The sequence below is a fragment of the uncultured Methanobrevibacter sp. genome, assembly GCF_934746965.1.
In the GTDB taxonomy this organism is placed as follows: domain Archaea; phylum Methanobacteriota; class Methanobacteria; order Methanobacteriales; family Methanobacteriaceae; genus Methanocatella.
Map to the genome: position 1 here is coordinate 1 of NZ_CAKVFS010000008.1, position 57353 is coordinate 57353.

The 57353-nt window shown below is 28.9% G+C and carries 69 protein-coding genes; 40 read left to right on the plus strand and 29 right to left on the minus strand.

Annotated elements, in window-relative coordinates; translation table 11 throughout:
• Positions 1-165: 165 nt before the first annotated feature.
• Positions 166-1638, plus strand: a complete 1473-nt coding sequence (locus Q0984_RS07270; protein WP_299525785.1) for a (R)-citramalate synthase — start codon at positions 166-168, stop codon at positions 1636-1638.
• 10 nt (positions 1639-1648) lie between these two features.
• Entirely contained in the window at positions 1649-2134 is a 486-nt protein-coding gene (cgi121, locus tag Q0984_RS07275) for a KEOPS complex subunit Cgi121 (RefSeq protein WP_299525788.1), read from the plus strand.
• Here the strand turns inward: cgi121 and Q0984_RS07280 are convergent.
• From Q0984_RS07280 to Q0984_RS07350, 15 genes are all read right to left on the minus strand, one after another.
• Positions 2118-3092 carry a DegT/DnrJ/EryC1/StrS family aminotransferase gene (locus Q0984_RS07280; protein ID WP_299525791.1) on the minus strand — a complete coding sequence of 325 codons (975 nt, stop codon included), beginning with the start codon at positions 3090-3092 and terminating at the stop codon, positions 2118-2120. The two genes, cgi121 and Q0984_RS07280, sit on opposite strands and share 17 nt — an antisense overlap.
• A 7-nt stretch (positions 3093-3099) precedes the next feature.
• A complete protein-coding gene (locus tag Q0984_RS07285) occupies positions 3100-4275 on the minus strand; it encodes an Nre family DNA repair protein (protein ID WP_299526055.1) in 1176 nt (391 codons plus the stop codon).
• A 71-nt stretch (positions 4276-4346) separates the two neighbouring features.
• Positions 4347-5273, minus strand: a complete 927-nt coding sequence (gene guaA, locus Q0984_RS07290) for a glutamine-hydrolyzing GMP synthase (protein WP_299526058.1) — start codon at positions 5271-5273, stop codon at positions 4347-4349.
• Positions 5274-5292: 19 nt separating this feature from the next.
• Positions 5293-5556: a hypothetical protein gene (locus Q0984_RS07295; protein ID WP_299525794.1), complete on the minus strand. Its 264-nt coding sequence runs from the start codon at positions 5554-5556 to the stop codon at positions 5293-5295.
• Positions 5549-6121 (minus strand): GMP synthase subunit A, encoded by a 573-nt coding sequence (locus tag Q0984_RS07300; RefSeq protein WP_299525797.1) that lies wholly within the window; start codon positions 6119-6121, stop codon positions 5549-5551. Before Q0984_RS07300 ends, Q0984_RS07295 begins: the two co-directional genes overlap by 8 nt.
• A 107-nt stretch (positions 6122-6228) precedes the next feature.
• The gene (locus Q0984_RS07305) at positions 6229-6738 is read right to left on the minus strand and encodes a hypothetical protein (RefSeq protein ID WP_299525800.1); all 510 of its coding nucleotides are present in this window, start codon (positions 6736-6738) and stop codon (positions 6229-6231) included.
• Positions 6739-7156: 418 nt separating this feature from the next.
• Entirely contained in the window at positions 7157-8071 is a 915-nt protein-coding gene (trxB, locus tag Q0984_RS07310) for a thioredoxin-disulfide reductase (protein WP_299525803.1), read from the minus strand.
• Positions 8072-8161: 90 nt separating this feature from the next.
• The gene (locus Q0984_RS07315; RefSeq protein WP_299525806.1) at positions 8162-9616 is read right to left on the minus strand and encodes a hypothetical protein; all 1455 of its coding nucleotides are present in this window, start codon (positions 9614-9616) and stop codon (positions 8162-8164) included.
• 191 nt (positions 9617-9807) lie between these two features.
• On the minus strand, positions 9808-11673 hold the full coding sequence (gatE, locus tag Q0984_RS07320) for a Glu-tRNA(Gln) amidotransferase subunit GatE (RefSeq protein ID WP_299525809.1): 1866 nt from the start codon (positions 11671-11673) through the stop codon (positions 9808-9810).
• 12 nt (positions 11674-11685) lie between these two features.
• Positions 11686-12996 (minus strand): Glu-tRNA(Gln) amidotransferase subunit GatD, encoded by a 1311-nt coding sequence (gatD, locus tag Q0984_RS07325; protein WP_299526061.1) that lies wholly within the window; start codon positions 12994-12996, stop codon positions 11686-11688.
• Positions 12997-13016: 20 nt separating this feature from the next.
• Positions 13017-14477 carry a 2-oxoacid:acceptor oxidoreductase family protein gene (locus Q0984_RS07330; RefSeq protein WP_299525812.1) on the minus strand — a complete coding sequence of 487 codons (1461 nt, stop codon included), beginning with the start codon at positions 14475-14477 and terminating at the stop codon, positions 13017-13019.
• A gap of 12 nt (positions 14478-14489) precedes the next feature.
• Positions 14490-15602 (minus strand): 3-methyl-2-oxobutanoate dehydrogenase subunit VorB, encoded by a 1113-nt coding sequence (locus tag Q0984_RS07335; RefSeq protein ID WP_299525815.1) that lies wholly within the window; start codon positions 15600-15602, stop codon positions 14490-14492.
• The gene (locus Q0984_RS07340) at positions 15595-15834 is read right to left on the minus strand and encodes a 4Fe-4S dicluster domain-containing protein (protein ID WP_299525818.1); all 240 of its coding nucleotides are present in this window, start codon (positions 15832-15834) and stop codon (positions 15595-15597) included. Before Q0984_RS07340 ends, Q0984_RS07335 begins: the two co-directional genes overlap by 8 nt.
• Before the next feature lie 9 nt (positions 15835-15843).
• Positions 15844-17514 (minus strand): AMP-binding protein, encoded by a 1671-nt coding sequence (locus tag Q0984_RS07345; RefSeq protein ID WP_299525821.1) that lies wholly within the window; start codon positions 17512-17514, stop codon positions 15844-15846.
• Between the two features lie 16 nt (positions 17515-17530).
• Positions 17531-18091 (minus strand): helix-turn-helix domain-containing protein, encoded by a 561-nt coding sequence (locus tag Q0984_RS07350; RefSeq protein WP_299525824.1) that lies wholly within the window; start codon positions 18089-18091, stop codon positions 17531-17533.
• A gap of 219 nt (positions 18092-18310) precedes the next feature.
• Here Q0984_RS07350 and Q0984_RS07355 point away from each other — a divergent pair, with 219 nt between their 5' ends.
• Entirely contained in the window at positions 18311-18685 is a 375-nt protein-coding gene (locus Q0984_RS07355) for a hypothetical protein (RefSeq protein WP_299525827.1), read from the plus strand.
• Between the two features lie 12 nt (positions 18686-18697).
• Here the strand turns inward: Q0984_RS07355 and Q0984_RS07360 are convergent, their stop codons facing one another.
• On the minus strand, positions 18698-19627 hold the full coding sequence (locus Q0984_RS07360; RefSeq protein WP_299525830.1) for a GDP-mannose 4,6-dehydratase: 930 nt from the start codon (positions 19625-19627) through the stop codon (positions 18698-18700).
• Positions 19628-19731: 104 nt separating this feature from the next.
• Between Q0984_RS07360 and ehaA the strand changes: the two genes are divergently transcribed.
• From ehaA to Q0984_RS07470, 22 genes are all read left to right on the plus strand, one after another.
• Complete coding sequence (ehaA, locus tag Q0984_RS07365; RefSeq protein WP_299525833.1) at positions 19732-20109, plus strand: energy-converting NiFe hydrogenase A subunit EhaA; 378 nt, start codon at positions 19732-19734, stop codon at positions 20107-20109.
• A complete protein-coding gene (locus Q0984_RS07370) occupies positions 20109-20606 on the plus strand; it encodes a hypothetical protein (RefSeq protein ID WP_299525836.1) in 498 nt (165 codons plus the stop codon). Before ehaA ends, Q0984_RS07370 begins: the two co-directional genes overlap by 1 nt.
• Before the next feature lie 4 nt (positions 20607-20610).
• Positions 20611-20862, plus strand: coding sequence for a DUF2109 family protein (locus Q0984_RS07375; protein ID WP_299525838.1), 252 nt, complete (start codon positions 20611-20613; stop codon positions 20860-20862).
• An 8-nt stretch (positions 20863-20870) separates the two neighbouring features.
• Positions 20871-21140, plus strand: coding sequence for an EhaD family protein (locus Q0984_RS07380; protein ID WP_299525841.1), 270 nt, complete (start codon positions 20871-20873; stop codon positions 21138-21140).
• Positions 21133-21393: a DUF2107 family protein gene (locus tag Q0984_RS07385; protein ID WP_299525844.1), complete on the plus strand. Its 261-nt coding sequence runs from the start codon at positions 21133-21135 to the stop codon at positions 21391-21393. Before Q0984_RS07380 ends, Q0984_RS07385 begins: the two co-directional genes overlap by 8 nt.
• Positions 21390-21983, plus strand: coding sequence for an EhaF family protein (locus Q0984_RS07390; RefSeq protein WP_299525847.1), 594 nt, complete (start codon positions 21390-21392; stop codon positions 21981-21983). Before Q0984_RS07385 ends, Q0984_RS07390 begins: the two co-directional genes overlap by 4 nt.
• Positions 21983-22678, plus strand: coding sequence for an EhaG family protein (locus Q0984_RS07395; RefSeq protein WP_299525850.1), 696 nt, complete (start codon positions 21983-21985; stop codon positions 22676-22678). Before Q0984_RS07390 ends, Q0984_RS07395 begins: the two co-directional genes overlap by 1 nt.
• A 6-nt stretch (positions 22679-22684) precedes the next feature.
• Positions 22685-23356 carry a hypothetical protein gene (locus Q0984_RS07400; RefSeq protein ID WP_299525853.1) on the plus strand — a complete coding sequence of 224 codons (672 nt, stop codon included), beginning with the start codon at positions 22685-22687 and terminating at the stop codon, positions 23354-23356.
• A 7-nt stretch (positions 23357-23363) separates the two neighbouring features.
• A complete protein-coding gene (locus Q0984_RS07405; RefSeq protein ID WP_299525856.1) occupies positions 23364-23579 on the plus strand; it encodes a DUF788 domain-containing protein in 216 nt (71 codons plus the stop codon).
• Positions 23580-23586: 7 nt separating this feature from the next.
• Positions 23587-24447 (plus strand): respiratory chain complex I subunit 1 family protein, encoded by an 861-nt coding sequence (locus Q0984_RS07410; protein ID WP_299525859.1) that lies wholly within the window; start codon positions 23587-23589, stop codon positions 24445-24447.
• Positions 24448-24454: 7 nt separating this feature from the next.
• Positions 24455-24712 (plus strand): hypothetical protein, encoded by a 258-nt coding sequence (locus tag Q0984_RS07415; RefSeq protein ID WP_365907213.1) that lies wholly within the window; start codon positions 24455-24457, stop codon positions 24710-24712.
• 10 nt (positions 24713-24722) lie between these two features.
• A complete protein-coding gene (locus Q0984_RS07420) occupies positions 24723-25022 on the plus strand; it encodes an energy-converting hydrogenase subunit EhaL family protein (protein WP_299525865.1) in 300 nt (99 codons plus the stop codon).
• Between the two features lie 12 nt (positions 25023-25034).
• A complete protein-coding gene (locus Q0984_RS07425; RefSeq protein ID WP_299525867.1) occupies positions 25035-25427 on the plus strand; it encodes a DUF1959 family protein in 393 nt (130 codons plus the stop codon).
• A gap of 47 nt (positions 25428-25474) precedes the next feature.
• Positions 25475-25924 carry an NADH-quinone oxidoreductase subunit B family protein gene (locus tag Q0984_RS07430; protein WP_299525870.1) on the plus strand — a complete coding sequence of 150 codons (450 nt, stop codon included), beginning with the start codon at positions 25475-25477 and terminating at the stop codon, positions 25922-25924.
• Positions 25921-27045, plus strand: coding sequence for a nickel-dependent hydrogenase large subunit (locus tag Q0984_RS07435; protein ID WP_299525873.1), 1125 nt, complete (start codon positions 25921-25923; stop codon positions 27043-27045). The genes Q0984_RS07430 and Q0984_RS07435 overlap by 4 nt, the downstream gene beginning before the upstream one ends.
• Entirely contained in the window at positions 27046-28080 is a 1035-nt protein-coding gene (locus tag Q0984_RS07440; protein ID WP_299525876.1) for a 4Fe-4S binding protein, read from the plus strand.
• Positions 28077-29447: a 4Fe-4S binding protein gene (locus Q0984_RS07445; RefSeq protein WP_299525879.1), complete on the plus strand. Its 1371-nt coding sequence runs from the start codon at positions 28077-28079 to the stop codon at positions 29445-29447. Before Q0984_RS07440 ends, Q0984_RS07445 begins: the two co-directional genes overlap by 4 nt.
• A 4-nt stretch (positions 29448-29451) precedes the next feature.
• The gene (locus tag Q0984_RS07450; RefSeq protein WP_299525882.1) at positions 29452-30498 is read left to right on the plus strand and encodes a hypothetical protein; all 1047 of its coding nucleotides are present in this window, start codon (positions 29452-29454) and stop codon (positions 30496-30498) included.
• A gap of 24 nt (positions 30499-30522) precedes the next feature.
• Positions 30523-31413, plus strand: a complete 891-nt coding sequence (locus tag Q0984_RS07455; protein WP_299525885.1) for a formylmethanofuran--tetrahydromethanopterin N-formyltransferase — start codon at positions 30523-30525, stop codon at positions 31411-31413.
• Positions 31414-31422: 9 nt separating this feature from the next.
• Positions 31423-32382, plus strand: coding sequence for a carbohydrate kinase family protein (locus Q0984_RS07460; protein WP_299525887.1), 960 nt, complete (start codon positions 31423-31425; stop codon positions 32380-32382).
• Between the two features lie 69 nt (positions 32383-32451).
• Positions 32452-33276 (plus strand): 4Fe-4S binding protein, encoded by an 825-nt coding sequence (locus Q0984_RS07465; RefSeq protein WP_299525889.1) that lies wholly within the window; start codon positions 32452-32454, stop codon positions 33274-33276.
• Between the two features lie 14 nt (positions 33277-33290).
• Complete coding sequence (locus tag Q0984_RS07470; RefSeq protein WP_299525892.1) at positions 33291-33926, plus strand: HPP family protein; 636 nt, start codon at positions 33291-33293, stop codon at positions 33924-33926.
• Positions 33927-33938: 12 nt separating this feature from the next.
• Here the strand turns inward: Q0984_RS07470 and Q0984_RS07475 are convergent, their stop codons facing one another.
• The 6 genes from Q0984_RS07475 to Q0984_RS07500 form a co-directional block, all read right to left on the minus strand.
• Complete coding sequence (locus Q0984_RS07475; protein ID WP_299525894.1) at positions 33939-34553, minus strand: ABC transporter ATP-binding protein; 615 nt, start codon at positions 34551-34553, stop codon at positions 33939-33941.
• Between the two features lie 2 nt (positions 34554-34555).
• Positions 34556-35488 carry an ABC transporter ATP-binding protein gene (locus Q0984_RS07480; protein ID WP_299525896.1) on the minus strand — a complete coding sequence of 311 codons (933 nt, stop codon included), beginning with the start codon at positions 35486-35488 and terminating at the stop codon, positions 34556-34558.
• 11 nt (positions 35489-35499) lie between these two features.
• The gene (locus tag Q0984_RS07485) at positions 35500-36336 is read right to left on the minus strand and encodes an ABC transporter permease (protein WP_299525899.1); all 837 of its coding nucleotides are present in this window, start codon (positions 36334-36336) and stop codon (positions 35500-35502) included.
• Positions 36326-37321: an ABC transporter permease gene (locus Q0984_RS07490; protein WP_299525902.1), complete on the minus strand. Its 996-nt coding sequence runs from the start codon at positions 37319-37321 to the stop codon at positions 36326-36328. The genes Q0984_RS07485 and Q0984_RS07490 overlap by 11 nt, the downstream gene beginning before the upstream one ends.
• A 41-nt stretch (positions 37322-37362) precedes the next feature.
• The gene (locus tag Q0984_RS07495; RefSeq protein ID WP_299525905.1) at positions 37363-38985 is read right to left on the minus strand and encodes an ABC transporter substrate-binding protein; all 1623 of its coding nucleotides are present in this window, start codon (positions 38983-38985) and stop codon (positions 37363-37365) included.
• 225 nt (positions 38986-39210) lie between these two features.
• Positions 39211-39609: a DUF3795 domain-containing protein gene (locus tag Q0984_RS07500; RefSeq protein WP_365907235.1), complete on the minus strand. Its 399-nt coding sequence runs from the start codon at positions 39607-39609 to the stop codon at positions 39211-39213.
• A gap of 206 nt (positions 39610-39815) precedes the next feature.
• Between Q0984_RS07500 and Q0984_RS07505 the strand changes: the two genes are divergently transcribed.
• The 3 genes from Q0984_RS07505 to Q0984_RS07515 are packed head-to-tail and all read left to right on the plus strand — an operon-like array spanning position 39816 to position 41213.
• Positions 39816-40370, plus strand: a complete 555-nt coding sequence (locus Q0984_RS07505; protein WP_299525911.1) for a 50S ribosomal protein L15e — start codon at positions 39816-39818, stop codon at positions 40368-40370.
• Between the two features lie 34 nt (positions 40371-40404).
• Entirely contained in the window at positions 40405-40830 is a 426-nt protein-coding gene (locus Q0984_RS07510; protein ID WP_299525914.1) for an RNA-binding protein, read from the plus strand.
• A 59-nt stretch (positions 40831-40889) separates the two neighbouring features.
• Positions 40890-41213, plus strand: coding sequence for a carboxymuconolactone decarboxylase family protein (locus Q0984_RS07515; protein ID WP_299525917.1), 324 nt, complete (start codon positions 40890-40892; stop codon positions 41211-41213).
• A gap of 14 nt (positions 41214-41227) precedes the next feature.
• Here Q0984_RS07515 and fdhD read toward each other — a convergent pair whose 3' ends face one another.
• Positions 41228-42058: a formate dehydrogenase accessory sulfurtransferase FdhD gene (gene fdhD / locus Q0984_RS07520; protein WP_299525921.1), complete on the minus strand. Its 831-nt coding sequence runs from the start codon at positions 42056-42058 to the stop codon at positions 41228-41230.
• Positions 42059-42237: 179 nt separating this feature from the next.
• Here fdhD and Q0984_RS07525 point away from each other — a divergent pair, with 179 nt between their 5' ends.
• The 4 genes from Q0984_RS07525 to Q0984_RS07540 all read left to right on the plus strand — a co-directional run bounded on the left by Q0984_RS07525 (position 42238) and on the right by Q0984_RS07540 (position 46240).
• Positions 42238-42651, plus strand: coding sequence for an NfeD family protein (locus tag Q0984_RS07525; protein ID WP_299525924.1), 414 nt, complete (start codon positions 42238-42240; stop codon positions 42649-42651).
• A 10-nt stretch (positions 42652-42661) separates the two neighbouring features.
• Entirely contained in the window at positions 42662-43564 is a 903-nt protein-coding gene (locus Q0984_RS07530; RefSeq protein ID WP_299525927.1) for an SPFH domain-containing protein, read from the plus strand.
• A gap of 281 nt (positions 43565-43845) precedes the next feature.
• The gene (locus Q0984_RS07535; protein WP_299525930.1) at positions 43846-44106 is read left to right on the plus strand and encodes a DUF6110 family protein; all 261 of its coding nucleotides are present in this window, start codon (positions 43846-43848) and stop codon (positions 44104-44106) included.
• Positions 44107-44116: 10 nt separating this feature from the next.
• Positions 44117-46240: a heavy metal translocating P-type ATPase gene (locus Q0984_RS07540; RefSeq protein ID WP_299525932.1), complete on the plus strand. Its 2124-nt coding sequence runs from the start codon at positions 44117-44119 to the stop codon at positions 46238-46240.
• A gap of 22 nt (positions 46241-46262) precedes the next feature.
• Here Q0984_RS07540 and Q0984_RS07545 read toward each other — a convergent pair whose 3' ends face one another.
• Positions 46263-47198, minus strand: a complete 936-nt coding sequence (locus tag Q0984_RS07545) for a CPBP family intramembrane glutamic endopeptidase (protein ID WP_299525935.1) — start codon at positions 47196-47198, stop codon at positions 46263-46265.
• 171 nt (positions 47199-47369) lie between these two features.
• Here Q0984_RS07545 and Q0984_RS07550 point away from each other — a divergent pair, with 171 nt between their 5' ends.
• Together Q0984_RS07550 and Q0984_RS07555 are read left to right on the plus strand one after the other, a co-directional pair.
• On the plus strand, positions 47370-48110 hold the full coding sequence (locus Q0984_RS07550) for an ABC transporter permease (protein WP_299525937.1): 741 nt from the start codon (positions 47370-47372) through the stop codon (positions 48108-48110).
• Between the two features lie 9 nt (positions 48111-48119).
• Positions 48120-48878: an ABC transporter ATP-binding protein gene (locus Q0984_RS07555; protein WP_299525940.1), complete on the plus strand. Its 759-nt coding sequence runs from the start codon at positions 48120-48122 to the stop codon at positions 48876-48878.
• 3 nt (positions 48879-48881) lie between these two features.
• On the opposite strand, the gene thiD is transcribed toward Q0984_RS07555, so the two are convergent.
• Genes thiD through proS form a run of 3 tightly spaced genes read right to left on the minus strand, consistent with a single transcriptional unit; the run spans position 48882 to position 51718 of the window.
• The gene (thiD, locus tag Q0984_RS07560; protein WP_299525943.1) at positions 48882-49622 is read right to left on the minus strand and encodes a bifunctional hydroxymethylpyrimidine kinase/phosphomethylpyrimidine kinase; all 741 of its coding nucleotides are present in this window, start codon (positions 49620-49622) and stop codon (positions 48882-48884) included.
• Positions 49623-50297 carry a 2-phospho-L-lactate guanylyltransferase gene (gene cofC, locus Q0984_RS07565; RefSeq protein ID WP_299525945.1) on the minus strand — a complete coding sequence of 225 codons (675 nt, stop codon included), beginning with the start codon at positions 50295-50297 and terminating at the stop codon, positions 49623-49625. It abuts the gene before it with no gap.
• Positions 50298-50308: 11 nt separating this feature from the next.
• A complete protein-coding gene (gene proS / locus Q0984_RS07570) occupies positions 50309-51718 on the minus strand; it encodes a proline--tRNA ligase (protein ID WP_299525948.1) in 1410 nt (469 codons plus the stop codon).
• A 150-nt stretch (positions 51719-51868) separates the two neighbouring features.
• On the opposite strand from proS, the gene Q0984_RS07575 reads away from it, so the two are divergent.
• From Q0984_RS07575 to Q0984_RS07600, 6 genes are all read left to right on the plus strand, one after another.
• Positions 51869-52912, plus strand: a complete 1044-nt coding sequence (locus tag Q0984_RS07575) for an NAD(P)-dependent glycerol-1-phosphate dehydrogenase (RefSeq protein ID WP_299525951.1) — start codon at positions 51869-51871, stop codon at positions 52910-52912.
• Position 52913: 1 nt separating this feature from the next.
• Complete coding sequence (locus Q0984_RS07580) at positions 52914-53351, plus strand: UPF0179 family protein (RefSeq protein ID WP_299525954.1); 438 nt, start codon at positions 52914-52916, stop codon at positions 53349-53351.
• Positions 53352-53365: 14 nt separating this feature from the next.
• Positions 53366-54031, plus strand: a complete 666-nt coding sequence (gene rpiA, locus Q0984_RS07585) for a ribose-5-phosphate isomerase RpiA (RefSeq protein WP_299525957.1) — start codon at positions 53366-53368, stop codon at positions 54029-54031.
• 9 nt (positions 54032-54040) lie between these two features.
• Positions 54041-54259, plus strand: coding sequence for a hypothetical protein (locus Q0984_RS07590; protein ID WP_299525960.1), 219 nt, complete (start codon positions 54041-54043; stop codon positions 54257-54259).
• Between the two features lie 83 nt (positions 54260-54342).
• Entirely contained in the window at positions 54343-54756 is a 414-nt protein-coding gene (locus tag Q0984_RS07595) for a secondary thiamine-phosphate synthase enzyme YjbQ (protein ID WP_299525963.1), read from the plus strand.
• A 10-nt stretch (positions 54757-54766) separates the two neighbouring features.
• Entirely contained in the window at positions 54767-54997 is a 231-nt protein-coding gene (locus Q0984_RS07600; protein WP_299525966.1) for a hypothetical protein, read from the plus strand.
• 22 nt (positions 54998-55019) lie between these two features.
• Here the strand turns inward: Q0984_RS07600 and pheT are convergent, their stop codons facing one another.
• Together pheT and Q0984_RS07610 are read right to left on the minus strand one after the other, a co-directional pair.
• Positions 55020-56681, minus strand: a complete 1662-nt coding sequence (gene pheT, locus Q0984_RS07605; RefSeq protein WP_299525969.1) for a phenylalanine--tRNA ligase subunit beta — start codon at positions 56679-56681, stop codon at positions 55020-55022.
• 25 nt (positions 56682-56706) lie between these two features.
• Complete coding sequence (locus Q0984_RS07610) at positions 56707-57066, minus strand: hypothetical protein (protein ID WP_299525972.1); 360 nt, start codon at positions 57064-57066, stop codon at positions 56707-56709.
• Between the last annotated feature and the right edge of the window lie 287 nt (positions 57067-57353).

The window sequence follows — 57353 nt, forward strand, 5'->3', positions numbered from 1 at the left end:
TCCCAGTAGTGAAGTCCTTTTGTGTTTTGTTTGTGTACTATGGTATTTCTATGGGAATTTCATTTCGCTGCAAGCCTTTTTCTATTACATTACTTACTTATTTTATTATTGTTTTATTTTTATTTGTGTTTTTTTTCATGTTATTATTTTAAATTCGGTGATTTTATGAATATTAAAATATTAGACACTACTTTACGTGATGGAGAACAAACTCCTGGTGTTTCTTTAACTTCTTTGGAAAAATTAAGAATTGCAAATAAACTTGATGAAATTGGAGTTAATTTCATTGAAGCTGGTTCTGCAATTACTTCTTCTGGTGAAAGAGAATCTATTAAAAATATTACTCAACAGGGTTTTAATGCGGAAATTCTTAGTTTTGCTAGACCTATTGAAAGGGATATTGATTATTGTTTAGAATGTGATGTTGATGCAGTTAATTTAGTTGTTCCTACATCAGATTTACATATTTTTGATAAGTTAAAAATTACTAAAGAAGAATTATTGGACATGTCTAACGCTGCTGTTGATTATTGTAAAGATCATGGTTTAATTGTTGAATTATCTGCAGAAGATGCATCTAGGACAGATATCGACTTTTTAAAAACAGTCTATAATAATGCTGTTAATCATGGTGCTGATAGGGTTTGCTTATGTGATACTGTTGGTGTCTTAACTCCTGATTCTTCATTTGATATATTTAAACAATTAAAGAAATGTATTGATGTTCCAATTAGTTGTCATTGTCATAATGATTTTGGTTTGGCAGTAGCTAATACTCTTGCTGCTTTAAAAGGAGGTGCATCTGAATTTCATTCTACTATAAATGGTATTGGTGAAAGAGCAGGAAATACTTCTTTTGAAGAATGTGTTGTGGGGATTTATAAATTGCTTCCACAATTTTCAACTAATATCAAAATTCATGAAATTTATACTATTTCTAAATTAGTAGCGAGATTAACTGGAGTTTATATTCAACCTAATAAAGCTATTGTTGGTGAAAATGCTTTTGCTCATGAATCTGGAATTCATTCTGATGGTATTATTAAAAATGCGGCAACTTATGAACCTATGACTCCAGAACTTGTTGGTCGTAAACGTAAATTTGTCATTGGTAAGCATATGGGGACTCATGGTTTAGATGCAAGGCTAAAAGAATTGGGTGTTTTTGTTAATAAAAAACAACTTCAAAAAATTTGTGATAATATTAAGATTCTTGCAGATAAAGGTAAAACTGTTACTGATGTTGATTTACAGGCAATAGCTGATAATATTTTAGAAATTAATCATAAAGATAGAATTAAATTAAATGAAGTTACTATTGTGTCTGGTAATAAAGTCATGCCTACTGCATCTGTAAAATTAACTATTGATGGTGAAGAAATTTTAAATGCTGGTGTGGGTATTGGTCCTGTTGATGCGGCAATTAATGCTGTTAAATCTTTGGATATTTTTGAAGATATTGATTTTATTGAGTATCATGTAGATGCGATTACTGGAGGTACTGATGCTCTTATTGATGTAATTATTAAACTTCAAAAAGGTGATAAAATTATATCTGCAAGAGGAACAGAACCAGATATTATTAATGCTAGTGTAAAAGCTTATATTTCTGGAGTTAATAGATTACTTTCTGATTAATGGTGTTTTCATGGAAATTAAAATATTGGGATTTAAAGGAAATATTCTTTCAGTGGATCAAACATTAGCTAAAATTAATAATTTTAGAAATGATGGGGAAGTTATTCAATTATTGGATGCTGATTCAATAGCTGGTTTAAAACATGTTAAACATGGTGTTAATCAGGCAATTTTAGCATTTAATCGAGAAGAAAATTTGGCTAATGATTTAAGTGTTGAGATTTGTTTAAGATGTTCTGCTCAAAGACAAATTTCTAAAGCTTTTAAAATTCTTGGTCTTAAAGAAGGAAAAATGAATTTATGTGCTATCTTAATAAATTGTTCTAATGATAGATATGATGATTTAAATTCTATGTTTGATAGGGATGATGATGTTTTAATAGCTGATAAATCAAAATTAATGAAGATATATGGTATTAATAAAAAAGAATTAGAAAATAGTAATATAGAAAACATAATAATTGATAGAATAACTAAACTTATAGTTGATTATTGATAACTTCAATTATTTTATCAAGATTTTCTTTTTTCAAGCTTTCATAATTTAAATTTTTAACTTCAATTACAATTCCTTTTTCTTTTAGTCTGTTGTAATTTGGACATTTTGTAATGAAATTATGGTGATTTATTGGTAATTCTTTTTTTAATTTCCACATTATATCTTTAGGTTTTTCATGTGGAATAATTACATTAACGCCTCTTTTAAAGGTATGAAACGTGGTATTTATATGTTTTTTTAGAGTTGTTGTTGCATTTATTGTTTCCTTTAAATTATTTTTTACAAAATCAAGTTCCTTATCTATACCACTACATGTAATTTCATCAACTTTGCTTAATTTTTGAGGTATTTTAGTATTTTCAAAAACTTCCGGATTATTGGTACTAATAAATCCACCATTTTCAACATTTATTATTTTTGGAGATCCTGTAGATGCAATTATAATGTCGGATAAGTTACCATTCCCTAATTTTTTTTCATTATCTCCAATTCCTGCAGATGCATCTTCAATGGTTGTAATTTCATTGTCTTTACAAAATTTTGAAATAGATGCAGTATCTTGTTCAGCTGTATAAGCTGCAAAACTAGTATAAATTAAAGCAGAATCTTTAGGAATATCTATGTTTTCTAAATAATCTGTATTAATAAGTCCTAAATCAGTTTTTAAGGTTATAATTTCTTTATTTAAAAATTTTGCAATTTGTTTAAAGCCATGCCATCCTCCTTGATCAGGTATGATTATTGATCCTTTTATAGATGATAGTGCTATGAAAATACTATTATTTCCACTGTTTGTTATTTTACTGTATTTATGATTTGTAAGTTTTTTTATTTTTTTTTGGCAGTTTTTTTCAAAACTATTATTTGTATCAGTTAAATAGGGATTTTCTCCAGCAGCTACTTTTGCCATTATACATCTAGTTTCTTTGTGAGGTTCTTTGAATTTAAATTCCATGTTATCACTATTTAAAATATTGATCTAGTGTAGTTTGTTTAGTGTGAAGCATTTCATTTAAAAGTGTTCCTTGTTTTACATATTTTTTAATAGGTATTTTTAATTTAGTTCCACAGTATATCAATGCATGGTTTAATGTTTCAAATTCTTTGTAAGGTTTTTCCATTGCTTCTTTTATATTTTCCCTAACATTAAATACACCTAATGGAACATATCCTTCATATGCTTCTCTTAAAATGAGTAATCCTGATTGTTTTTTCTGTCTAACTAAATAATCTAAAACAGCCATTTTTGCAGTATAATAACACCCACCAACCTGAGAATATTCTTTTTTTCCACCATTTGTTTCATAATCTGAAAAAATAAGTTCTTCTTTACCAATTAATTTAATAAATGCTTCATACCATTCATATTGCCATTCTGTAGGTGTTAATATGATTATATAATAATTATTTAAACTTCCAAATTCATAAACTCTGTATGAATCAATTTTTTCGAATTTTCTAACTTCTTTTAAGAATTGATCCGCTAGAGTTGTATCACATGCTGTAATTGACCATCTTGTTGGAACTAATTTTCTTTTGTTTTTTGTTCCAAAAGCACCTACTGAAAATGCTTTTTGCATAGCTGTAAATGGAACATGTTTATTATGTAAATTTAAAACAGCTTCACTAGCTTTTAAATCAGTATCATAATAAGTTTTTTCTAATTGTTTATCCCAACGAACAGCATCTATATCAAATTTTTCAATAACTGCACTAGGGCCATGTGGAGTACTATCTTCAGTTAATAAAGCTCCAGTTGGACGTTTACCAAATGTAGCTTCACTATCTATTGATTTTGATGCTAAAGATATATCTTGTAATTTTTCAACAAAAGGATTATTTAAATCATCAATTTTGATTAATTGTTTTCCTCGTACAAGATTCATCCTATAATTTATTATATCATTTTGGCTTTTATGTTCTCCAATCCAGGATTCTGGAGAATCCATAATTGCAGTATCACCTACTGCACTTGCCATCATAGGTCCTGCATAAACTTTTGGATAAGACCATCTTCCAATAAAAACAGAGGGGGGAGTACTACCTTCTAAATTTTTTCCTATTTTAACAGATTTCATTTGTATCTGTTTGGTTAATTTTTGAAGATATGCATTTTTAGTTGTTTTCATATTGCCAATTTTAATTATTTTTTTTAAAAAAAGGTATGAAGTACATAAATGTTTTTTCTCATTTAAGTACTAATATTATTTTAAGCGAATTCGATAGTGCTAGGTGGTTTATCACTTATAGATAAAGCAACATGTGTTACTTCAGAAATTTCGGAAGTTATTCTTTGTGATATTTTTTGAATAACATTCCATGGTAATTCTGGAACATATGCTGTCATAGCATCAATTGAATCAACAATTCTTAAAACTACTAAATAACCAAAGTCTCTTTGGTCTCCTTTAACTCCAGTAACTTTACTATCAGTTAATACTGCAAAATATTGCCATACATCTTTGTCAATACCTGCTTCTTCTATTTCATCAGTTACTATTTTATTTGCTTTTCTACAAATGTCTAATTTTTCTTGTGTAAGCGCACCAATAACTCTAACAGCAAGTCCTGGACCTGGGAATGGTTGTCTATGAACTACTTTTTCAGGTAAATCTAATAATAAACCAATTTCTCTAACTTCATCTTTATATAAATCACGTATTGGTTCAACTAAATCAAGAACCATACCACTAGGAAGTGCTAAATTATGATGGGATTTAATATTACCTTTACTTTCAATCCAATCAGGTGCTATGGTACCTTGTACTAAGTATTTTGCATCAGTTTTTGCAGCTTCTCTTTCAAAAACATCAATAAATACTTTTCCAATAATTTTTCTTTTTTCTTCGGGATCTTCCACTCCTTCAAGAGCATTTAAGAATTCTTCAGAAGCATCAACATAATTAAAGTTTAATCTATCTTTAAAAGTGTTAGTTACTTCATCCACTTCACCTTCTCTTAAAAGACCGTGGTCTACAAATATTGCTATTAAGTTATCTCCGATAGCTTCCTGAACAAGAACAGAGCATACTGAACTATCAACTCCTCCAGATAATGCAATAATAGCTTTTTCATCACCTATTTGATCTTTTATCTTTTGGATAGCATCTTTAATAAATTCTTCTGGACTTAACATTTTTTCAACCATAAAATATTTATTCTTCGTCACTGTCTTCTTCTTCGTAATCTTCTATGATTTGTTTAATTATTGCTTCTAAACCTTCGTTGTTTCCATCATTGACAGCTTCAATTATTTCATCATATTTAACATATTTTTCTAATTTTACAGATTTAGCACCGATTCCAGAAATTTTAAATCCGTATTCTTCATCTCCTATCGGGATATTAACGAATTGTCTTTTTAAACCTGGTTTATTTGCAAGTGCTTTTTCTTTTAAATCTTCTGCATTATCAATCATTATTACACCTTTCTTCACAAATTTTATAGAAATTTTCGAATATGGTTGATCCTTTAGGAGTATGATGTACTTCAGGATGGAATTGTATTCCATAAACATCTTTTGTCTTATGTTTAAAGGATTCAACATCACATAAATTGGAATTAGCTAAAATTTCAAAATCATTAGGGATAGTTTTAACTTCATCTTTATGGGATGACCAAACTTCCATTTTTGGAGCTAATCCTGTAAATAAATTTTCATCATTAATAATATCAATTTCAACTTTAGCATAGCTTTCAGTATTTGAAGTATCTATTTGTCCACCATAAGCTTTAGCTATTAACTGATGTCCTAAACAAATTCCTAAAATAGGTATATCAAAATGCTTAATATATTCTTCACTATTCCCAGCACCTTCAATAGAAGGTCCTCCACCTAAAATTAATCCTTTAGGGTTTTTAGCTTCAATTTCTTCAATACTTAATGTATTTGGAACTAATTGGGTTGGAATTTTAAGATATTGTAAGCTACGTTGAATTCTATGATTATATTGTCCTTTATTATTAATAACTAATATTGTCATTTTTTGCTCCCTAATTTAATAGTATTATTTTAGTTTTTTTTATTTATTATATGTTTGTACTAAATTTAGGTATGATATTTTAAAAAAAGAAGTATAGGTTTTTGCACCTATTTAATTTTAATACTTTGTGTTATATTTTTTACAAGATTTAAATCAGGCCCTTCAATAATAATCATTTGATTATCATCGCTGTAAATACCTGCATAACTTTGTTGTGTAGTATTATTTTTTGGCACTGAGTAATCAATATAAAACTTAATATTGCTATTATTAGAAGTTTCATTAATTTTAGTCATGTTTTTTTCTTCTAAATAATCCACACATATTTCTTTAAAATTTATAGTATATCCTGTTGAGTTTTTTACACATTCTTCAATAAATGAGCTGTTTAAAAATAATACTTCAATATTATTTTCATAATCTATATACATATTAACATAGTTATAATCACCATCAACTTGTTGAAATTTGGAATCATGGGAGACACTTAGTGTAAATGCTCCAAAATCAGCAATTTGATTTTTATTTTGTTCTGATTCTACGGTTATAGCTATAAATGCAGCAATTATTATTACAACAATAAGTATGCCATATAAGATTTTATCTTTATTCTCCATATTTTTATTTTTAATGGATTAATATAAGTATTTTTTTTAAATAGGTCTTTCTTTTTTTTTAGATTTGCACTTAATGATTTCACTGATTTAGAATATGTTCATTATGTGTTCTTTAAAATTACATTTTTCTATTTTTGGAAGTGCTGTAATTTTACAGATAATATGAACGTGTTCTATTTAGATAAGAATGTCATGGATAATTAATTATCATTTTATCCATATTTATCACATCATACTTAAAATTTATATACTATATTAAATAAATCACATTCTCATGGAACTTAAAGATTTAGTTTATATTATTATTGCAATTTTAATTGCAGTATTACTATTAAAAATATTTATGTGGTTATTACCATTATTTATAGTATTGATTATAGCATTTTTCATATATTTATATTTGTCAGAACGTTTTTAATTAATCTGATTGTTGGATATCTATGTATGCTGAAGTTGCAGCTATTGCACCTTCTCCACATGCTACAATCCATTGTCTTAAACCACCACATATGTCTCCTGCTGAATAAACATTTTTAACATTTGTTTTTTGATGTTTATCAGTTATTATTTCACCATTTTCATTTAATTTAACATTTAGCTTTTTAGCTAATTTATTATGTGGAATATAACCTATACTAATAAATACTCCACTTGTTTTTAATTCAATACAGTTATTAGTCTCTATATTTTTTAGAATTACTGATTCTACGAAAGTTTTTCCTTTAATTTTTTCTACTATTGTGTTATAAATGATTTTAATGTTTTTTTCTTTTATATTTTTTTGTAAATATTGTTGTCCTCTTAATTGATTTCTCCTATGGATAATAGTAACCTTACATCCTATATTTTCTAAGAAAAGAGCTTCTTGCAATGCACTATTTCCACCTCCAACTATTATGACATCTTTATCCTTAAAGAATAATCCATCACAAGTTGCACAGTAACTGACTCCTTTTCCCAAATATTCTTCTTCTCCAGGAATTCCTAGATGTTTATGAGAACTGCCTGTAGCTAAAATCACAGTTTTTCCATAATATGTTTCTTTATTTGTTTTAACCATGAATTTATCAGTGGATTTTATTATGTCTTCTACTTTTTCTGTTTCATGTAATTCTACATATTTTATGCATTGTTCTTTTATTTTTTCAACTAATTCTAATCCAGAAATCATATCAAATCCAGGATAATTTTCCATTTCAGGGACTTCACGACCTATTCCTCCAGCTAATCCTTTATCTAATATTAATGTTTTTGTTCCTTGTCGACCAGCATAAATTCCTGCAGTTAATCCTCCAGGTCCTGCTCCAACTATAATTATATCATATGTTTTCATAGGGTTAACCTCAATTTATTATATTATTTGAGATTATTTAAAAGTAGTGGATTTATCAGTATTTTGTTTAAAAAAGAAAAAAGAGATTAATTATTCGTTTTTACGATATCTGTAATAACCAAAGATTAAAACAGCAAAAACAATAATTAATATGATTATATAAGGTATAATATTATTTTGTGTTTGTTTTGAAACATCATTATCAAGAAGTTCATGAACACTTTGTTTTGAATCACTTGATTTAGATGGTTCTTGTGGAATATCTGTTCCTACATTTATATTATTACTTTCAGTAGAATTACTAACTACTTTATTTGCATTTGATGTAAATTTATTGATTTCATTAGCTATTTCTGAAATTATATTAGTTAGTGTATTTTCTGTTGTTTGTGTAGTATTGGTCATGTCGTTAGTTGGATTTGTTGTATTTGTTATAGTATTATTTTCATTAGTAGGATGTTTTGGAGTAGTTGGAGTTGGATTAGGATTATATGGTTTTCCTGTAGGTGATTTGATTAAACCACTTTTATCTAAAATTATCTCAGAAATATTATTTGTTTTAAAATAATTGTTATCAATAATAGAATTTTTTGCAGTAGTCCTTTCAAAATAGAAAATAACATTATTTTCAATGTAATTATCTGTTATAATATTGTCTCTAAATATTACTCTAGATGGAATTTCAGGAGTTTCTTCATCTACGTATATTGCACCATATTTACCATAATTATTTTTAATAATTGATTTAATTACTTTTAATGGTCCTGAAGTGATTATAGCTGCACCTTTTGTACCTGCTGTATTATTAGCTATTGTACAATTTTTAACAGTTAATTCTCCTGGCCAATTATATAATGCTCCACCCCATTCTTTTGCAGTATTATTTTCAAATATACATCCTTCAACATTTGTTGTTGAATAAATGCCTGTACGAGTAGCACCTCCATCACGATATGCATAATTGTATCTAAATATGGAATTGTAAATGTTTGTGTCTCCTCTGTAAGTATTTATTGCACCACCATCATGCCCTGCATAATTGTCTATAAATTGACAGTTATTTATACTGAGATATCCTTTTTCAATAATTTTTTTCCCATATTTGTAATATGGTTCGGCTCCTGCTACAGAAACAGCTCCTCCGTTTTGATCAGCTTTATTATTTTTAAATATACAATTAGTTATGTATATTGATCCACCTTTTTCACCATGAATTGCTCCACCATGAGAAGGACTATTTCCATTTATAAATGTGATATTTAAAAATTTAACAGTTGAAACAGAATTAATTTCTATTATGCTGTTTTTAAATTGTCCATTTATAATAATGTCCTCAGCATTTCCTTTTCCTTGGAATGTTAAGTTTTTATTAACTTGAATACCTTCTTGGTAGTAAGTTCCTAGTGTTAAGTAGATAATATCATTTGCATTTGCATTATTTACAGCATTCTGTATTGAATTATCAGGTCCGATAGTTATTGAATTATCTATGGTAGTTGTATTTTCTTCAGCAGAAACTACAGGAATAGCAATTACTAAAAGCAAGAATATAAGAAGAATTGACAACTTCTTAATATTTTCACCTCCAGTTATAATATTTACTAAGGTGTTAATATAAATTTTTTGACTTGTTTTGAAAAATAATTAATATCGTATTAAAAAATAGCAATGAATCTAAAATCTTTTAATAATATTTTGTTCAAAAAAAGAAAGTGATTAAAAGAGGTTAAACTCTTTTATAATAATTTTTGAATAGATTGTTTAACTAATTTATTAACAATACTTCCATCCGCTTTTCCTTTGAGTTCTTTCATACTCATTCCCATTAAAGGACCCATAGCACCCATTTGACGTTCTTTAACCATTGCTTCATTTTTCATAACTATTTCATCAATGATGTTTTCAACATCTTCTTGGCTAAGTAATGTTAAATTGTTATTTTTAGCAATTTCTTCAATTTCAGTATCTGGTGTTTGTATTACACAGGTTGTTAATTTTGTAACACTATCTTTAGCTATTTTAGAATCTGCTAAAAGTTGGAAAATATCTTTTAAGTGTTGTGTAGTTAAAATACTGATATCAAACCCATCTCTTTTTATTTCTTTTAAATCATATGCAAGAAGGGATGCAACGGGAGTAGGATCTACTTTAATATCTGTTAATATTTCTTCAAATACATCTGCTTCTAATCGTTTAACTAATTGGCTAGCTAAATCTTCACTTAAATTATATTCTTTAATAATTCTTTCTTTTTTAGCATCTGGGAGTTCAGGTAGATTATTTTTAATAGGTTCAACTAATTCATCAGTTATTTTAAATAATGGGATGTCTGTTTCTAGATACATCCTATTAGCTGTAGGAAGTGGTCTCATGTATTCTGTATTTCCATCATCTAGAGATTTACGTGTTTCTTCAACGACTCCTTCAAATCCAAGATTAGCTCTTCTTTTAACTTCTTCTAAAGCAGAAATAGCTATTTCTTCATCATGAGCAACTATAATAAAAGCATCTTCTTTTTCAAGATTTAAATAATCGCGCACTACATCCACTTCTTCTTGGGTAATTCCATATGCTGGTAATTCATCACTATGGAATATTCCAGATACACCACGTTTTTTAGCATAACTAGCTATTTCAGTACCAAATCTTCTTCCCGGTTGAACTTCTTTTCCAATAAGTCCATTGAATCCTTTTAAAACTACTGCTTTAATAGATTCTGCTGAAGATAATATTTTTGATTGTGTGTTTTTGAATAATTCATCTAAATTGTGAATTTCTTCAAGTACTTTAGCATTTCTTTTATTTAACTCTTCTTTTATTTCAATTAAAGCAAGTTGTCTTTGAACTTCATTTTCTACAATTTCACTCATTAAATCAAGATTTTGAACACCTTTAATTTCAACACGAGCTCCTTTTTCAATTGAAATGTTTAAATCTTGCCTAATTGTTCCAAGACCTCTTTTTACATTTGTACTTCTTAAAACTTGACCAATCATATATGCGACTTCACGTACTTGATCAGGATGATGCATAGATGGGTCAGTTGTAATTTCTGCAAGAGGAATTCCTAACCTATCTAATCTAAACTCAGTATAATCATCAGTAGTCTCAATTCTTCTAGCAGCATCTTCTTCAAGACCAAGACTTTCTATGGTTACTCTACCATAAGGTGTATCAAGGTAACCATCTGTTGCTGCAAGTCCTGTTCTCTGGAATCCTCCAGTATTACTTCCATCAATAACTTGTTTTCTCATAGTATGAAATTCATCTACAATATGCATATTCATTAATGCAGCTATTGTAATACAAATTTCAAGAGCTTCTTTATTTAAACTGTGAGGTGGTTCATCATCACTTTCTACAAGACATGTATGATGATTGTATGCTTCATATTTAAAGTTTAACCCACGTAAAGATTCTTGAAGAGCAGCTCTATCAATTTCACCAAGTTCACTTTGTGTTGGTCTCAAATTTCTTTCGACAATTTCATTATACTCATCATCAACTAATTCAGTTTTACAAGGACAAAATAGTTTATGTTTTGTATTTAATTGCTGATGAATTTCAAGTCCCATTTTAAGTCCTAATTTTTCCCAATCCATTTTTGCACAACCTTAATTCAAGAAATATTTGATTGAAGACTTTTCATTAAATTCTCCAGCTATATTTTGATTCATCAATTTTTTAACTTCTTGTATATTATTACTTTGGCCGAGAACCCAACTTAATTTCACATATGCTGTTTCAGGAGTCATATCTAATCCAGAAATAACACCTGCATTTAAAATTTCTCTTCCTGTTGAGTATACATTCATATTGACTCTACCATATAAACATTGTGATGTCATAACAATAGGAATATTCTCGTCATATGCTCTTGCTAAAGGTTTAATTAATTTATCTGGAACATGTCCAAGTCCAGTTCCTTCAATAACAAGACCTTTATATCCTTTATCAATATGATAATCAATAAGTTCTTCAGTAATTCCAGGGAAACTTTTGATAAGTCCTACTTTTTCTTCAATAGCACTATTAACTTCTAATTCATTTTCATTTCTTTTAGTATATCTATAATTAGGGTTAATATTCATCATGTGGTTCTCAATTTTAGCTATTGGTTCATAGTTTATGCTTCTAAATGTGTCTCTACGACTAGTATGCATTTTACGAACTTTAGTTCCTTTATGAAGGTAAGTATAAGAATCATTTAAACTTCCATGCATACAAACACTAACTTCTGCAACATCTGATTTTGCAGCTATTACAGAATCTATAAGATTCATATTAGCATCACTTGAAGGTCTGTCTGAACTTCTTTGAGCTCCGGTTATTATGATAGGAACTGGTGTTTTTAACATAAAGCTTAATGCAGCTGCAGTATAATGTAATGTATCAGTACCATGAGCTATTACAATACCGTCATATCCTTGAGATATTTCATTAGCTATTTCTTCAGCAGCTTTAACCCAATATTTGGGTTGCATATTTTCACTTAATATATTGTATAATGCTTTAACATTGTAATTAGCATAATCTAATAATTCAGGATTTGCTTTAATCAAATCTGCAGCAGTAAATTTAGGATGAACTGCTCCAGTTCTATAATCAATAATTGAAGAAACAGTTCCTCCAGTGGATATTATTGAAATATCTTGTTTAGAAGAATCATGAGCTATTTCTTCAGCATCATAACCAATATTTGGCTTATCTCCTTTTTGGATTAATTTAGCTTCAGTATTTTCAATATTTACACCAATATTATATCCACTATCTAATTTTAAAACTAAATATCCATCTTCACTATCTTCGGATCTATCTAAAAGAATACCTTCATAAGAAATATCTTCTTTGTTGATTTTAATAGTATCTCCTATGGTAATTCCATTAGTTTCTAAGTATTTTTTAGCTATTTTTTTATATGTCATGAGACCACATTTATTTGATTTTAAGAGTTTTCTTTCATCCATTCTGCTCCAGCTTTTAAAACATCAATATTCACATCAATAACTTTTGGTTTAGATGCAAACATATGTTTAATAGCATTTTCATAAGATTCTGGAGATAAAGTTTTTTGTAATTCCATTAAAACACCAATTAATGCTGTGTTTGCAGTTCTTGTGTTTCCAAATTTTTCAGCTATTTCAATTGAAGGAACTTTGATTATATTAACATTCTTATTAGCTTCAAATTCACCAATCCGTGAATCATAAATTATTGTTCCATCTTCTTTTACATCATCTGCAAATTTCTCTAAAGATGGTTTGTTTAAAGCAATAAGTATATCAATATCTTCTACAACAGGTGTTCCAATAGTTTCATCAGAAATTACAATGGAACAATTAGAACTTCCACCTCTTTGTTCTGGTCCATAACTAGGGTACCATGAAACATGTTTGCCTTCACTACATGCTGCTTGAGCTATTGTAAGTCCAGCACTTAATACACCTTGACCTCCAAATCCAGTTACTTTAATAGTCAATGGTTTCATTCCTGTGTTTTCACAGTATCCAGAATCTTCAGTTCTGTCTACATTGAATATTTTATCTAAGGATTCAATTGTAAAATCATTTTCTGGCCTTACTACAGGATTTCTATCTTTTGCTTCGTTTCTAAAGTTTTTAACAGGGAATTCTTTTTCCATTTGATTTTCAAGAAAATCTTGAACACCTTGTGCATCTTGTTTTAAGTTAGTAGGACATGGAGATAAAATTTCTACAAATGCATATCCTTTTCCTTCTTTTTGAATAGTTAAAGCTTGTTTAATTGCATATTTTGCAAGTCTGATTTTTAAAGGTGTAGCTAATGAAACTCTTTCAATGAACACTGGTGCTTTTAAGGTATCAATTAATTCACACATATGCGTTGGGTAACCTGCATAAGCAGGATCTCTACCCGTTTGACAAGTAACAGTTTTTTCTCCAACTAATGTTGTTGGAGCCATTTGTCCACCAGTCATACCATAAACAGTGTTATTTACAAAAAATACAACTATTTTTTCTCCACGATTAGCTGCTTGTAATGTTTCATTTAAACCAATGGATGCTAAATCACCATCTCCCTGATAACTCATTACAATAGAATTATCTTCAGCTCTTGAAATACCTGTAGCTACTGCTGGTGCTCTTCCATGCGCTGTTTGCACATTACCACAATTAAAATAGTAATATGCAAATACTGAACATCCTACAGGTGAAATCATAACACATCTTTCTTGTATTCCAAGTTCATCCATACATTCAGCAATTAATTTGTGGATAATCCCGTGACCACATCCTGCACAGTAATGAGTTGTAGTTTGATTTGTTTCACCTTTTCTTGGAAATGAAGGGTAAATTGACTCAGGACGTTTACGTATTGATAATTCATAATCTTCTAAGTTTTCTGGCTCTAAACTTTTTTTATCCATTTTTTCACATCCTTAATCAATAATATTTGGGCTAGCTTTTTCTTTATCTCCTGTGCCCTCAGGTAATTCTTCATCAATTCCAACAATTTCATAAATCTTTTTAAGAACTTGTTTAAGTTCAATTAAGTTTCCACCCATTCTATTTACAAGATATGTATTCTCTTTTCTTAAAGCAGCTAATTGAATATCTTCTAATAATTGACCATTACTCATTTCTACTGAAATAAAACTAACTCCTTTATCTGCAAGTTTTTTAATTTTTTCTTCGGGGAATGGGAATAATGTAATAGGTCTTAAGAGTCCAACTTTTAATCCTTTTTCACGTGAAACATCAACAGCACTTCTAGCAACTCTGCTACTAATTCCATAGGATACTAAAACAATTTCTGCATCGTCAAGTTGATAATTTTCATATTCTACTTCGTCTTTAGCTATTTTAGCATATTTTTCTTGAATTTCATAGTTGAATTCTTCTAGTTGATCAAAATCAAGGAAAATAGATGTAACTAAATTTTCCATAGTGTCTTTATTTCCACGAACTGCCCAGGAATTATCAATTATAGGTTCAATAGCTTCTTGTGGGAATTCTAAAGGTTCTGCCATTTGTCCTAATGTACCATCTGCAAGTACAACAACAGGATTTCTATATTTATGAGCTAATTCAAAAGCTTTTATAGTTAAATCACACATCTCTTGCACACTATTTGGAGCTAAAACTATGTTTTTGTAGTTTCCGTGTCCTCCACCTTTAACTACTTGATTATAATCTCCTTGCTCAGGACCTATGTTTCCGAGTCCAGGTCCTGCTCTCATAATATCAACTATTACTGCAGGCAATTCTGCTCCAGCTAAATAAGTAAATCCTTCTTGCATTAAACTTATTCCAGGTCCTGAAGATGCTGTCATAACTCTATGTCCAGTTGAAGCACCTCCATAAATCATGTTGATGGAAGCTTCTTCACTTTCTGCTTGAACAAAGTTCCTGTTTACCATTGGGAAATATTTGGAAGCTTCATGAAGTATTTCACTTGCAGGAGTAATTGGATATCCAAAGAAACAATCGCATCCTGCATACATTGCTCCAATGATAACTGCAGTATTTCCTTTCACCATTTGATTAGTCATTGTCTTCCTCCTTTTTAGTATATACATAAACTTCAAGAGCTAATGGTTCTGGGCATGTGAGGAAACAATCTCTACATCCACTACAACCTTCACCACTATAACAAGCATAACGATATCCTGCTTTGTTAAGTTTAGTGCCTAATTCAATAACATTTTTTGAACATCCTATAACACATCTTCCACAACCTTTACATTCTTCTTCATGTATTATTGGATATGATACATCAGCCATTTTATCATCTTACTCCATTTTACTATCTTTATCTCTTATTTCTACTCTTCTTATTTTTCCACTTATTGTTTCAGGGATTTCATCTACAAATTCAATTAATCTAGGATATTTATATGGTGCAGTCACTTTTTTCACATGATTTTGAATTTCTTTTTTGAGTTCTTCTGAAGCTTCATATCCTGGTTGTAATATAATTGTAGCTTTTACAATTTGCCCCCTTATTTCATCAGGATATGCTGTAATTGCACAGTTACTTACAGATTCATGGGATAATACTGCACTTTCTACTTCATAAGGCCCAATACGATATCCTGAGCTTTTGATTATATCATCATTTCTTCCTATAAAGTGGAAATAACCGTCTTCATCTTTCCAAGCAGTATCTCCACAATGGTAATAACCGTCGTGCCATTGTGCTTTTTGTTTTTCTGGATTTTTGTAATATTCTTTGAATAATCCTGGACTTACACCGTGAGATACATCAATACAAATTTCTCCTTCTTGCCCAATATCAACTTCTTCATCATTTTCATTTAATAATTTAACATCAAATAATGGGCTTGGTTTTCCAATTGAACCTAGTTTTGCATCTATCCAATCATAAGTTCCAATAACTAATGCAGTTTCAGTTTGACCAAATCCTTCTTTTATTCTTAATCCAGATATTTCTTTGAATCTTTTAGATACTTCTGGAGGTAATGGTTCTCCAGCAGTTGTTACATGATGGATATTTGAAAAGTCATATTCTTGGATGTTTTCTTTAATTAAGAATCTATATATTGTTGGAGGTGCACAGAAAGTTGTTACTTTATTTTCAATAACTTTTTCAAGTAATTTAATACCGTTAAATCTATCATAGTCATATATGAAAAGTGCAGTTCCTGCAATCCATTGGCCATAGAAATTTCCCCAAACAGCTTTTCCCCATCCAGTATCTGCAGCAGTATGATGCACTCCACCTTCTTCAACTTTTTGCCAGTATTTTGCTGTTGGTATGTGTCCAAGTCCATAAGTTTGTTTGTGAGCTACCATTTTAGGAAGTCCACTAGTACCTGAAGTGAAATATATTAAAGAAATATCTTCTGCAGTTGTTGCTTTGTCACCAGTTGGTCTTTCAAAAACATCACTTTCTTCTTTAATAGCTTTATTAAAGTTAATCCAACCATCAATATCTTTTTCAATTACACATTTTACTAAATCTATGCCTAATTCTTTTTGAGCTTCTTCATAATCTGGGATTAATTGATCTTCTTCAACAGTTACAATAAGTTTCACATTTGCATTTTGTATCCTGAAATCAATATCATGAAGTTTTAACATGTGTGTTGCAGGAATAGCTACTGCTCCAATTTTATGTAATGCTATCATGGTAAACCAGAATTCATACCTATTTTTTAAGGTAAGCATTACTTTGTCTCCTTTTTTAATACCTTTTTTTATAAAGAAGTTTGCAATTTGGTTACTGTATTTTTTAACATCTAGAAAAGTAAATGTATGTTTTTCGTCGTTGTCATTTGTCCAAATTAAAGCAACTTTTTCCGGGTCTATTTCTGCATATTTGTCAATTACATCAAATCCAAAGTTATAATTGTCAGGATAAGATATTTTGAAATTTTCGTGAAAATCTTCATAAGAGTTGAAATCAACTCTGTTCACATAATCTTTAATTAATGATGTCATGTTATTAACCTCAAAGTTACATTATTATTGCTAAAAATTTAGCTTTTTCATCGTTAAGTGCTGCCATAGCATGTCTATGGCTTGAATCAAAGAATATTGAATCTCCTTTGTTTAATTTAATTTCATTATTGTGGATGTAAAATTTTAGAGAGCCTTCAAGAACATAGTTAAATTCTTGTCCCGGATGGCTATTTAGTGAAGGAACACTGTCTTCTTTTGGATCTACAGTTACAATAAATATTTCAGCTTTTTTATCAATAAATTTAGTACATAAATTTTCATATTTGTATTCTTTTCTTCTTTCTACTGAAATTCCATTATTTGCACGTGTAACGTCAAAAATGTTCATTCTGGTTTCTTCACCGGTTAAAAGTAAACCTAAATCAACTTGAAATTTGTTTGCAATTTCACATAAGAAACTTGCGGGTATGTCTACTTCACCATTTTCATATTGTTTATACATATTTTCATCAATATCCAATTCATCTGCAAAGTCTTGAATTGTAATATCGGAGAGTTCTCGTAATTCTTTTACTCTATTACCAATATTTTTATTATATTCGTTCAAAGTAAACACCTTTAATTTATAATTGTTAATAAATGTATTATATAATAAATATAATTATTATAATGATGTAAGTATGATTTTTAAGTTATATAAATATTATTAAAAATCGTGACAATTCGTTATGAATTTTAAAAATTTTAAAATATAGGTAATTTTTTTAAAGAATAATTATTATATACTAAAAAAAATTATAATTATGTTTTAGTTAAATGAATTGGGGGAATATATATGGCATCTTCAGATATTTCTGATATTGTTATTTTTAAAAAAAAATTAGGATTAAATTATGAAATAAAGCAAAAATATGTTGGACTCAAAATGAAAGAAAATAATATGCTTTCATTTAATTTTAGAGTACCTTCAGCTTTAAGAGATGAAGTTCTTGAATATTTCAATAGATTTCAAATGGGTGAGCCTACTGCTGTAGATATTGGAGGAACTGGTGATATTAAATGTATATTTAAAGGAATTTCTCCAGTTTTAAGAGAAGAAAATGCATCTGAAGATTATTATGCATTATCTATTTTATTACAAGAAACTGGAAAAACAGTACCTTCAGAAGAAGAATTATGTGAAACCTGTTCTCATTGTGGTTTTCACTAATTTTCTTATTTTTTAATTTTCTTTAAACCATTGTACTGTTTCGTTAATTTGTTTTTCAAAGTTATGTGGATTTATTTTGAAATTAATCTTACTCATTTTATCAATATTTGCTATTGAATGTTTGATATCTCCTTTTCTTTCATCGAGATATTTTGGTTTCAAATCACAATTTAGAGAATTTGCAATTAGTTCATATAATTTATTTATTGTTATCTCTTTACCTGTTGCTATATTAATTGATCCGCAGTAATTTGATTTTGCAGCAGCTATGTTTGCTTTTGCAACTTCTTTTACAAATATGAAATCTCTTGTTTGTTGTCCGTCTCCGTAGATTGTTGCTTGTTTGTTGTTAAGTATTGCATTAATAAAATTTGGTATTACTGCAGCATATTGTGAATGTTTATCTTGTTTAGGTCCAAACACGTTAAAATATCTTAAAGCTATTGAGTTTAATCCATAGCTTTCTTTAAATGACTGTAAATATAATTCACATGTTGCTTTAGATGCAGCATAAGGGGATGTAGGGTTCATTAGCTCAGTTTCTTTTAATGGAGTGTTTGTATTGTTTCCATAAACTGCTGAAGATGATGAAAATATTATTTTTTTTACATTTTCTTCTTTTGCAACATTTAATAATTTGATAGTTGAGTTTACATTATTCTCATGGCATTTTAAGGGATTATTTACACTTAATGGCACATTAGCCATAGCTGCAAGGTGAAAAATGTAATCTGTATCAATGATTAGTTCATTTAAATTCACAGTATTTAAATCTTCTTTTATTATAGTTAAATTTTCATGATATGGGTTTTTTAAGTTTTCCACTTTCCCTGAAGACATATTATCAATTATGGTGATATAATTGTCTTCTATAAGTTCATCTACAATGTGTGAACCTATGAAACCAAGTCCTCCAGTTATTATTATCTTTTTATTTTTCATTTGAACCACTATTAATTCTATTATTGCTATATAAGCTATTTTTAAGTAACAACATTTATATATTTTCATTTGTAATAGTTAATAATTATAGAGAGGAATATTATATGTTTAATCTTAATATTATTCATTCATGTGTTTATAGTGGGGTTTATGGGCTTGTAAATATTAATATTTCTAGTTTTGATGTGGTATTAAGTTATGTTATTACAATTATCGTGTCAATAATCTTTGCTTTGATTTTACGAGTTCCATTACTTCCTAATAAACCCTATATGTATTCTTTTGATGTAAGTGCATTATATCCTACTCCAATAATAGCTATGGGTATTCTTTCACTTTTCTTTGTTTTAGGTTATACATTTATATACAATGGGATTGTGTTGTCTGTAGTGATTGGTATAGTAACTTCATTATTTGTGAAATATTTATTTTATGAAGTATTTCCAAAACCTTTACAAAATGATGGGGAGGAGGCCAGTTAATGAATGAGATAATTGGTATTATAATAGCATCTGTTATCTGTTGGTTGAATTTCGTTATTATTGATACTTATTTGGGACTTCCACAGCAACCAGGAGTTAAAGGGGTCAAAACTGTCGGTGAATCAATTAAAAAAAGAAATGGTGATATTGCGGGAGGATTTTTCCAAGGAAATGTTTTATGTTCTCCAGATGCATCTGCAGGTACATTAATAGTTTCTATTGGTTTCATGATTTTGGGAATTCCTGGAGGTATTTTAGCAGCTTTCTTTGTATTTATTGGAAATAGGTTATGTGCTGATCCAGGTTATGCAGGAACTATAGGTTCTTTAACTATGGTAGTTATATTATTTGTCTGTTCATTTATAGGATTAACTCCTGAAATGTTTATTGCAGGTATTTGTATAGCTATTTTAACTATTCAGGGAATTGATCAAGTTAAAGCTTCTATTATTCTTGGTAAAATTGCTGAAAAATTTAATAAACATGCTAAAGAGTGATTGTATGTATGTTGAAATAATAATTGGGATAATAGTGGTATATGTAGCATTAAGAGCTTTAATAACTCAGGATAAAGTTTCAAGATTGCTATATTTAAATGTAATTGGGTTTTGTGTTCCTGCTTTGATAGCTTTAACAATTCAAACACCTTTTGCTTTCATAGTTGCTGTTTTATTTTTCATATGTTCTACAATTAGTGCAAATGCTATTGCAACAAGTTTAGATAAATTAGATGATGAAATAATTTTAGATTGAGGGGTAAAATGGAATTTTTAGTATCTATTATTGCAATAGTTTTAATGTTAATTGGGGCATTTGGAGTAATATTCTTAAAAAAACCATTAGATAAAGTAATTATGTTTTCTATAATGGATGCAGGTTTTTTACTTGTCGTTGTTTTATTTAAATACTTGGATGTTGCAATGTTTGTTGCATTATCTGATCCATTATGTACTTTAATATTTATCATGGCTATTGTAAAAATTAAAGAAATTAGACAAAGAAAAGTTAATAGTGGTGAGATACATGGTTGATGTCAATTTGTTCTTTTATGTTGGTATTTTTCTAGCTATTATTGGTAGTTTGGCTACTGCATGGGGTCCGGGAGTAAAAGATCCGATTATAAGGACATTTAACACTGAAGTAGCTTCTATAGGTGTTTGTTTAGTATTATTAACTTATAATCATATTTTAGCTTTATTAACTTTACTTGCAACAACTGTAGTTATCACTTTTGTTTTATTTAGAGCTATTATTCGTTTAGAAGAAATGGGGGCTGATGTATGAGGATAGGAAATTTATGGAATAAATTAGCTAATCCAAAAAATGTTCCGAGAATCTTTGCATTTTCATTAGGTATAATTCTTTTAATTGGTTTTATTGTGCCAATGGATTTAAATCCTAATCAAATTTATCCTAGGCCTGAACCTCAAGAACAAATTGATGAAGGTTTGCATGTAGCACCTTATGATAGGGGAGGGGAAGTTTTAAAAAGTCCAGGTATTGTTATGGCTCAATTCCCTCAAAATGCTGAAAAAATAGGTATGATTACTAGTTATATGTCTCCTGTAGCAGTGTGGGTTTCTCAAATTTCCCCATATTTTGGAACATCTATTTATTCATCTCCTGGTGGTTTAATTGATGAAATATTGTATTATACTCGAGGTTTTGATACTATATTGGAATCTTCAATATTGATGATGTCTTTTATAATTGCTTCATGGTTATCTATTAATTATACAATGAATAGAAAAAATGATGAAATTAAAATAAAAAAAGATGTTAAAAAAGCTATTGGAGATTCTGTAAAAGTAGCTAATGAAGTTAAAATAAATGATGCTAAAGCTAGAGCTAAACAATTAAGGAGGGATAATTAATGGTTGTTTTACCTGAATTTGTTCCTCAAACATTTTTATCAATGTATTTGCCTTCAATTTATGCAGGATTAATTATTGGATTTATAGGGTCAATAGCTATTGCTATGAAAAGAGAAGAAATCCATATACTTATTCTCACAGATTTGATTGGGCTTGCGATGATATTTGTCGTTTCTGCTGTGGGAACTGATTTGGCAGAGTCTTTAATTTTGCCTGGTTTGGTAGTTGAATTAGCTGAGACTTTAGCTATTTCTGAGATTTTAATTTCAAGAGAAATGCATATTATAGAACAAAATCCTAAGAAAAATCTATCTAAAAGTTCTTCTTTATTCCCAGTACCTTTTAATTTAGATTTGGAAATCATGACTACTGCACCTAATTTCTTGGCTTTGGCTTTAATTGCTTATGGTATTTTTTTAACTGGATTTACTGGTGGAGCAGTAGCTGGTGGGGGAATATTATTGTATGCAATATCTAAAAAGGCAAAAGGTTTATCTGTTTTTACTTTGGAAGGTCTTGGTGGAGTTTCAGGAATTGCATGGTGTTTATGGATTATTGGGTTTGCAGTATTCTTTATAATGCCTGAATTATGGTTGTTAGGATTGTTTTTAGCAGCTTGTGGATTATTATTAAAAGTAGCTTCAAAAGTTGGTTTAATTGGAGTGCTTATGAGAGAAGATATGGATAAGGAGTAAATAATTATGGATTTTAGTACACTTGGGGGAAATTTGTTAGGTACAATTCCATTTGGGGATATTGTATTGTATTTTACTCCTCTTAATTTGTTTTTATTTATTGTAATGTTGGGATTTACTTTATTAATTGCTATAAGTAAAACTGAAACACAAGTTGAAGCTTCTATGATGAAACTTGAAAACACTAATGTGAAGGTAAGTCCAAAAGAATTTAAACAAAGAAGATTTTTGTCAATAATTTGTGGTTTAGCTTCTGCTGGAGCGATGATTACAGGGGATTTATTTAATTTTACTTTATTTATGGCTTTGATAGGTATTGTTAATATTGGTATTGTTTCTACTGTAAAACAAGTTAGTGTTTTAAATTCAGCTTTTAATTATGGTTTAATAGCTATGATGTGTAGTTTACCTTTATTTGGTGGAGCAGCAATTATATTGGCTTCAACAGGAACTTTAAGTTTATTTGTATTAAATCAAATACATGCAACTCCAATGATGATTTTTGGAGCTTTATTGATGTTACTTGGGATTTTAGGGGAATGTGGTGTGGCACCATTTTTCGCAAGTAAGGCAGAAATGTTTAGAACACCAGGATCTCCATTTTTGGTTGTTATTCATTTAAGCTCTTTATTTGTTATTATTAGGGCAGTTGAAATATTATTGTTAGTTTTATGGTAGTGGAAGTATGAATGTTCAAAAAATTGTGAGTTGTATATTATTAGTAGTTTCTACTTTGGCAATATTGTGTGCTTTATTAACAAATTCATCTGATTGGGTTGTATATGTAATAGCTATTTTATGCATTCCGTTTTGGATTTTAGGATTAGGTTTTTTAACAATGGCTAAACCAAGAAAAGATGATGAAGCAGAAAGAATAAAAGAACCATTTACAGGATATTAGGGATATTATGAATTTGATGGCAAATATTTTAATTAATGTAATCATTGCATTTCTTGCAGGAAGTTTACTTTTAGGATTGCATAGGAAGATTATGGCACGTATTCAGCTTAGACCAGGCCCTCCAATTGTTCAACATTTATTGCATTCTTTAAAATTCTTTTTTAAGGAATCTTCATTTCCAAAAACTGCAGCAATGCCATTTTATGTGGGTATTGTAGTTATTTTAGCTATGGTTTGGGTTGTTGGTGTTATTGTAGCTCCTGTAACTCATGGATCATTACTTATATTGTTTGGTGTTTATGCAGTTTATAAAATTGTGGAACATAATTCAGGGTCAAGTTCAGGATCTCCTTATGGTAAATTAAGTTGTGTAAGAGCTGTTTTGTCTGCAGCTACTGAACTTCCATTATTTGCAGCTATTGTGCTTGTTTATTTAAAAACAGGTTCTATGAATATTGGGCAAATTATTTCATATCAGGGAATTCATGGACCTCTTGCTTTGTCTATTCCATTAGCTGCATTGATGTTTTTCATGTTAATTGTATCTAAATCACCATATTCTCCATTTGCGATTACAAAAGGAAAAGATTTGGTGTCTGGATTTGAAACAGAACATTTTGGATTTTTAAAAGGATTTATAATGTTTTCCGAGTCTGTTTCATGGTATGTGGTGCTTTGGGTATTTTTAACAATATTCTTTGGACCTTTGTCTGTAGGTTATTATGTTGTGGGAATGATAGTTATAACATTTATTACAGGTTTTATCAATGCTGTAACTCCTATGTTAAGTCCCAACCATTCTGTCATGACTCAAATAACAATTGGGGCAATTTGTTTTGTTGGAACACTTTTAATGATATTTGTATGAGGTTGAAATGATGAATGATAAAGCTACAATATATTTAACTTCTTTAGTGGGATTTGGTGCAATAATTCTTACTTTAATAACTACATTTCTTCACACGACTTTAATTGGATATATGGTTATTTTAATGGTTATTTGTATGGTGTTAATTTTATTAACTCTTAAAGGACATTTTGCTCATCATGTTGAGAACTTAGAAAAATTAGCATTTATTATAACTTTCATGATTATTGTATGTTTATTTATAATAAGATTTAGACCAATTTAGGAATGATATTATGTTAGAATTTTTAATTTATTTATTTACATTTATTATAGGTTCAATAATTGGATTATTGTATAGTTATAAACAGCATGGTGAACCTTTTGTTGTTAATGGTTTAAATGTGGTTATGTGTGTAATTTCAATTATTGGATGGATGATGATAATTAATGGTCAATTTTCTCAAATCTTAGTAGCTATTGGTCTTTTCTTAGTAGGTTTTGTAATGGGTGAACGACCGGGATATGGTAGATTGGAAACGTTAATTGGATTAGTTATTGCAGTTATTGTGTATGTATTAATCAATTTAATTTAATGTTGTGATTGTATGGATGATGAAGTTAAATTTAATTTGATGAAAAAAAGAATCCTTGAAAGTTTTAAATGGCAACAAGATGTGATAATTCCTATTTCAAAAGAATTTAATTGTGAGACTGAAGATTTGGAAGAAATATTCATGAATCTCTTGGATATGTCATCTTTAGAATCATTGCATGGGACATTAGAGTTTGCTAATTATAGATGTTTACTTGAAAGGATAGATGCTGATTTAAGATTACCTTGGTATGTTGATATCTTGGGGTTATTATCTGTTGATCAAGGTGAAGAAATCAAAAATAAGATTGCCTGTGAGATTACTGATGGAAAATCTTATGATGATGCATTAAATAAGGGTAGAAATGATTTATTTAATTTATTGAAGAATATAAATATTAATTAATAATGAATACTATAAATATAATAATTAATAATTTGAGAGGCTTATAGATGTTAAATGCTATTAGGGATGTTGTGAGGAAAAGTTCAATTCATGTTTGTATTGTGAATTGTGGGGGATGCAATGGGTGCGATGTTGAATTAGTTGCATTAATGTCTCCAAGATATGATTTGGAACAATATGGTATTTATGTTCACAATAATCCTCGTGAAGCTGATGTTTTATTATTGACTGGTGCTGTTACTGAACAGTGGATTGATAATTTAAAGAGAGTTTATGATAAAGCTCCTGAACCAAAAATTGTAGTGGCTGTTGGAAATTGTCCACAATCTGGCGATGTATTTAATCAGGAAGGTGGGAAAGTTAATGCTCCTGCTTCTGATTTTATACCTGTTGATGCAGTTATACCAGGTTGTCCGCCTAGGCCTAGTGAAATTTTAGAAGCTATATTGTCTGTTGGTCCACAAGCTATTGCTAATCGTGGGAGGGAAAGAAAATGATATTGCCTATTGGTCCAATCCATCCTTATTTAAAAGAACCATTGAGACTTAAACTTCAAACTGATGGGGAAAAAGTAGTTAAAGCTGAAATTGAATATGGTTATGTTCATAGAGGAATTGAAAAGATAATAGAAGGTAAACCTTGGCAAAAAGGTATTTTTTTAGCTGAAAGAATTTGTGGAATATGTTCTTATGAACATACACAATCATTTGCGGAAACTATTGAACAAATTTCTGGAGTTTATCCTCCTTTAAGAGCTCAATTTCTAAGAGTTATTACAAATGAGTTAGATAGAATTCAAAGTCACTTGTTAGGTAATTCTACATTTTTCAAGTCAATTGATCATGAAACATTGTTTATGCAATCTTTGGATATAAGGGAATATGCTATGGATTCTATTGAGTTATTAACTGGGAATAGGGTTAATATGGGGTGGAATGTTGTTGGTGGTGTTAAAATGGATGCTGATGAGCGCCATTTCAAACCAATTCTTGAAAATTTAAAAATAATTGAGGAAAGAATTCCTAGATTAAGAGAAATTTATGCTGAAGGTCCAGCTATTGGTATGCGTTCTCATGATGTTGGTGTAATGACTAAAAAAGAAGCTATTAAGGGAAGGGCTGTAGGACCTATTGGAAGAGCTTCTGGATTAAAGCATGATTTAAGAGAAGATCATTATACTTATAAAGATAATTTTGATTTTAAAACTATTTGGAGAAGTGAAGGAGATAATTATGCAAGGACTCTAAATAGGATTGATGAAATTCCTGAATGTATTAGTTTGATTAGGCAAGCTATTGAAAATATTCCTGATGGGGATATTCGTGTTCCTGTGGATATTAAATCAGGATATGCTGAATGGAAAAATGAGGCACCTCGTGGCGAAGTAAGTTATATGATGGAAACTAATGGTAATCTAATTAAACATATTTCTATTAGAACTCCGAGTATTGCAAATATGGATTCTTGTGCAAAATACATGCTTAAAAATGTTGCAACTGTTGCAGATGCAGTAGCTACTTATGCATCAAGTGATCCTTGTGTTGCATGTGCAGAAAGAGTAGCTATTATTGATAAAGAAGGTAAAACAACTACTAAAAATATTTTTGAGGTAATGTAAATGTCTTCTTTAATGTGGTATATTTATGATTTTGCTAGGAAAGCATGGGCGGAAGGATTTGCTAATGCTAAAACTACTTCAAAGATTGTAGAAAAACCTGATAGATTTAGAGATTTTCCGGTAGTGATTAAAGAATATTGTATAGGTTGTGGTGCATGTATTGCTTCATGTCCTGCCCCAAATGCAATTAAATTAGTTCGTGATGAGGATGATGAAACAGAAGAGGGCATTACTTATCCAATGATAAATAAATCTGCTTGTATTCGCTGTGGTTTTTGTGCTGAGGTTTGTCCAACGGAACCTAAAACTTTAGAATGTGGTGAAAATCATTTATTGAAACCAGAATTTAATATTATTCCTTCTAAAAGGCAATTTATTATTGATGATTATTTGTGTATTCGTTGTAAAAAATGCATGAAAAAATGCCCAGTTGATGCGATTTATGTTAATGATGATGGTAAAGTTGTTGTAAATCAAGTTAAATGTATTTCTTGTGGTGAATGTCTTGATGTTTGTCCAGTACATGGTGCTATGAAAGGTGTTTTCATTGATAATTTACAAGATCAAAAGGAATTAATTGCTAAAACAGTGGATTTTCTTGAAAGATATATTGTTAATAAAAAAGAAGATTTAAGATCTTTAGAAAAAGATAGGTTACTGCAATATAAAATCCCACTTTCTACTATACTGGATGATGTGTTAAATATCATTCCAGATGAAGAAATGGCTTTGGAAATATTGGAAAACACGGTAAATAGACTTAAAATTAGAATTATTGATTGGAATAGTTCTTCTTGTAAAAAATGTCAAATGTGTATTCCAGATTGCCCTACAGGTGCAATTTTCTTTGATAAGAGTAAGGATATGATTGTAAGAGATGAAAATAAATGTTTACGTTGCAGTATTTGTTATCAATCTTGTCCATTTTCAACAATCAATTATTTCATATCTAAATTCTCTTTTGAAAATGATGAAAAAATTATTCATGTTGCTGTTAAAGCTTCAAATTTAAATGATGATTTAATTATGGATTGAGTGTTATGATTGATAGTTATACTAAAACTCCAAGACCTTTGAGAGATGTAGAGGTTGAATCTTCAATTGATCAAACTAAATGTGTAAATTGTATAGATAAACCATGTCTTGAATCTTGTCCAATTGGAGCAATTTATATTGATTCTACTGATAATTTTGTTAAAATAAAAAGCACTTGTTTTGGTTGTGTTTTATGTCGTAATAGTTGTCCTTATGATGCAATAAGTCTTGATGTAGATATTGCGGATCCAATTAAAGAAAATGTTCCAAATATTAATACAAAATTATGTAAATCTTGTGGAGCATGTGTTCAGGCATGTAAAACAGGTTCGATTCATATTCAAACCTCTAGTTCTGGTGAAGCTTACAGTGTAATAAATCCAGATACTTGTGTTAGGTGTGGGTATTGTTTTAGAGTTTGTCCAACAGATGCTATTAAATATGGTCAACTTCTTCCAAAAACAGTTAAAGGTGGAAAGGTCATTATTGTTAATCAGGACGTTTGTATTGGTTGTATGACTTGTATGAGAGTTTGTCCTGCTGCAGGTGCAATTAATGTTTCTAGAACTAATAAATTACCTTATATTAATCCGGGATATTGTGCCAGATGTGAAGAATGTATGCATTCATGTCCATCAACAGCTATTAAATATTCTTCACGTAAAAAAGCTTTTAAATTATATAGTGAAATTAAATCTTATGACATGGCTTCTGAGATTGTAGATAAAGATATGAAAAGACTTTCGTTAGATTTAATTGGTTTAAACAGGTCTCTTCAAAAAATATCTAATATTTTATCTTTGGAATTTGATGATGCTAATTATGAGGATTATATAGAATATAAAGTTAATGACATGATGAATAGAGAGTTAAATTTAATTTTAGGTGAAAATATTGAAATTAAAAAATTTGACAAGTTATTTGACTCTTATTTAATTAATAGGGATATAGAAGTATTTGAAAATAAATGTATTGCTTGTGGAGAATGTTTAAATGACTGTCCAACAAATGCAATATCACTTGATGCTCCAAAACCTATTGTTATAAATAAAAATAAGTGTGTTTACTGTGGTAAATGTATTGAAAATTGTCAATTTGGGGCTATTAATGCTTATGATGATTATTTCCATAGTAAAGGATTAGATTTGTTCTTTAGTAGATCTAATTTAAAAGGTCAAAGGGAAGCTGACTTTTTGTTAGCTAATGAAAAATGTCAAGCTTGTGGAATTTGTGTAAAAAATTGTCCTACTTTAGCATTAACGTTAGAAAATGATAAAATTATTTTTAATGAGGATAATTGTATATATTGTAGGCAATGTGAATCAATTTGCCCTGTAACTGCAATAAAATTAGTTAATTTCAGGTGATTGTGTGTTTGAAAAATCATTTATTACTGATTGTGAAGGTCCACTTACTTTAAATGATAATGCTTTTGAGTTATGTGTACATTTCATTGAGAATGGCGGAGATTTATTTAAAATTCTTAGTTTATATGATGATTATTTAGTTGATGAAATTAAAAAGGAAAATTACAAGGCAGGCAATACTTTAAAGTTAATTTTACCATTTTTTGTTGTTGAAAATCTTAAAAATAATGATTTGATTAGTTTTTCACAAAATCATATTTATGCAGTCAATGATTCAAAATTTCTATTAAAATATTTGCAAAATGCTATGAATACTTATATAGTTAGTACTAGTTATGGTCAATATATTGAAGCAGTATCTAATTTTATGGAGTTTCCATTTAAAAATACATATTATACTAAGGTTGATTTAGATGAGTTAAATCTAACTGATGAAGAAATAGTTAAAATTATCAAATTTAAAGAACAAATATTGGAAAATCCTGAAGATTATGAATTGTTTAATAATATCTTCTTTAATGAGATTCCTAAAATGGAAATTTATAAAAATATTAAAAATATTGATGTTGTAGGTGGTGAAGGTAAAAAATTAGCTATTGATAATATAATAGCTAAAAATAATATTGATATTAATGAAATTTTATACATTGGAGATAGTATTACTGATGTTGAACCATTGAGATTTGCACGTAATAATAATGGAATTAGCATATCATTTAATGGTAATGAGTATCCATTGAAAGAATCTGAAATTGCTATTGTATCTCCTAGTGCAATTGCAACAGCAGTGATAGCAAATATTTATGTTGAAAATGATAAAACTACAGTTTTAAATTTTATTCATGATTATAATAATTCAAAGGACTTGAAAAAGTTATTTGAAGATTATAAAATAAATTCTCAAATCAATAAAGAATTTTTTAGAATATTTGAAAATATTGAATATCCACTTATTAAGTTGGTTAGTCAAGAAAATTTTGATGATATTTTGGAAGAAAGTATTGAAATGAGAAATAATATTCGTGGCCAAGATGTTGGTGGATTAGGTTAAATAATAATTAAGAAGGTAATATAAATGAGTTATGAAAAAGTAGAAGATACATTTTTTGAAGCTTTTGAAGGTCAATATGTAAGAGCTTTAATCACTGGTCCTACTAGTGAATTGGTTGAAAGAGCAGCGTATGATTCAACATCAACTCCAAGTGCTGTAATTGGAAGAGTAGAAGGTGGAGTTGAAGGATTTTTATCAAAAGATGAAACTCCTGATGGACGATATGGTGCAGTAGTACAATATTGGCTTGGTGGAGATAATGTAAAAAAATTTGCATTCGAATTATCTTATAGAATTAGGCAGGATATTTTAGTTAAACCATTTATGAAAGTTTTTGATTATCCGGATAGTCAAAGTGATGAATGTATTGAAATGATGGATATTGTAGGACATTGTGGTGATGGATATGAATGGACTATTGAAGAATATGGCCGTAAATTGATTAATGTTCCAATCGCTGTTCCTGATTTTCAAATTGAGGAAAAATTATCTTTAAATAAGGGTACTATGGGGGGTAATTTTTGGTATTTGTGTGAAACTGAAGAATCAGTTTTAGAAGGTGGAAAAAGAGCTCTTGATGCAATTCAATCAGTTGAAGGGGCTATAGCACCATTTGATATATGTTCTGCAGCTTCAAAACCAGAAACTAATTATCCTGAAATTGGGCCTACTACTAATCATGTTTATTGTCCTTCCTTAAAAGAACGTTTAGGTGATGAATCTAAAGTTGGGGAGGGTGTTAAATACATTCCTGAAATTGTAATTAATGCAACAAGTGAAGAAGCAATGAATAAAGCTATAAAAGCTGGAATTGATGCGGTTTTAGAAGTTGAAGGGGTAATTGGTATATCTGCAGGTAATTATGATGGAAAGCTTGGAGATAAAAATATTAATTTATTGGATATTTTAAAATAAGGTTTTAAAATGGAATTTTTAGATAGTGACATTAATGTTGAAGTAATAGGATTTGGAGCTTTAAATGTAGATAAATTGCATACAGTTGAAAATATTGCATGTAATGATGAAGAAAGCTTTATTAAATCTCAAAAAAATACTCCTGGTGGATCTGCAGCAAATACTGTAATTGGATTGGCTAGATTAGGTTGTCCTTCATCAATAATTGGTAAAATAGCTGAAGATGATGATGGTGATTTAATAGAATTAAATTTAGCTAAAAATGGAGTTTATACTAATAATCTAATTTATGCAGATGAAGGTAATACTGGCAAAGTATTAGGGTTTGTTGATACAAAAGGTGAACGTTGTCTTTATGTTGATCCTGGAGTTAATGATGACATTGCATTAAATGAAATTAATTTATTAAATCTTACTAAATGTAAAATAATACATTATACTTCATTTGTTGGTGATTCATTCAAAACTCAAATTGAACTATTAGATAAAATTAATGATAATATTTTATTGAGCTTTGATCCAGGGATGTTATATGTTCAAAAAGGATTAAATGAATTAAAACCTATACTGGATAAAACAGACATATTATTAATTAATGAAATTGAATTAAGATTATTATATGAAGAATATTATAAAATTATGGACTGTGTTGATTCATTATCTATAAAAGAAATAGCTATTCATATCTTGGATGAAGGTATCAAAACAGTAGTTGTTAAAAAAGGATCTGAAGGTGTTTTTGCAATTAATTCTAATGAAGAATGTGATGTTGCGACATATGAATGTGATGTTGTTGATACAACTGGTGCAGGAGATAGTTTTAACAGTGGGTTTTTATATGGCATGTTGAATGATTATTCTCTTGAAGAATCATGTAAACTTGGAAACTGGGTAGCTAGTAGGGCTATTGAAGGTTTTGGAATGGAAAAATTCCCTAATTTAAAAGATTTAAATGAGTTTATAAATTAAAACAATGTTTATTAATTATTAAAAACAAAAGTTAAATTTAAATATGAAAATTATTTAGTTGGTAATAGTATGGATGTGTCTTTTGATAAGCAGATTACTGGTTTAGAGCGTGAAATTCTCTTAAAATCTGTAGAAATACATGATAATGGTGATGATTTCCAGTTTGAACTAAATAAATTCTTTTCTCAAAAAGAAATTATTGCTATTGCACCTCGTTGTGTAAGATGTAATATGTGTGTTGATCAATGTCCGGTTGGTGCTATTGAATCAGCTAATGTTTTTAAAATAGCTAAAATCACTCATAATTGTGTTAAATGTGAAATTTGTGTCCAAACATGTCCAGTTTCAGCTATTAAGTTAATTGATAATAAAGTTTCATATGATGATGAAAATGGTGATGATGCTATTGAATATAATTTAGCTAGTATTAGTCGTCCACATAGGGTTGTTAGGATGGATAGTATTTCTATTGATTATTCTAACCTTACTAATTATGATAATTGTGCTAAATTTTGTCCAAATAAAGCTTTCACATTAGAATTTAAATCTTATCTTGAAGATTTAAATATTGATACAGGTATTGAGCTGGAGGAGGATATTTTATATCCTGTTGTTAATGAAAAATTATGTATTGGCTGTGGGTCTTGTGTTCAATTTTGTGATAATGATTCTATTAAATTAGATAGAACTATTGGTCCTGTTGTTCATACTAAAAATCTTGAAGTTAATCAGGATATTTGTGTTAATTGTTATTTATGTGAAGAAAACTGTCCTGTGGAAGCTATTTGGTTAGATGGGGAGAAAGTTATATTAAATAATGACAAATGCATAAGATGCATTAATTGTACAAGTCATTGTCCAGTTGGGGCGTTGAACTTTGTTGATATTGACTAAAGAGGTTGTTTTTTATGAAAGCTAAAGAGTTAATGGATAAAAAATTTGTATATATAAGTCCTGAGGACAGTGTTAAAGAAGTTTCTATAACTATGGAAAAAATACGAAGGTTCACATGTCCGGTTGTGGATGAAAATAAACATCTAATTGGTTGGGTAACTTCTTTTGAAATTACTAGGGGATTACGTGAAGGAAATGAAAAAATAAAAGAGATTATGAGTTCTTATGAAGAAATCACCACTATCAATGAAAATGCTCCTTCAAGAATAGCTGTTATAGAAACAGCTAATAACAAATTTGTTACTGTACCGGTTTTAAATGATGATAATCAAGTTGTAGGTATGATTCGTTCTTGTGATATTGTAGAATTATTGTCTGCACTTTATGATATTAAAGTTTATAAGTTATATGTTGCAATGTGCAAACAATTAAAAGGAATAACTTGGGAAGAATTAATGTCTGCAGCTGCTATAGTTTCTAAAAGAGCAACGGGTAAAAGAGTTAAACCAAAAGAATATGAGGAAATTATTAGGAATGCTACTTTTGGGGAGGCTATTTGGGCAACTAAAGGTCTCGAAAATTTCTTCGCAGGGTTAATATCTGTTGGGGAATTAGTAATTGCTCGTAAAGTAGGAAATGCCAGAAAATAAGATATTAATAGTTTAGATATTATTAATATCTTTTAAATATATTTTATCATCGCAGATGGTATCAATTAAATCTAAATCATGACTTACAATAAGTAAACCAATATTCCTTTTTTTAATAATCTTAATAACTGAATCTATTATTTGTACTTGAGTTACAGCATCTAACATTGTTGTCATTTCATCAGCTATTAAAAATTTTGTTTTAGGATTTAATGATCTTAAAACAGAGTATCTTTGTAATTCTCCACCTGAAAGTTCACTTGGAAATCTATTCATCCAGGATTTCTGAATACCAAATTCATTTAATAATTCATCATCAACATCCCATGATTCATGTAGAATGTCTTTCATTTTCCATTTGGGATTCATTACTTTTTCAGGATGTTGGAAAATCAATTGAACAGGACAAAATCCTTTTTTGGGAAGTGGTTCATTATTTAAAAATACTTCACCTTCATATTTTGGGATATAATTAGATAATATTTTGCACAATGTAGATTTACCATTTCCACTATTTCCTATAAGTCCGGTAATTTTTTTACTATTTAATGAAATATTAACATCCTTTAAAATATATTTATTTGAAGAAGGATATTTATATGATATATTATTTCCAGTTAATTCCATTTTTATATCTCCTCTTTATATTTAAAGCATCTAACTTTCTTATCTTTTAAATTTACCAATGGTGGATTTTGATCTTGGCATTGAGTTAAATGTGAATCGCATCTATCATAATAAGGACAACCATTTTGAATTTCTTCAAGTGAAGGTTGGTGTCCTTTTGTTAATTTAAAACCATTTTGAGGTAATGAATCATATAATGCTTGAGTGTAAGGATGAAGTAAATTTTTACCTTCTTTAAAGTCTTTGGTATTTACTATTTCAATTACATAACCTGCATAAAATATACATATTTTATCTGCAATACTTAATGCAGCATATATATCATGAGTAATAAGTAAAACTCCAACATTATTTTTAGCTAATTCTTTTAAATGTTTTAAAGTTTCTTTCACTGATTTTTGATCTAATCCGGGTGTTGGTTCATCAGCTATAACTAATTTTGGATTTGAAAGAAGTGCTGTAGATATTAAAACTTTTCTAGCCATACCTCCAGATAATTGGAATGGGTACATATTGTCTACTTCTTTACTTAACCCATATTTTTCAAATATTTCTCTTTGTTTAGCTATTTTTTCTGGAGTTTTATTTTTTCCAATAGCTTGATCAGCTATTTTCATTAATGGGTCTAAAAAATTAACTGATTGGGGGATTAATGATATTTCATTACCTCTTAATCTTTCTTTTGATTCCTGAGTTAATATTTCACTATCATATTTTATTTCTCCATTTAAATTAGCATTTTCGGGTAAAATACCTAATATTGCATGGGCAAGCAAACTTTTTCCTGATCCACTAGAACCTAATACTGCTAAAATTTCACCTTCATTTATATCTAAGCTTAAATCATTGATAACTTTAAGGTTATTTTGATGTAATCCTTTAGTATATTGTGTAAATGAAATTGAGACATTTTTCACATTTAATAATTTATTCATAATTTTCACCTTTATTCATTTGCACTTGCAGGATTAATTAGCTTTTTAATGCTTTCTCCAGCTATATCAAAGAGTAATACTATTATTAATAAAGATAAACCAGGGAATAATGCTAACCACCAATTTCCAGTTGCAAGATATTTCATAGATTCAGATAAAATAATTCCTATTGCAGGTTCATGGGGTGATAAACCAAATCCAAGAAATGTAACACTAGCTTCATGCATAATGGCATGAGGGAATGTTAATATAGTTCCGACAATTATTTGACTTGTAATTAAAGGTAATATCTGTTTTCTAGCTATCCATAATTTGGATTTTCCAAGATTTTTAGATAATTTTACATAATCTGAAGTCTGTATTTGTTTTATTTCAGCTTTAAGTACTCTTGTTAATGATGTCCAATGTGTTAATGCAACAGCTATTGTAACACCAAATGCACCGCCACCTAGACAGATGGAAATAACTATAATTAATAAAATATGTGGAACAGATAAGACTAAATCTACAATCCATGAAATAAAACTGTCTAAATATTTGTTGAAACTTGATAATAATCCTAAAGTGATTGCAATTATTGAACTTAATATTGATGCAATAGCTCCAATTTGAATACTTAAACCTAATCCTTTTAGGGTACGTGTGAACATGTCTCTTCCCATCCAGTCAGTACCAAATAAATGTTCAAAAGATGGGGACTGATTTATTATTGAGAAATTTGTAGTGATATTTTTAGGGTCTATAAATAAACTACAAATTACAATGACAACTAACAAGAATACAGTTAATGAAATAGTTAACAATGTTTTTGTCCTTAAATTCATTGAAATTAGATTTTTATTTTTCATTTTCTGCACCTTCCTTAATTCTTGGATCTACAAACGTGTAAATTACATCAGCTATTAAATTACCAATATAAACAAATATTGTACTAAATAATATGATTCCTAATAATAATGGAACATCACTGTTTAATCCAGCACTTACTGCTGCCTGACCTATTCCGGGGTATGTGAATACTTGTTCAACAAGAACTGCTCCTCCAAATAATTCACTAAAACTTAAAAATTGCAATGTAATAGCAGGTAATAGTATATTTCTAATACCATGTCTTCTTATTAAATCCCAACCATGTTCTCCTCTTGCTTTAGCAAATAAAAAGTAGTCACTATTCATTTCTTCAACTAATTTATCTCTAGTGTACATTGCAATCTGAGCCACACCAATAATACTCAATGTTAATGTAGGTAAAATTAAACGATTTAACCATTCCCAAATGGTTACGTCTTGAGTTAAACTACCAATTGGAACTCCTAATCCTGAAGGGAACCATCCAAGTTGAGTACTAAATATCATAAGGATGATTAATGCAATCCAAAATGTTGGTGCAGATTGTAAAATATAACAATAAACTTTTATTATTTTGTCTATCCATGTATCTTTCTTATATCCTGCAATAACTCCTAAAACGAATCCAAGTACTCCAGAAACTGCCCAAGAAGTAGCCATTAAAACTAATGATGCACTAAATTTTTCTTTAATAACATCAATAACTGGAACTCTATATATTAATGAGTTTCCTAAATCTCCATGAATAACATGATTTAACCAATTTAACATTTTGGTGGTTATGGGTTCGTTTACACCCCAATATGCTTCAAGAGCAGAAATTTGTTCTGGGCTAACGATAATATTACTTATATAAGTTTTCACAGGGTTTATTGGGGATAATTCAATTAACAATGAACTAAAAAGGATAATCACTATAATTAGAATAATAAATCTTATTAATTTATAACCTAAAAATCTAAGTATTTTTTCATATTTTTCCATATTATCAGTTACCTATAAAAAATAAAAAAGAAAAAGAAAGTCTATTTAGTGTTTATTGGTGATGTTCTTTTCCAATCATAAATATTTCCAAAAATATCTCCACCATGTGGTTGTAATAGTGCAGTGTCATTGGATATATCTAAACTGTCATCAACGAAATATCCATATTTTATTTCACTAATCCATAACCAAGAGTTGTCTCCTTGAGGTGAAATACCGTTTGTTCCATCCCAAACTGCATTAGACCATTCACTGTAAGAATCTTCTCTTGATTGTTTAAGAGCATTATTGATGTGTTGGTCAACAGCACTATTATTTACATAAGCTGGATTGTTATTTCCAAGACCTGCTTGTGTGCTGTAATATTCTGACCATATTGTTGAAGGATCAGTACTACCAAAGCCCCAGACAATTGCTTGTGAATTTTTAACTTTATCCATTTCATCCCAGTTTGTTCCAGTTGCATTTATTTCAATTCCCATTTGTCTTGCTTGTTCTGAAACAGAAACTGCAATTGCTTGCCTTTCAGGAGCGTCAGATGAATAATATAATCCGAATGATGCTTTAACCCCGTTTTTTTCACGAATTCCATCACCATCATTATCTATCCAACCAGCATTGTCTAATGTTTTATTGGCTTTGGATATGTCTCCATCATTAATTTTTGTTTCATTATTGGACCAAGGTAATTGATGAGCAATACCATCATAATTTGGATAGCCTAATCCATTTAATGCACCTTCACATAAATTAGATCTATTAATACCATAATTTAGGGCTTGTCTAATTGCAAGGTCTCCAGTTACATTATTACCAACTTTTCCACCATCAATATTTGTTTCACCAGTATCATTTGTGTTTGGTAATGAAATTCCTCTAACATCAATACTATCCATTAAATACATTTCATATCCATCAATTTTTTCATTTGCATAAGCTAAAGGTACTGCACCAACATCTACTTCTTTATTTTTAACAGCATTAAGTGCTGCTTCATTTTGTGCAAAGAGAATTGTTAATTTTTTGAATTCTGGTTGAGTGCCATAATAATTATCGTTTCTTTCTAAAATTACTTGTTGACCTTTGTCCCATTGTACAAATTTATATGGTCCAGATCCAATAGGATTATTTCCATATGTTTCATTGTTGTATGAATCAGAAGGTACAATTCCAATATATGCTAATTTATCTAAGAATGTAGAATCTGATTTGTTTAAGTTAAATTGAACTGTTGTTGAATTTAATGCTTTTGCATTATTTAAATTACTTAAATCTAAACTAGATCCACTTTTTTTAGCTTCATTGTAAGTAAATGCTACATCATCTGCATCTAATGTAGTATTATCTGTAAAGTTAACATCATCTCTTATTTGAACTGTGTAAGTTTTATAATCATCACTTATTGTGTAATTTGTAGCCAAATCATTTTCATAACTCATGTTTCTGTTCATTTTTAATAATGTACTTTGTATTAATGGTTCTGCATAATAATTCCAGCCTAAAATAGGGTCAAAACCCATGTCAGGTTCTCCTCCATGACTGTAAGCTGCAACTACTAATTCATTATCTGCACGTTCTGCATGTGATTGTCCGAAATAGACTGCACATCCTATAATTATTATAATAATTATAATACATATTCCAATAATATATTTCTTATTCATTGCATTCACTTTATTCTATTTTTTAAAATGTTGTTGATTATGTAATAATAATCTATTAAATTTTATTATTCTAAGTTTTATATAAATATTACTAAAAAAAGTATTATTAAAAGCCTTAATTTAATCAAAAAAGTAATAATTATTACTTTTTTGGCATTTGTTTAAATATGGAGTATTATAAATTAGTATTACTTTTTTTTAACTTCTTTAAATAGGGAGTATTAATTAAATTGAGTAATTACATTCGCTACATTTTTTAGTTTGAAATTTAATGATTCCACCACATTGTGGACAAACCCATTTTTCATAATCTTCTTCCATTATTTTTCCAATACCCATATTTTTTATTCTTCTAGCACTATTTAATGTATTTAAATCATGTCTTTTCATGTATTTTTTCCCATGCTTTTTCATTTGAGGGCATGGAAATTCGCTACATCTACCACAATAACTAAAATTTTTTGTATCAAAGCATGTTTTAATTTTACATTTTAGACTAGCTTTAGTTTTTCCATCATTACCTATTAAACATCCAACACATGGATTTTGATATCTTTCACAACTAATACAATTTATTCCACATGGTGCAAGCAGTTTTGGATTTAATTTTTCAGGCATTTTCATACTTTTCATCCTCGTTAATATTATATGGGATTGATTATAAATAATTCTTTAATTCTAATTTTCTTTTTATAAAGTTCCCAATAACTATATAAATAAATAAAACAAATATTGTATTATCGTTATTTTATTGACGATTACATAACTTTTTTAGAGACATTGTCTCATGGATGTGGCTTTTTTAAGAAAGCTGAACAAAAGGTGTTATTATGTATAAATATATTAGAGATGCATGGAAAAACCCAGATGAATCCTATGTAAGGGAATTAATGTGGGAAAGAGCTCCTAAATGGAGAAGAGAATCAGCAGTTCAAAGAATTGAAAGACCTACTAGAATTGATAGAGCTAGAAGTTTAGGTTACAGAGCTAAAAAAGGTTTCGTTGTAGTAAGAACTAGAGTAAGACGTGGTGGAAGAAGGAAATCTCGTTTTATAGGTGGACGTAAACCTAAAAGAATGGGTGTAAATAAAATTACTCAAGCTAAATCTATTCAAAGGATTGCTGAAGAACGTGTAGCTAAAAAATACCCTAATTTAGAAGTATTAAACTCTTACTGGGTATGGGCTGACGGTAAATATAAATATTATGAAGTTATTTTAGTGGATCCACAAAGTCCTTCTATCGTTAACGATAAAAAAATTAATTGGATTTGCTCCAAAAAACACACTAACAGAGCTCTTAGAGGTTTGACTAGTGCTGGAACTAAAGGACGTGGATTAACTTCTAAAGGAAAAGGTAGTGAACAAGCAAGAAGAAGGAAATAAATTTTTCCTTTTTCTAAATACCTTTTTTGATAAAATGATACATAATATTCGATTCCGAGAGTTTGTTTATGAAGGTGAAAACCTCGATGAATTAACTCAAGCTATTTACAATATACTTCCTGATGCTGAAATTGAAATTGAAGAAGCAGAAGGATTAATGGAAGATAAAATTATTATATTGTCTGGTGTTGTAGACAAAAAAAGACAGACAAAAGCTTTTTTTAATTTACTTTTACAATTAGATCAAAATCAACTTGACAAATTAAATAATGATTTGGAACGTAAAGTTGATGATAAAGGAAATCTATTTTTACGATTATCTAAAGAAGATGCAATTAATGAAGAAATAAAAATTGTTGATTCTGGAGATTCAATTCATCTTAAAGTTAAAATAGCAGCATATCCTGCTAAAAAAGAAATAGCTATTAATAAAGTTCGTGAAGCTATTGAAAATAATTAATTACTTTTATATAGAACTTATTTTTATATTATAATCAATCAAATTAGGTGAGTGGTTATATGAAAAATGAAGTTTTCTATGGGAAAGGAATTAAAGAGCTTGAAAATGAATATCCTGATCTTTATGGCCTTGCTAAGGACATGAATGAAATACTTTATGAGGGATATTCTCTTGATTATAAAACTCAAAAATTAATAGCTATTGGAATTGCAGCTTCAAGATCTGATTCTAAAGCTACTAAAAAACAAATAGAAAGTGGTATTGGTGAATTGGGAATTAATAAAGAAGAAATAATGGATGTTTTTAAGATAGTTCTTTTAACTTCAGGAATGCCTGCATTTAGTAAAGCTGTTCAAACTTTAAACAGCGTTACAAAAATGTAATATTTCTTCTTTTTTTATTTTTTAAGATTTACTCTTTCAGGAGCACTATAAAGATTAAATCTATTTTCTCTAACAAAACCAATCATAGTTATATTGCCTTTTTTAGCTATTTCATACCCTGAATGTGCAGGTGCAGCGTTTGAAATAATGATAGGTATTCCTACTCTTATTACTTTTATAATCATATCTGCAGGCATCCTTCCACTATATGTGGTATAAGATTGTGTTAAATCATAGCCTAATTTAAATGCAGCTCCAATAACTTTATCTACAGCTACATGTCTACTAACATCTTCTCGTATGATTGTTTTATTGTTATAAATTAATTGGGCTACATGAACACCTCCAGTTTTTTCCCAAATTTTAGCGTTTTTTGTTAAATTTCGCATGTCTTTTATAATTTGTGTAGCATTGATTTTTAAAGTGGAATTATTAGGAGTTATTGTTTTTAATTGTGATCTTATTCCTCCAGCATTGTCTGAATTTACTCCCTGATATTCTAGTAGTCTACAGACACATGCATGTTCACAATTTCCTTTTTTCCTTTGAATTATTTCGTCCTGTTCAAAATCTTCCTCAGGTGTATGATTTAGATGGGTTTTAATTAATATATTAGTTTTACTTATTTTAATTTCTTTTAGGTCTTCTTTTGCTTTTATTAATCCTTCTCCAAGACAATATCCAATTGCAAAGTCCTCTAAATTTTTTGGATAAACTGAAAATTTTCTTGGAGGTAAATAATCTATAAATAAATAAGCATATTTGTCTTCAACAGTTTGTTCTTCGTTTTTTTCGTATTTTTTGTTTTTCCATTTGATTACAGGTATTGTTTTGATAAATTCCATATTATTGCCTTCTTGCTTTTATTATTAACAATTGTTATATTTTAAGTTATCTATTTAATCATTATTTCTCTGTTGAGATAATGATGTGTTTAAACGGTAATATTAAGTATGATAAATTATAAATAAAATTATATTATAACTAAAACAATTATTTATAAAAAATTAAAAGAAAGATTCATATGGATATTTATATTTGGGTAGCTTTAATGGTTATCTTTTTTATAATGGAATTAGTTACAACTAGCTTTTTTTTAGTCTGGTTTGGTGTAGGTTCAATTGTAGCGATTATACTAAATTATTTAGGATTTGATCAGTATATTCAATTTATTGGATTTGCATTATCTTCTTTTATTTTAATTATATGTACTAGAAAATTTGCTAAAAAAATAACTAAAAATCCAACTAAAGAAGCAACTCCTGAAAGGCTTATTGGAAAAAGGGGTGTTGTTTTGAATAAAATAAAAGATAATATTGTAATTAAAGTGATGGGTGAAGAATGGTCTGCTTATAGTGAAGACATTTTGAACATTGGTGAAAATGTTGAAGTTGTTGGAATTGATAGTATTAAGTTAATCGTTAAAAAAATAGATTAAGGAGGATAATATGATTGAAATAGCTATTTTAGTAGTTGTACTGTTAGTTATAATAGGGATTAAATGTATTAAGATTTTAAGACCTTATGAAAAAGGAGTCATTGAAAGATTAGGTAAATATCAAAGAACTGCAAGTAGTGGAATTGTTGTTTTAATTCCATTTATTGAATCATTACAGAAAGTAGATTTAAGGGAACAAGTTGTAGATGTGCCTCCTCAGGAAGTTATTACTAAAGATAATACGGTTGTTGTAGTTGATTGTGTTATATTTTATGAAGTTGTAGATGCTTTTAATGCAACATATCATGTTGTTAATTTTTATCAAGCTATCACTAAACTTGCTCAAACTAATTTAAGGAATATTATTGGGGATTTGGAATTAGATCAAACTTTAACTTCTCGTGAAATGATTAATACAGAATTACGTGAAGTTTTAGATGAAGCTACTGATAAATGGGGTAGTAGAGTTGTTCGTGTTGAGATTCAAAAAATTGAACCTCCACAGGATATTGTTGATGCAATGAGTAAACAAATGAAAGCTGAAAGGATGAAAAGAGCATCAATTCTTGAAGCTGAAGGTTATAAACAATCTGAAATTAAAAAATCTGAAGGTGATAAACAAGCTGCTATCCTTGAAGCTGAAGGTAATGCAGAATCTATTAAGAAAATGGCGGAAGCAGATAAACAAGCTGCTATTCTTAGAGCTGAAGGTGAAGCTGTAGCTATTGAAAAAGTTTATAATGCAATTCATGAAGGAAATCCTGATGATGGTTTAATAGCTGTTAAATATTTGGAATCTCTTGAAAAAATAGCTGATGGGAAGGCCAGTAAAGTATTTTTACCTCTTGAATCTAGTGGAGTTTTAGGTTCAGTTGCAGGTATTTCTGAATTATTTAATCAAGATAAAAAATAATTTTTTTATTTTTTCTATTTTTTAACATTTTTTAGGGCAGTCTAACTTTTGTACATGGATTTTAAGTTTAATTGAGGTTTATTAGGTGTTCTTAAAAATGTTTAACTTTATATATGGCCTTGAATTAATATTTGTGTAGGTATGTGTTTTATTAGCTAAGCATATGTTATTTTAGTATTTTTAGTCTAATAATTTATATATTATAATAAACATACATTTTAGGTAGACCTAAAATATTAGGTTTGCTATTTATTAATTATTATATTAAGGAGGAAATAATTATGGAAGAATATATTAATAAAATTATGGAACATAAACATGCATTAATTTTTGTTGGAGGAATGGCTGCAGCTATTGCAGGTAAAAAAATATTAGAATCTAAAACAGTAAAAGATAGTTGTACTAAAGGTATGGCTGCTGTATTATCTGCAAAAAAAGATGCTGAAGAATGTTATCAAGACATGGTTCAAAATGCAGAAGATATTGTTGTTGATGCTAACAAAGATGATAAAAAAGCTATTTATGTTGAAGACAAAGAATAAGGTTTAAAACATGAAATACCAAGTAATGTATAATAACGGAACCAGAATTAGGGTTCGTTCAGGCCAAGCAGCTTTCACTGAGAAAGAAGGTTATGGTATTGCTTCATTACTTTTAGAAAACGATTTTATTGAAAAAGTTTTTACATCTCATAGAAATGGAAGTATTTTAATTTACTATGATGATGTTAAAAACAGAAAAAGAGTCTTTGATGCACTTGATAATATAACTGCTGATGATTTAGTTGAAGTTGAACCAGATATGTATATGACTTCAAATGAATTAACTAATAATTTTTGGGTTAAATTGTCAAGTATGGTTGTAAGAAGGGTATTAAGTAAAATTATATTACCTATTCCATTTAGAAACTTGTTAACTATTTATAGGGGTGCTAAATATATTTGGCATGGTTTGGATAGTTTAACTAGTTTTAGGATAGATGTTGCTTTACTTGATGGTGCAGCAGTTGCAGGATCACTTCTTAAAAAAGATTTTGGTCCTGCAAGCTCAATGATGTTCTTATTATCAATTTCTGATTTGCTTGAAGATTACACCTTACAAAAAACAAAAAGTACTTTGAAAGAAAGTTTAACTTTAAATATTGATACTGTATGGGTGGTAAATGATGATGGTGAAGAAATACAACAATCTATTTCAGAAATTAACAAAGATGATAAAATTAAAGTTCATATGGGTGATGTAATACCTGTTGATGGAAAAGTTATTGATGGTGAAGGAATGGTTAATGAGGCAACTATGACTGGGGAACCATTAGCTGTCCATAAACATCTTGGTAAAACTGTCCATGCTGGAACTGTTATTGAAGAAGGTAATTTGATTGTTCAAGTTTATTCTTTTGATAAAGAAACTAGATTAAATAAAATTATTGATCTTATTGAAAATTCCGAAGAATTAAAAGCAGATGCTCAAAGTAAAGCTGAGGAATTGGCAGATTCTATTGTGCCATATAGTTTCCTTACAACATTTATTACTTATATTTTAACTAGAAATACTACAAAAGCATTATCTGTTTTAATGGTTGATTTCTCATGTGCACTTAAATTAACTACTCCTTTATCTGTTATTTCAGCTATGAAAGAGGCTTCAGATAATAGGATGATGGTTAAAGGTGGAAAATTCCTTGAAAAATATGCAACTGCGGACACTATAGTCTTTGATAAAACTGGAACTCTTACTAATGCAACTCCAAAAGTTGCTGATGTAATTCCTCTTGGAGGTTACAGTAGGGATGAAGTTTTAAGAATGGCTGCATGTATTGAAGAGCATTTTGCACATAGTATTGCTACTGCTATTGTAAAACAAGCTGAAAAAGAAGGTTTAAAACATGAAGAAGATCACAGTGAAGTTGAATACATTGTGGCTCATGGTATTGCAACAAGTTATAATGGTAAACGTGCAGTTATAGGAAGTAGGCACTTTTTATTTGATGATGAAGGTATAAAAATATCTAAAAAAGAAGAAAAACTCATTAAGGAAAAAGTTTCAGAATATTCTGTTGTCTACTTAGCTATTGATAGTAAACTTGAAGGTATTATCTGTATTAGTGATCCTGTAAGACCTGAAGCTAAAGAAGTTATTAATCAACTTAAAAATACAGGCATTGAACATATTATCATGTTAACTGGTGACAGTGAAAGCGGTGCAAAAAGTAGTGCTGATGCATTAGGTATAACTGAATACAAATCTCAAGTGCTTCCAGAAGATAAAGCTAGTATTATTGAAAGTTTAAAAGAAGAAGGTAGAACTGTTATAATGGTTGGGGATGGAATAAATGATTCTCCAGCATTAGCTGCTGCTGATGTATCTGTTTCAATGAAAAACTCTTCAGATATAGCTAGGGAAGTTGCAGATATTTCATTATTATCTGATGATTTATATGACTTAGTAACACTTAGAAAGTTAAGTGTTGGTATGTTAGAAAAAATAGATACTAATTATCGTAGTATAATTGGTATTAATGGTACTTTAATTGCATTAGGTATGTTTGGAATTATAACTCCTTCTGTATCTTCATTAATACATAATTTATCAACTATGCTTTTAGGAGCTTTAAGTACTCGTTCTGTATTAAAAGAACCAAGAGAAATAGAAGTGAATGCAGTAGAAACTGCATAAACTTCTTAATTTATTTTTTTAATTAAGCTATTGATGTGAATATTGTATAAGACATCAATAAGATAAAACAAATTATTCCTGGATTTAAAAGAATTGTATCTACTGGATTTTTTAAAATAATTTCTTTTTCACTACCGTCAAATTTACTTTTATCAAAGTATTTGATGGAATAAATTAAACCCATAAATGTTAGTCCCAGTGTTATTAAAATATATAATAAAACGCCAACTGTACTTGTTGGTGAAAGGACACTTCCATTTGCTAAATCCATTAATGGTTGTGAAACAAATAAACTAACAACAGACCCTATGAAGTTTATAATCATGTGTAAACCGATTGTATATTTGATTTGTCCAGTTTTTATATAAATTATTGCAAAAAATCCTCCAAGGAGAAATGCATAGAAAAATTGACTTAAATTTCCATGGAAAAATGCAAATAATAATGCAGATAAAAGTACTGAAATAGTACCTCCGTATTTTATAGTTCTGTCAATCAACAATTTTCTAAATATCAATTCTTCAAATATTGGAGCTATTAAAGTTATTATAATTAAATTTGCAATTAAACCGGAGTTATTTATCACTTCATTAACTGGGTTAACTACATCATGTTGGATTAATGAACCGATTCCTGCAGTTATAACAACTCCCATCATATTTCCAATCCACATTAAAAACATTGTAATTGATATACAAATTATAAATGTTTTTATATTCATATTATGTTTTTCAAGAGTTTTTGATTCTGTTTTTCTCATTATATAAATAAATATTGGTAAGGGTAAGAGATAAGTCCAAATAGCTGAGAAAAATGTCATAAGTGTTTGATTGGATAATATTCTTGGATCAATTGCATTTATTATTAATCCAATAATTATGTTTAATACTACTATTATAATTCCTAGTGCAAAATAATTAAATCCAATTTTTGAAAAAAATCTTCTATTTGCTTCCAATTGTACACCTCACTGTTATGTTATGTAACATTTATTTTACTTTTTCCGATATATATACCTTTTTATTTCAATATTGATTTGTGATTATCTACTTAAAATCGTGTGAAATATTTATATAAAAATACAATCAATATTAATAAATGTAAAAAAAAGTTTTATGTATGTGATTTAATGAATAAGAATAAGTTTTCACCGATAATTTTACCAATTTTTATTATAATTATCTGGTATATTATAACTTCTGTTTTAGAATTAGTTAATCCTTATTTCTTACCAAGTCCAGTAGATGTTTGTACTTCTGCTTGGTCAATTATTCAATCTGGAGAATTGTTTGTTGACACTATGGATACTTTATTTAAAGTGTTTGGAGGTATGATTCTTGCATCTGTTGTAGCTATTCCTTTAGGAATATTACTTGGATGGTATCATAAATTAGAAACTCTTTGTAGCTTTGTAATTAGTGTATTAAGACCAATACCTCCAATAGCTTGGATTCCATTTTCAATTTTATGGTTTGGAATAGGAACTGCTCCAGCAATATTTATTATTTTTGTTGGTTGTGTTTTCCCAATTCTTATTTATACTATTGATGGAGTTAAAAGAACAGATAAAGTTTTAATTGAATCTGCACAAACATTAGGGGCAGATGATAAAACAGTACTTACAAAAGTTATTCTACCTTCTGCAGTACCACATATAGTATCAGGACTTAAAGTAGGTATTGGGATAGCTTTAATGTGTACTATTTCAGCAGAAATGATTGGTTCAAGTAGTGGTTTAGGATATTTAATTTTAACATCTACAAATTTATTTGATACTGGAACTACTGTTGTAGGTATGTTAGTCATTGGTTTAATTGGTTTAGTCTTTGATTATGTCTTTGGACTTGTAGAAAAAAGAATATTCTGGTAGGTGGTTTAAATGGCAATTGAAATTAAAAATATAAATAAATCTTTTCATGCTCGTGGTTCTGATCATGATATAAAAGTTTTAGATAATGTTAATTTAAATATTAAAGATGGTGAATTCGTTTGTCTTTTAGGCCCTTCTGGTTGTGGTAAAACAACACTTCTTAGATTAATAGCAGGACTGGATCATCCAACTGATGGGGAAGTTATAGCAGATGGTGAACATGTTAATGAACCTTCTGGAGATAGGGCGGTTATTTTCCAGCAATATTCTTTATTTCCTTGGTTAACAGTTTTAGATAATGTATTATTTGGTCTTAATCTTAAAAAAGACTCAAATAAGGAAGAAAATATTAAAGCTGCAGAAAGATATCTTGAAAGTGTTGGATTAATTGACTTTAAAGATAGTTATCCTTATGAACTTTCCGGTGGTATGAAACAAAGGGTTGCAATTATTAGATCTTTGCTTAATCATTCTCCTATTTTACTTATGGATGAACCATTTTCTGCATTGGATATGCAAAATAGACACATGCTTCAAGAACAATTGATTGGTGTTTGGAAAAGATTTAACAATACTATTGTTTTTGTAACTCATGATGTTGATGAAGCAGTTTATCTTGCAGATAAAATTGTTATAATGGATAAAAATCCAGGTAAAATTAAAGAAATCTTTGAAGTAGACATGCCTAGACTTAGAAAAAGAGAATCTAAAGAATTTATTGAAATTCAAGAAAAAATCCTTGAAAAATTAAATGTGGAAGATTTTTAATAGCTATATATTAGCTATTAAAGTTCCATATTTTCCATTTTTTATACTTTCATAAGTATAATTGGAAGCTTTTAAAATACTTGTTTTTAAATCGTTATTTTTACTTAAAAAGCTTACAATAGCTGCTGAAAAATTACAACCACTACCATGTAAATTACTGGTTTTAATCAGTTCTTGTTTTAAAATACTAATTTTCCCATCAATAAAAATAGTATTAATTCCATTTAAATGTCCACCAGTTATAATATTATTGCATGTTTTTCCTAATTTTTCACAAGCTAATTTAGCATCATTTTCATTATTTATTTTAATTCCAGTTAATTTTTCAGCTTCAGATATATTGGGGGTTGTTAAAATAGAATGGGGGAGGAGATATTTAAGCAAACTATGACTTAAATCATTTTTAGCTAATTTTCCACCAGAAGTTGCAACCATAACTGGATCAACAACAGCTTTTAGATTGTATTCTTTAATTTTTTTAGAAATACATTTTATAATACTCTTTGAATATAACATTCCGGTTTTAATGTATTCTATATCATAACTATCTAAAACAGCATCAAGCTGTTCTTCAACATAACTAGTTTCAACAGCTTGCAATGAAAACATTTCATTAGGATTTTGAGCAGTAAGAGCAGTTACAACTCCAGTTCCATAAACTTTTAATGCTTGAAAAGTTTTAAGATCTGCAAAAATACCTGCTCCAGCTGAGGGATCTACTCCTGCTATGGACATTACAATCATTTAACTGCCTCTTGTGACTTTTAAACGTTCACTACCATGTACTGATTCAACATTTATTTTTAATTCTTTTAAATAACGCCTAGTTTCAGTATTTTCCCCATGAACCATTATTTCTCCTAAATCTTCAGTAGTATTAACATCCAACGCCATAAATAAGGAGTCGTGAACTTGTGGGTTTAATTTTTTTCTATCTGCAGCATTTACATGTTCTTTATAACTAAAATCTCCAAATTTAGTTCTAATTGCTAATGGTTTCATAATGATTGCATTTGTTCCCCCTCCTTTTGAAGGAACAATAATGAAATCCAATTGTTTACTTGAATCAATAACCATTTTAAGATTAGTTTTACCTAAAAGAGGAATATCTGATGGCATTATAATTACTTTTTTAGTTTTACCTTTACAATATTCCATGGCTTGTTTTAAAGCTTTATTTAAGTTTGAATTTTCATTTTCTTTTAAAATATTTAAATTTAAACTTTTAGCATAATTCAGAACATCTTCATCAGCACTAATAATGATTATTTTGTCAGTATATTTCCTTAAGGTATCTGTAACATCTTTAAGCATAACTTTTAATAAGTTTTCCCTTTCATTTTCATTTAAAAATGGAGATAACCTAGTTTTACATTCTTTAAATTTACTGACAGGTATTATTCCATAAATATCATCCATAGTTTCCATCTCTAGTAAGTTTTAGCTATTAATGCTACATATTTTGCATCTTCATCACTGATTATACATTTTTTGGAACCTTTTTCAAGTTCTTCATAAATACCTAAAACAGAATAACCTGTGAGTTCTTCTATTTTTTGTCCACAGTCAGTATCTCCACACCAATTAACTGCTACAACATTTCCGTTTTCAATTAATTCTTTAACTTCATCTATACTGGATGCAAATTTAACATGTTCGTCATGGAAGTTCCAAGCGCATTTAGATAAGTTTTCTTCATATTGGTTAATTAGATTACATATATTATTAACAAGGTTTTCATCTAAGTCAAGTTCAATTTTTTCTAATTCATCTCTGCGCATAACTATTGTTTTGTTGTTTTCAAGATCTCTAGGACCTAATTCAAGTTTTATTGGGGTTCCTTTTAATTCCCAGTCATAGAACTTTTTACCTGGTCTAATATCTCGGTCATCAATGTTTACGCGCAATCCTGCATCTTCGAACTCTTTTTTAAGTTGATTACATTTAGCTAAAACTTCTTCTTTTCCTTTTTTAAATAAAATAGGAATAATTGTTATTTGATTTGGTGAAATTTCTGGTGGGAGGCATAATCCTTTTTCATCCCCATGAACTCCAATTGCAGAAGCTATTACTCTATCAGATAATCCTGCACAAGTTTGATAAACAAGTTTATGTTCTCCATCTTTATCTTCAAAAGTTATATCGAATGTTTTTGCAAAGGTTTGACCTAAATTGTGAATAGTACCAATCTGTAATGTTTTTCCATCAGGCATGATTGCATCAAATGCCATTGTGTAGTCAGCACCGGGGAATTTATCCCATTCAGGTCTTTTACTTAAAGTATATGGTATTCCTAATGTGTCGAATATTTCTTTATATTTAGCAATATGTTTTTCAACTTCTTCATCAGCTTCTTCTTTAGTTGCATGTGCAGTATGAGCTTCTTTAAATGTTGTAATTTCACGAACACGAATAAGTGGTCTGGTATGTTTTGTTTCGTATCTGAAAGTGTTTACAATTTGATAATATTTTATAGGTAAATCTATATGTGATCTAATCCACAATGCATACATTGGATAAATAGATGTTTCACTAGTTGGTCTTAAAGCTAATTTTTCATTTAAGGGTGTTTGTCCTCCGTGAGTAACCCAATAAACTTCATCTTCAAATCCTTTTACATGTAATCCTTCTTTAGCTAATTCTGCTTCAGGAATAAGAAGTGGGAATAAAACTTCGTCATGATCACGATCATATATTTCTTTTACTAAATCTGTTGTATTCCTTCTTATTTGAAATCCATAGGGCATCCATACAGCCATTCCTTTAATAGGATATCTTGAATCAGTTATGTTAGCTTCTTCTAATATATCATGAAACCATTCACTAAAATTTTCCACCATATCACCTTAATTAAATTTTTATAATAATTATATTAGTTGTTAATGCCTATTAAATATATTTGAAGAAATTGTTGTTTCACATAAATGATAACTTATTTATAAGTACAAGCTAAAAATATACAAATGTATAATGTGTTTAGGAGATATTTTATGAATTCTAGAAAAATACAAATGCCTCGTGAGGTTTATATTGGTCCTGAGGTTATATATGAAACTGGAGATATCTGTAAAGATTTACATTTAGATAATAAAGTTTTAATTTTAACAGGTCCAAATACTTATGATATTGCAGCAAAACATGCTATTCAAAGTTTTGAAGATAATGACATTGAAGTAGATGTTAAAATTGTTGAAAAAGTATCTTATGATTCAGTAGAAGAAGTTAGTGACATGATTACTAATAAAACTACTGTTTTAGGTGTTGGCGGTGGAAAAGTTATTGATGTAGCTAAATTAGCTTCTTATAATAAAAATGTATTTTTTGTTTCCATGCCAACTACAGCTTCACATGATGGTATTGTATCTCCTTTAGCTTCCATAAAAAATCCTAAAACTTCAACATCTGCTAAAGCACATGCACCAATAGCTGTTATTGCAGATAGTAAAATTATTGCAAATTCACCTTCCAGATTATTATCTGCAGGGTGTGCTGATTTAATTTCAAATTTCACAGCAATTAAAGATTGGCAATTAGCTCATCGTTTAAAAAATGAGCCATATAGTGAATCTGCAGCATCATTATCTATAATGTCTGCAAAAATGATTACTGATAATGTAGACAATATTAAACCAGGTTTAGAAGAAAGTGCACGTTTAGTTGTTAAAACATTATTCAGTAGTGGAATGGCAATTAGTATTGCAGGTTCTAGTCGTCCAGCTAGTGGATCAGAACACATATTTTCACATGCATTAGATAAAATTTTAGAAAAACCTTGTTTACATGGTGAACAATGTGGTGTTGGAACTATATTGATGATGTATTTATATGGTGGAAATTGGAAATTTATTAGAGATAGTTTGAAAGCAGTCGGAGCTCCAACAACAGCTAAGGAATTGGGAATTGCTGATGAAGATGTTATTGATGCATTAACAATGGCACATACAATTAGACCAGAAAGATATACTATTTTGGGAGATAATGGTATATCTAAGGATGCCGCTTATGAATTGGCTTTTAAAACTAGGGTGATATAAAATGATTACATTGATTGGTAAAGATTTAGCAAAAGAGGGTAATGAATTTGTTTTTTATGGTCCTGCAGATGAATGTAAAAACTGTAGATTTAAAGCATCATGTGTAGATTCTCTAGAAAAAAATAGAAAATACAAAATTGTAGGCATTCGTGATAATGAGCAAAAATGCCCTATTCATGCTGAAAATATTGTTGTCCCAGTTGAAGTGGAAAGGTCTAGCATAACTTTACTTTCTCCTTCAAAAAGTGTTTTTGAAGGATCTACATTTTCCTATAAGTCTATTGATTGTGATGAAGATTGTGAATATAATGAATATTGTTTCCCTGAAGGATTAGTGGATAATGATAAATGTATTGTTTTAAAGAATTATGGGAAACATAAAGGTGAATGTAAAAAAGGTTATAAACTTAATAAATTAACATTAGGTTTTGTTATTTAAATGAGGGATTAATTATGAATCTTAAAAAAGAAGCAGGTTATAAAGCAGCACAATATGTTAAAGATGGAGATGTAGTGGGACTTGGAACAGGATCCACTACTCATTATTTCATTGAAGCAGTAGGTAAAAGAATATCTGATGAAGGAATAAATGTTAAAGGAATTCCTACTTCTTTCCAGTCATTATTATTAGCTAAAAAATGGAATATACCAATTACTAGCTTAGAGGAAAATGATATTGATTTAGCTGTTGACGGTGCAGATGAAGTAGATAAAAATCTTAATCTTATTAAAGGTGGGGGAGCAGCTCATACAAAAGAAAAAATTGTAGATTATTCTGCAAAAAAGTTTATTGTAATTGTAGATGAATCTAAATATGTTGATGAAATTGGAAATTTCCCAGTACCTGTAGAAGTAATACCTGATGCATCCCGTGTAGTTGTACAAACTTTGGAAGATATGGGTGCAAAATGTGAAATAAGAATGGGTGAACGTAAAGATGGTCCAGTTATAACTGACAATGGAAACTTTGTTATTGATGCTAAATTTGAAAAAATTGAAAGTCCAATGCACTTAGAAATAGATTTAAATTCTATTCCTGGTGTTGTTGAAAATGGTATTTTTACTCAAATGGTTGATAAAGTTATAATTGGTACTTCTGAAGGTATAAAAGAATTATGAGGTGTTAAAATGCCAATACCTGGTGGAATTCCATATAATTTTGGAGAAATAGCTAATAAAATAGCTATGCTTATGGGAATTTTAATCGTGATTTATGCTGTTTTATGGATTTTAGCAGAATTAAAATTGATTCCAGTTGTTTTATTTGCAATATTTCCACAAATTGTTCTTCTATTAATTGGAATATTCATTGTTTACATTGCATATTCTAGAAGAAATAATTATTAATTCTAATGAAAGAAGTCTATAAATTTTTATAGGCTTATTTGTTTTTTAATTTTTAAATACTAGTTTTATATAATATTTTCATAATGTTAATTGAAAATACTGAGTTTAATTTAGATACAAATAAAAATTTTGAAATTATTGATATAACATCTAAGATTAATGAAATAATAATTAATTCTAATATCAGTAATGGGATTGTAAATATATTTTCCAAACATTCTACATCAGCTATTTGTGTAAATGAAAATGAAGAAGGTCTACTCGAAGATTTAGAATTTGCATTATCTAATATAATTTCTAATAAATTTAGCTATAAACATGATGATATTGATAATAATGCGAAATCTCATTTAAAATCATTTTTACTTTCTTCTAGTGAGTCTATTCCTATATTGAATAATAAATTAAATTTAGGAACTTGGCAATCAATATTTTTTATAGAATTAGATGGACCAAGACATAATAGGATAGTTAACATAACAATAATTGGAGAATAACAATGAATAAATGGGTTTTATTTTAATTGTAATTATAGCTGTTGTTGGTGTTTTAATAGCTGTTGAACAAACGCCACAATCTGGTGAATATTTACAAAACATTTCAGTTAATAATACTTCTCAAGATAATCCTAATGTAAATTACTCTGAAATTGATGTTCAAATGAAAAGTTATGGTACTGATGGAGGAATTATTCAAAATATTGTTATTATACTAATAAAACAGATTATGTACAATTAAAAAGAGTAATTAAGAAATTGAATTATTCTTGAGGGTTAAATTCAATTTCAAATCCGATTACTGGATAATCTAAAGTAAAGTTAGTGATTACTTCTGGGGAGAATTCACCAAAGAAACCTGTTATAGTTCCATTAGCTGAAGTTCCTTTTACATCACTTACTCTTCCAGCTATGAAACTAGGATTGGTACTATCGCTAATTTCCATAGTATAACCTAAGTTTTGAAGTAAGCTAGTTACAACAGATTTGATTTCTGTGAAGTTTGCACTTGAGTGACAAATTAGTCCAGCCAGTTTTTTAGAAGCTCTTACTTTGGTTTCTTGAGTTTCATCCATGTATAAAACATCACCAATCTCAAATATTTTTTGAGGTAAATCTTCATGTTTATTATCTTCTAAGAACTCCATTAAACTGTTAATTAAACTGGTACGAATCATAGTTCTATCGATGGTAATTGGTCTAGCTACCTGTACATGATTGATTTCTTTTTGTTTCATTTTAGTGAAATGTGCATCTTCATTAGTAAGCATTAAACTCATAATTTCCTGGAATCCTAATCCAATCATAACTTCTCTCATAATAGATTCTGACCTAAACCAGTCATGTTCATAAGCTATTGTTGAAATATCTGGAAGTTTAGCTTCAACATCATTAATTCTATATTGTACTGCAATATTTTCAACAACATCTACTTCATGAAGAATATCTATCCTGTAAGAAGGAATGTAAACTTTTAATTCATTATCATTTAATATCTCTGAGTCAAAACGAGCTTGAGATAATAACTGTTGTATATCTTTTGCATTTAAGTTAGTTCCACCAATTAAACTATTAGTCACGTCAACATGGACATTTTTTACTTGAGGAGTTAAATCAGGAGTAATTATTGTTTTATCTTCATATTTAACTTCCATACTTTTTATTTTTCCACCAACTTCTGCAAATGAACTGCAGATTATATTTAAACATTGATTTACTGCACGTTCATCAGTTCCAGTTACATCTACAATGATATTTTTCACGCCTTCATGAATTTTTGTAAGTTCTCCATTTATAATTGGAGGCATGGAAAGTACTTGATTATCTTTATCAACAATCAACGGGTATTTATCAAAATTTTCAAGAAGGTGTGCATAAGCAACTCCTTTGTCGTGTTGGGTTAATATTTCTTCAGGAGTCATTGGAGTATCTTTTTCAAGAGCAACAAAAGCATTTTCATTTTTAGGAGTAGCTATATAATTAAATGGTTGGGATACAACATCTGCATTGTGAATACCAATAGCTACTTTTTTTCTATCTCTTCCGATTACCCAATGAAGATTTTCCTGGAAATCCATAATATATTTAAGTTTATCACCAGTAAAATCTACTCCTTCTATTTTTGCAAATGCAATGTATGGTCTGATTTTAGCTACTTCAGCATCTACAATTACACTTTCATTTGATGGTGTAACTTCATATTTTGGAAGTCCTGTTTCCTGATTGATAAATCCTTTAAAAGATCTAGCTACTCCTTCTACTGATAAATTGTCTGGACGATTCGGGAAAAATTCTACTTTAATTTCTTCATCATTAAAGTCTTCGATATCACTTGACATCATAGGTAAGGTGTTTATTAATTCATCTTTTTCCATATCTATTCCTAAATCTTTTAAATCTTGATATTTGAATGTAATAACTGGCATTTAATATACTCCAATAAAATTATTTTCATAATCCATAAATAGCTATGAAGAATATTGATTCAATTACAAAATGTAATGATCTGTGTTCTAATTCATTCATATGACTGTTAATAAATAATGTGTGACTTACATCTATTACAAAGTGGATAAATGCTGCTAAAAGTCCCACTTCTAAATTTAAAAATACTACTGACACAAAAATAAAATGGAATCCAGCTTCCATTAATTCATGTATAATCCAAGTTTTCCAGGGAGCATTTACTGAATTATTAATTATTCCTGCTAAAATAAGGTAGAACTTATTAAAGATTTTCCATACAATTTGTGTGTGGATTGTGTCGCTTATAGCTAGTACGATTGCAACATAAAACCATAATAATTCCATTGTTAACAGTCCTTTATTTTTTATACATTTATTATTTAATGTATTAATCAATTATTAAATTATCGTTTTTATAGATTCTCTATTTTACTGTATTTAATTAAATATTTCATAAAATGTTTTAATATTATTATGTAAATATTGGTCATGATGATATTTTATTTGGTTATGGTTTCTTTTTAATTTACTTTTTGGTAGGTTTTTTAAGATATAATATTTTTTGGGAAATATTATTTAAAGAAATTCTAATGATAAAAATAGAAAATAGAATTATTTATTATTATTTGTTG

Bases quoted from the DNA above. Each gene is read 5' to 3' on its own strand.
- Q0984_RS07370 (WP_299525836.1), top strand. From the start codon at position 20,109: ATGAATGAGATAATTGGTATTATAATAGCATCTGTTATCTGTTGGTTG.
- Q0984_RS07455 (WP_299525885.1), top strand. From the start codon at position 30,523: ATGAGTTATGAAAAAGTAGAAGATACATTTTTTGAAGCTTTTGAAGGT.
- ehaA (WP_299525833.1), top strand. From the start codon at position 19,732: ATGTTTAATCTTAATATTATTCATTCATGTGTTTATAGTGGGGTTTAT.
- Q0984_RS07385 (WP_299525844.1), top strand. From the start codon at position 21,133: ATGGTTGATGTCAATTTGTTCTTTTATGTTGGTATTTTTCTAGCTATT.
- Q0984_RS07400 (WP_299525853.1), top strand. From the start codon at position 22,685: ATGGATTTTAGTACACTTGGGGGAAATTTGTTAGGTACAATTCCATTT.
- cofC (WP_299525945.1), bottom strand. From the start codon at position 50,297: ATGGATGATATTTATGGAATAATACCTGTCAGTAAATTTAAAGAATGT.
- Q0984_RS07465 (WP_299525889.1), top strand. From the start codon at position 32,452: ATGGATGTGTCTTTTGATAAGCAGATTACTGGTTTAGAGCGTGAAATT.
- Q0984_RS07270 (WP_299525785.1), top strand. From the start codon at position 166: ATGAATATTAAAATATTAGACACTACTTTACGTGATGGAGAACAAACT.
- Q0984_RS07380 (WP_299525841.1), top strand. From the start codon at position 20,871: ATGGAATTTTTAGTATCTATTATTGCAATAGTTTTAATGTTAATTGGG.
- Q0984_RS07430 (WP_299525870.1), top strand. From the start codon at position 25,475: ATGTTAAATGCTATTAGGGATGTTGTGAGGAAAAGTTCAATTCATGTT.
- Q0984_RS07470 (WP_299525892.1), top strand. From the start codon at position 33,291: ATGAAAGCTAAAGAGTTAATGGATAAAAAATTTGTATATATAAGTCCT.
- Q0984_RS07425 (WP_299525867.1), top strand. From the start codon at position 25,035: ATGGATGATGAAGTTAAATTTAATTTGATGAAAAAAAGAATCCTTGAA.
- Q0984_RS07530 (WP_299525927.1), top strand. From the start codon at position 42,662: ATGATTGAAATAGCTATTTTAGTAGTTGTACTGTTAGTTATAATAGGG.
- Q0984_RS07360 (WP_299525830.1), bottom strand. From the start codon at position 19,627: ATGAAAAATAAAAAGATAATAATAACTGGAGGACTTGGTTTCATAGGT.
- Q0984_RS07550 (WP_299525937.1), top strand. From the start codon at position 47,370: ATGAATAAGAATAAGTTTTCACCGATAATTTTACCAATTTTTATTATA.
- Q0984_RS07375 (WP_299525838.1), top strand. From the start codon at position 20,611: ATGTATGTTGAAATAATAATTGGGATAATAGTGGTATATGTAGCATTA.
- gatD (WP_299526061.1), bottom strand. From the start codon at position 12,996: ATGACATATAAAAAAATAGCTAAAAAATACTTAGAAACTAATGGAATT.
- Q0984_RS07435 (WP_299525873.1), top strand. From the start codon at position 25,921: ATGATATTGCCTATTGGTCCAATCCATCCTTATTTAAAAGAACCATTG.
- Q0984_RS07405 (WP_299525856.1), top strand. From the start codon at position 23,364: ATGAATGTTCAAAAAATTGTGAGTTGTATATTATTAGTAGTTTCTACT.
- Q0984_RS07485 (WP_299525899.1), bottom strand. From the start codon at position 36,336: ATGAAAAATAAAAATCTAATTTCAATGAATTTAAGGACAAAAACATTG.
- Q0984_RS07540 (WP_299525932.1), top strand. From the start codon at position 44,117: ATGAAATACCAAGTAATGTATAATAACGGAACCAGAATTAGGGTTCGT.
- Q0984_RS07480 (WP_299525896.1), bottom strand. From the start codon at position 35,488: ATGAATAAATTATTAAATGTGAAAAATGTCTCAATTTCATTTACACAA.
- Q0984_RS07580 (WP_299525954.1), top strand. From the start codon at position 52,914: ATGATTACATTGATTGGTAAAGATTTAGCAAAAGAGGGTAATGAATTT.
- Q0984_RS07595 (WP_299525963.1), top strand. From the start codon at position 54,343: ATGTTAATTGAAAATACTGAGTTTAATTTAGATACAAATAAAAATTTT.
- Q0984_RS07510 (WP_299525914.1), top strand. From the start codon at position 40,405: ATGATACATAATATTCGATTCCGAGAGTTTGTTTATGAAGGTGAAAAC.
- Q0984_RS07340 (WP_299525818.1), bottom strand. From the start codon at position 15,834: ATGGCTGATGTATCATATCCAATAATACATGAAGAAGAATGTAAAGGT.
- Q0984_RS07280 (WP_299525791.1), bottom strand. From the start codon at position 3,092: ATGGAATTTAAATTCAAAGAACCTCACAAAGAAACTAGATGTATAATG.
- cgi121 (WP_299525788.1), top strand. From the start codon at position 1,649: ATGGAAATTAAAATATTGGGATTTAAAGGAAATATTCTTTCAGTGGAT.
- Q0984_RS07500 (WP_365907235.1), bottom strand. From the start codon at position 39,609: ATGAAAATGCCTGAAAAATTAAATCCAAAACTGCTTGCACCATGTGGA.
- Q0984_RS07415 (WP_365907213.1), top strand. From the start codon at position 24,455: ATGATGAATGATAAAGCTACAATATATTTAACTTCTTTAGTGGGATTT.
- Q0984_RS07305 (WP_299525800.1), bottom strand. From the start codon at position 6,738: ATGGAGAATAAAGATAAAATCTTATATGGCATACTTATTGTTGTAATA.
- Q0984_RS07345 (WP_299525821.1), bottom strand. From the start codon at position 17,514: ATGACATCATTAATTAAAGATTATGTGAACAGAGTTGATTTCAACTCT.
- guaA (WP_299526058.1), bottom strand. From the start codon at position 5,273: ATGTTAAGTCCAGAAGAATTTATTAAAGATGCTATCCAAAAGATAAAA.
- Q0984_RS07440 (WP_299525876.1), top strand. From the start codon at position 27,046: ATGTCTTCTTTAATGTGGTATATTTATGATTTTGCTAGGAAAGCATGG.
- Q0984_RS07330 (WP_299525812.1), bottom strand. From the start codon at position 14,477: ATGGATAAAAAAAGTTTAGAGCCAGAAAACTTAGAAGATTATGAATTA.
- Q0984_RS07505 (WP_299525911.1), top strand. From the start codon at position 39,816: ATGTATAAATATATTAGAGATGCATGGAAAAACCCAGATGAATCCTAT.
- Q0984_RS07575 (WP_299525951.1), top strand. From the start codon at position 51,869: ATGAATTCTAGAAAAATACAAATGCCTCGTGAGGTTTATATTGGTCCT.
- Q0984_RS07495 (WP_299525905.1), bottom strand. From the start codon at position 38,985: ATGAATAAGAAATATATTATTGGAATATGTATTATAATTATTATAATA.
- Q0984_RS07420 (WP_299525865.1), top strand. From the start codon at position 24,723: ATGTTAGAATTTTTAATTTATTTATTTACATTTATTATAGGTTCAATA.
- fdhD (WP_299525921.1), bottom strand. From the start codon at position 42,058: ATGGAATTTATCAAAACAATACCTGTAATCAAATGGAAAAACAAAAAA.
- Q0984_RS07410 (WP_299525859.1), top strand. From the start codon at position 23,587: ATGAATTTGATGGCAAATATTTTAATTAATGTAATCATTGCATTTCTT.
- Q0984_RS07590 (WP_299525960.1), top strand. From the start codon at position 54,041: ATGCCAATACCTGGTGGAATTCCATATAATTTTGGAGAAATAGCTAAT.
- Q0984_RS07335 (WP_299525815.1), bottom strand. From the start codon at position 15,602: ATGACTAATCAAATGGTGAAAGGAAATACTGCAGTTATCATTGGAGCA.
- Q0984_RS07490 (WP_299525902.1), bottom strand. From the start codon at position 37,321: ATGGAAAAATATGAAAAAATACTTAGATTTTTAGGTTATAAATTAATA.
- Q0984_RS07460 (WP_299525887.1), top strand. From the start codon at position 31,423: ATGGAATTTTTAGATAGTGACATTAATGTTGAAGTAATAGGATTTGGA.
- thiD (WP_299525943.1), bottom strand. From the start codon at position 49,622: ATGATTGTAATGTCCATAGCAGGAGTAGATCCCTCAGCTGGAGCAGGT.
- Q0984_RS07475 (WP_299525894.1), bottom strand. From the start codon at position 34,553: ATGGAATTAACTGGAAATAATATATCATATAAATATCCTTCTTCAAAT.
- Q0984_RS07395 (WP_299525850.1), top strand. From the start codon at position 21,983: ATGGTTGTTTTACCTGAATTTGTTCCTCAAACATTTTTATCAATGTAT.
- Q0984_RS07525 (WP_299525924.1), top strand. From the start codon at position 42,238: ATGGATATTTATATTTGGGTAGCTTTAATGGTTATCTTTTTTATAATG.
- Q0984_RS07355 (WP_299525827.1), top strand. From the start codon at position 18,311: ATGGCATCTTCAGATATTTCTGATATTGTTATTTTTAAAAAAAAATTA.
- pheT (WP_299525969.1), bottom strand. From the start codon at position 56,681: ATGCCAGTTATTACATTCAAATATCAAGATTTAAAAGATTTAGGAATA.
- Q0984_RS07515 (WP_299525917.1), top strand. From the start codon at position 40,890: ATGAAAAATGAAGTTTTCTATGGGAAAGGAATTAAAGAGCTTGAAAAT.
- gatE (WP_299525809.1), bottom strand. From the start codon at position 11,673: ATGGATTGGGAAAAATTAGGACTTAAAATGGGACTTGAAATTCATCAG.
- Q0984_RS07600 (WP_299525966.1), top strand. From the start codon at position 54,767: ATGGGTTTTATTTTAATTGTAATTATAGCTGTTGTTGGTGTTTTAATA.
- Q0984_RS07610 (WP_299525972.1), bottom strand. From the start codon at position 57,066: ATGGAATTATTATGGTTTTATGTTGCAATCGTACTAGCTATAAGCGAC.
- Q0984_RS07535 (WP_299525930.1), top strand. From the start codon at position 43,846: ATGGAAGAATATATTAATAAAATTATGGAACATAAACATGCATTAATT.
- Q0984_RS07295 (WP_299525794.1), bottom strand. From the start codon at position 5,556: ATGATTGATAATGCAGAAGATTTAAAAGAAAAAGCACTTGCAAATAAA.
- Q0984_RS07555 (WP_299525940.1), top strand. From the start codon at position 48,120: ATGGCAATTGAAATTAAAAATATAAATAAATCTTTTCATGCTCGTGGT.
- rpiA (WP_299525957.1), top strand. From the start codon at position 53,366: ATGAATCTTAAAAAAGAAGCAGGTTATAAAGCAGCACAATATGTTAAA.
- trxB (WP_299525803.1), bottom strand. From the start codon at position 8,071: ATGAAAACATATGATATAATTATAGTTGGAGCAGGACCTGGAGGATTA.
- Q0984_RS07300 (WP_299525797.1), bottom strand. From the start codon at position 6,121: ATGACAATATTAGTTATTAATAATAAAGGACAATATAATCATAGAATT.
- Q0984_RS07390 (WP_299525847.1), top strand. From the start codon at position 21,390: ATGAGGATAGGAAATTTATGGAATAAATTAGCTAATCCAAAAAATGTT.
- proS (WP_299525948.1), bottom strand. From the start codon at position 51,718: ATGGTGGAAAATTTTAGTGAATGGTTTCATGATATATTAGAAGAAGCT.